64 protein-coding genes and 2 tRNA genes (1 of these 66 only partly in view) are annotated in these 55,440 nt (G+C 56.9%); 29 read left to right on the forward strand and 37 right to left on the reverse strand.

Going from position 1 to position 55,440, the window contains the following annotated elements; all coding sequences use genetic code 11:
• Positions 1-456: 456 nt before the first annotated feature.
• Both K5845_RS16300 and K5845_RS16305 read left to right on the forward strand, forming a co-directional pair.
• Positions 457-876: a nucleotidyltransferase family protein gene (locus tag K5845_RS16300; protein ID WP_353736555.1), complete on the forward strand. Its 420-nt coding sequence runs from the start codon at positions 457-459 to the stop codon at positions 874-876.
• A 1-nt stretch (position 877) separates the two neighbouring features.
• The gene (locus K5845_RS16305; protein ID WP_052743640.1) at positions 878-1,294 is read left to right on the forward strand and encodes a HepT-like ribonuclease domain-containing protein; all 417 of its coding nucleotides are present in this window, start codon (positions 878-880) and stop codon (positions 1,292-1,294) included.
• A 39-nt stretch (positions 1,295-1,333) separates the two neighbouring features.
• On the opposite strand, the gene K5845_RS16310 is transcribed toward K5845_RS16305, so the two are convergent.
• The 7 genes from K5845_RS16310 to K5845_RS16340 form a co-directional block, all read right to left on the reverse strand.
• Positions 1,334-2,410, reverse strand: coding sequence for a hypothetical protein (locus tag K5845_RS16310; protein ID WP_287959492.1), 1,077 nt, complete (start codon positions 2,408-2,410; stop codon positions 1,334-1,336).
• Positions 2,403-2,708 (reverse strand): hypothetical protein, encoded by a 306-nt coding sequence (locus tag K5845_RS16315; RefSeq protein WP_287959493.1) that lies wholly within the window; start codon positions 2,706-2,708, stop codon positions 2,403-2,405. The genes K5845_RS16310 and K5845_RS16315 overlap by 8 nt, the downstream gene beginning before the upstream one ends.
• A gap of 196 nt (positions 2,709-2,904) precedes the next feature.
• Positions 2,905-2,981: transfer RNA gene (locus K5845_RS16320), tRNA-Arg, on the reverse strand.
• 48 nt (positions 2,982-3,029) lie between these two features.
• Positions 3,030-3,335, reverse strand: a complete 306-nt coding sequence (locus tag K5845_RS16325) for an ETC complex I subunit (protein WP_046479865.1) — start codon at positions 3,333-3,335, stop codon at positions 3,030-3,032.
• Positions 3,336-3,441: 106 nt separating this feature from the next.
• Positions 3,442-3,518, reverse strand: a tRNA-Pro gene (locus K5845_RS16330).
• 115 nt (positions 3,519-3,633) lie between these two features.
• Entirely contained in the window at positions 3,634-4,197 is a 564-nt protein-coding gene (locus K5845_RS16335; RefSeq protein WP_082100993.1) for a DUF192 domain-containing protein, read from the reverse strand.
• Entirely contained in the window at positions 4,160-4,765 is a 606-nt protein-coding gene (locus tag K5845_RS16340) for a cold-shock protein (RefSeq protein WP_046476478.1), read from the reverse strand. The genes K5845_RS16335 and K5845_RS16340 overlap by 38 nt, the downstream gene beginning before the upstream one ends.
• 542 nt (positions 4,766-5,307) lie before the next feature.
• Here K5845_RS16340 and gloA point away from each other — a divergent pair.
• The 8 genes from gloA (at position 5,308) to K5845_RS16380 (ending at position 11,465) form a co-directional block, all read left to right on the forward strand.
• Positions 5,308-5,748, forward strand: a complete 441-nt coding sequence (gene gloA / locus K5845_RS16345) for a lactoylglutathione lyase (protein WP_046476475.1) — start codon at positions 5,308-5,310, stop codon at positions 5,746-5,748.
• A complete protein-coding gene (locus K5845_RS16350; RefSeq protein WP_244464990.1) occupies positions 5,745-7,040 on the forward strand; it encodes a TIGR03862 family flavoprotein in 1,296 nt (431 codons plus the stop codon). Before gloA ends, K5845_RS16350 begins: the two co-directional genes overlap by 4 nt.
• 293 nt (positions 7,041-7,333) lie before the next feature.
• Positions 7,334-7,423, forward strand: a complete 90-nt coding sequence (gene pqqA, locus K5845_RS16355) for a pyrroloquinoline quinone precursor peptide PqqA (RefSeq protein ID WP_046476472.1) — start codon at positions 7,334-7,336, stop codon at positions 7,421-7,423.
• Between the two features lie 283 nt (positions 7,424-7,706).
• On the forward strand, positions 7,707-8,639 hold the full coding sequence (gene pqqB, locus K5845_RS16360; RefSeq protein ID WP_046476467.1) for a pyrroloquinoline quinone biosynthesis protein PqqB: 933 nt from the start codon (positions 7,707-7,709) through the stop codon (positions 8,637-8,639).
• Positions 8,636-9,406: a pyrroloquinoline-quinone synthase PqqC gene (gene pqqC, locus K5845_RS16365; protein ID WP_046476464.1), complete on the forward strand. Its 771-nt coding sequence runs from the start codon at positions 8,636-8,638 to the stop codon at positions 9,404-9,406. The genes pqqB and pqqC overlap by 4 nt, the downstream gene beginning before the upstream one ends.
• Positions 9,399-9,701 (forward strand): pyrroloquinoline quinone biosynthesis peptide chaperone PqqD, encoded by a 303-nt coding sequence (pqqD, locus tag K5845_RS16370; protein ID WP_046476461.1) that lies wholly within the window; start codon positions 9,399-9,401, stop codon positions 9,699-9,701. Before pqqC ends, pqqD begins: the two co-directional genes overlap by 8 nt.
• Positions 9,698-10,864: a pyrroloquinoline quinone biosynthesis protein PqqE gene (gene pqqE / locus K5845_RS16375; RefSeq protein WP_046476458.1), complete on the forward strand. Its 1,167-nt coding sequence runs from the start codon at positions 9,698-9,700 to the stop codon at positions 10,862-10,864. Before pqqD ends, pqqE begins: the two co-directional genes overlap by 4 nt.
• 214 nt (positions 10,865-11,078) lie before the next feature.
• A complete protein-coding gene (locus tag K5845_RS16380) occupies positions 11,079-11,465 on the forward strand; it encodes a c-type cytochrome (protein ID WP_046476455.1) in 387 nt (128 codons plus the stop codon).
• A 105-nt stretch (positions 11,466-11,570) separates the two neighbouring features.
• Here the strand turns inward: K5845_RS16380 and folK are convergent, their stop codons facing one another.
• Together folK and K5845_RS16390 are read right to left on the reverse strand one after the other, a co-directional pair.
• Positions 11,571-12,074, reverse strand: coding sequence for a 2-amino-4-hydroxy-6-hydroxymethyldihydropteridine diphosphokinase (folK, locus tag K5845_RS16385; RefSeq protein ID WP_287959494.1), 504 nt, complete (start codon positions 12,072-12,074; stop codon positions 11,571-11,573).
• Positions 12,075-12,204: 130 nt separating this feature from the next.
• Positions 12,205-12,579 carry a 4a-hydroxytetrahydrobiopterin dehydratase gene (locus tag K5845_RS16390; protein ID WP_046476450.1) on the reverse strand — a complete coding sequence of 125 codons (375 nt, stop codon included), beginning with the start codon at positions 12,577-12,579 and terminating at the stop codon, positions 12,205-12,207.
• Between the two features lie 74 nt (positions 12,580-12,653).
• On the opposite strand from K5845_RS16390, the gene K5845_RS16395 reads away from it, so the two are divergent.
• From K5845_RS16395 to fae, 7 genes are all read left to right on the forward strand, one after another.
• On the forward strand, positions 12,654-13,652 hold the full coding sequence (locus K5845_RS16395; RefSeq protein ID WP_090229849.1) for a beta-ribofuranosylaminobenzene 5'-phosphate synthase family protein: 999 nt from the start codon (positions 12,654-12,656) through the stop codon (positions 13,650-13,652).
• A 36-nt stretch (positions 13,653-13,688) separates the two neighbouring features.
• Positions 13,689-14,591, forward strand: a complete 903-nt coding sequence (locus K5845_RS16400; protein WP_046476447.1) for an NAD(P)-dependent methylenetetrahydromethanopterin dehydrogenase — start codon at positions 13,689-13,691, stop codon at positions 14,589-14,591.
• Positions 14,588-15,760 (forward strand): ATP-grasp domain-containing protein, encoded by a 1,173-nt coding sequence (locus tag K5845_RS16405; protein WP_287959495.1) that lies wholly within the window; start codon positions 14,588-14,590, stop codon positions 15,758-15,760. Before K5845_RS16400 ends, K5845_RS16405 begins: the two co-directional genes overlap by 4 nt.
• Positions 15,747-16,718: a methenyltetrahydromethanopterin cyclohydrolase gene (mch, locus tag K5845_RS16410; RefSeq protein WP_046476445.1), complete on the forward strand. Its 972-nt coding sequence runs from the start codon at positions 15,747-15,749 to the stop codon at positions 16,716-16,718. Before K5845_RS16405 ends, mch begins: the two co-directional genes overlap by 14 nt.
• Entirely contained in the window at positions 16,672-17,634 is a 963-nt protein-coding gene (locus K5845_RS16415; RefSeq protein WP_287959496.1) for an ATP-grasp domain-containing protein, read from the forward strand. Before mch ends, K5845_RS16415 begins: the two co-directional genes overlap by 47 nt.
• A complete protein-coding gene (locus K5845_RS16420; RefSeq protein ID WP_287959497.1) occupies positions 17,631-18,497 on the forward strand; it encodes a triphosphoribosyl-dephospho-CoA synthase in 867 nt (288 codons plus the stop codon). The genes K5845_RS16415 and K5845_RS16420 overlap by 4 nt, the downstream gene beginning before the upstream one ends.
• Positions 18,498-18,700: 203 nt before the next feature.
• Positions 18,701-19,210 carry a formaldehyde-activating enzyme gene (gene fae / locus K5845_RS16425; protein ID WP_046476441.1) on the forward strand — a complete coding sequence of 170 codons (510 nt, stop codon included), beginning with the start codon at positions 18,701-18,703 and terminating at the stop codon, positions 19,208-19,210.
• Positions 19,211-19,411: 201 nt separating this feature from the next.
• Here the strand turns inward: fae and K5845_RS16430 are convergent, their stop codons facing one another.
• A complete protein-coding gene (locus tag K5845_RS16430; protein ID WP_287959498.1) occupies positions 19,412-20,143 on the reverse strand; it encodes a HisA/HisF-related TIM barrel protein in 732 nt (243 codons plus the stop codon).
• Between the two features lie 59 nt (positions 20,144-20,202).
• Between K5845_RS16430 and K5845_RS16435 the strand changes: the two genes are divergently transcribed.
• On the forward strand, positions 20,203-21,237 hold the full coding sequence (locus K5845_RS16435; protein WP_287959499.1) for a hydantoinase/oxoprolinase family protein: 1,035 nt from the start codon (positions 20,203-20,205) through the stop codon (positions 21,235-21,237).
• Between the two features lie 382 nt (positions 21,238-21,619).
• Here the strand turns inward: K5845_RS16435 and K5845_RS16440 are convergent, their stop codons facing one another.
• Genes K5845_RS16440 through K5845_RS16485 form a run of 10 tightly spaced genes read right to left on the reverse strand, consistent with a single transcriptional unit; the run spans position 21,620 to position 29,025 of the window.
• Complete coding sequence (locus K5845_RS16440) at positions 21,620-22,192, reverse strand: DUF447 domain-containing protein (protein ID WP_046476435.1); 573 nt, start codon at positions 22,190-22,192, stop codon at positions 21,620-21,622.
• Positions 22,143-23,630 carry a DUF6513 domain-containing protein gene (locus K5845_RS16445; RefSeq protein WP_287959500.1) on the reverse strand — a complete coding sequence of 496 codons (1,488 nt, stop codon included), beginning with the start codon at positions 23,628-23,630 and terminating at the stop codon, positions 22,143-22,145. The genes K5845_RS16440 and K5845_RS16445 overlap by 50 nt, the downstream gene beginning before the upstream one ends.
• Entirely contained in the window at positions 23,606-24,166 is a 561-nt protein-coding gene (locus K5845_RS16450) for a flavoprotein (protein WP_287959501.1), read from the reverse strand. The genes K5845_RS16445 and K5845_RS16450 overlap by 25 nt, the downstream gene beginning before the upstream one ends.
• A 10-nt stretch (positions 24,167-24,176) precedes the next feature.
• Entirely contained in the window at positions 24,177-24,800 is a 624-nt protein-coding gene (locus K5845_RS16455; RefSeq protein WP_287959502.1) for an amino acid kinase family protein, read from the reverse strand.
• A gap of 12 nt (positions 24,801-24,812) precedes the next feature.
• A complete protein-coding gene (locus K5845_RS16460) occupies positions 24,813-25,229 on the reverse strand; it encodes a dihydroneopterin aldolase (protein WP_052743637.1) in 417 nt (138 codons plus the stop codon).
• Complete coding sequence (locus K5845_RS16465; RefSeq protein ID WP_287959503.1) at positions 25,226-26,017, reverse strand: (5-formylfuran-3-yl)methyl phosphate synthase; 792 nt, start codon at positions 26,015-26,017, stop codon at positions 25,226-25,228. The genes K5845_RS16460 and K5845_RS16465 overlap by 4 nt, the downstream gene beginning before the upstream one ends.
• Positions 26,018-26,746: an ABC transporter ATP-binding protein gene (locus tag K5845_RS16470; RefSeq protein ID WP_090229836.1), complete on the reverse strand. Its 729-nt coding sequence runs from the start codon at positions 26,744-26,746 to the stop codon at positions 26,018-26,020.
• On the reverse strand, positions 26,734-27,540 hold the full coding sequence (locus tag K5845_RS16475; RefSeq protein WP_082100990.1) for an ABC transporter permease: 807 nt from the start codon (positions 27,538-27,540) through the stop codon (positions 26,734-26,736). The genes K5845_RS16470 and K5845_RS16475 overlap by 13 nt, the downstream gene beginning before the upstream one ends.
• Positions 27,530-28,507, reverse strand: a complete 978-nt coding sequence (locus K5845_RS16480; RefSeq protein WP_287959504.1) for an ABC transporter substrate-binding protein — start codon at positions 28,505-28,507, stop codon at positions 27,530-27,532. Before K5845_RS16480 ends, K5845_RS16475 begins: the two co-directional genes overlap by 11 nt.
• On the reverse strand, positions 28,504-29,025 hold the full coding sequence (locus tag K5845_RS16485; RefSeq protein ID WP_046476423.1) for a DUF3280 domain-containing protein: 522 nt from the start codon (positions 29,023-29,025) through the stop codon (positions 28,504-28,506). The genes K5845_RS16480 and K5845_RS16485 overlap by 4 nt, the downstream gene beginning before the upstream one ends.
• A 352-nt stretch (positions 29,026-29,377) precedes the next feature.
• On the opposite strand from K5845_RS16485, the gene K5845_RS16490 reads away from it, so the two are divergent.
• The 5 genes from K5845_RS16490 to K5845_RS16510 all read left to right on the forward strand — a co-directional run bounded on the left by K5845_RS16490 (position 29,378) and on the right by K5845_RS16510 (position 34,437).
• Positions 29,378-30,679, forward strand: coding sequence for a lanthanide ABC transporter ABC transporter substrate-binding protein PedA1 (locus K5845_RS16490; protein WP_052743635.1), 1,302 nt, complete (start codon positions 29,378-29,380; stop codon positions 30,677-30,679).
• Positions 30,680-30,746: 67 nt separating this feature from the next.
• Entirely contained in the window at positions 30,747-31,730 is a 984-nt protein-coding gene (locus K5845_RS16495; RefSeq protein WP_287959505.1) for a YVTN family beta-propeller repeat protein, read from the forward strand.
• Between the two features lie 198 nt (positions 31,731-31,928).
• A complete protein-coding gene (locus K5845_RS16500; RefSeq protein ID WP_287959598.1) occupies positions 31,929-32,711 on the forward strand; it encodes a lanthanide ABC transporter ATP-binding protein PedB/LutE in 783 nt (260 codons plus the stop codon).
• A gap of 47 nt (positions 32,712-32,758) precedes the next feature.
• A complete protein-coding gene (locus tag K5845_RS16505) occupies positions 32,759-33,649 on the forward strand; it encodes an ABC transporter permease (RefSeq protein WP_090230267.1) in 891 nt (296 codons plus the stop codon).
• Between the two features lie 86 nt (positions 33,650-33,735).
• Positions 33,736-34,437, forward strand: coding sequence for a hypothetical protein (locus K5845_RS16510; RefSeq protein WP_287959506.1), 702 nt, complete (start codon positions 33,736-33,738; stop codon positions 34,435-34,437).
• A 26-nt stretch (positions 34,438-34,463) separates the two neighbouring features.
• Here the strand turns inward: K5845_RS16510 and K5845_RS16515 are convergent, their stop codons facing one another.
• From K5845_RS16515 to K5845_RS16530, 4 genes are all read right to left on the reverse strand, one after another.
• Positions 34,464-35,009: a PQQ-dependent catabolism-associated CXXCW motif protein gene (locus K5845_RS16515; protein WP_502814146.1), complete on the reverse strand. Its 546-nt coding sequence runs from the start codon at positions 35,007-35,009 to the stop codon at positions 34,464-34,466.
• Positions 35,010-35,242: 233 nt separating this feature from the next.
• Positions 35,243-36,103 carry a substrate-binding domain-containing protein gene (locus K5845_RS16520; protein WP_046476417.1) on the reverse strand — a complete coding sequence of 287 codons (861 nt, stop codon included), beginning with the start codon at positions 36,101-36,103 and terminating at the stop codon, positions 35,243-35,245.
• Complete coding sequence (locus K5845_RS16525; protein WP_244466790.1) at positions 36,084-36,656, reverse strand: c-type cytochrome, methanol metabolism-related; 573 nt, start codon at positions 36,654-36,656, stop codon at positions 36,084-36,086. The genes K5845_RS16520 and K5845_RS16525 overlap by 20 nt, the downstream gene beginning before the upstream one ends.
• A 234-nt stretch (positions 36,657-36,890) precedes the next feature.
• Positions 36,891-38,690, reverse strand: a complete 1,800-nt coding sequence (locus tag K5845_RS16530; RefSeq protein WP_046476414.1) for a methanol/ethanol family PQQ-dependent dehydrogenase — start codon at positions 38,688-38,690, stop codon at positions 36,891-36,893.
• A 624-nt stretch (positions 38,691-39,314) separates the two neighbouring features.
• Between K5845_RS16530 and K5845_RS16535 the strand changes: the two genes are divergently transcribed.
• Positions 39,315-40,160: a quinoprotein relay system zinc metallohydrolase 2 gene (locus tag K5845_RS16535; protein ID WP_287959507.1), complete on the forward strand. Its 846-nt coding sequence runs from the start codon at positions 39,315-39,317 to the stop codon at positions 40,158-40,160.
• A 61-nt stretch (positions 40,161-40,221) separates the two neighbouring features.
• A complete protein-coding gene (locus K5845_RS16540; RefSeq protein ID WP_287959508.1) occupies positions 40,222-41,040 on the forward strand; it encodes a quinoprotein dehydrogenase-associated SoxYZ-like carrier in 819 nt (272 codons plus the stop codon).
• A gap of 102 nt (positions 41,041-41,142) precedes the next feature.
• Here the strand turns inward: K5845_RS16540 and K5845_RS16545 are convergent, their stop codons facing one another.
• From K5845_RS16545 to K5845_RS16560, 4 genes are all read right to left on the reverse strand, one after another.
• Positions 41,143-41,511, reverse strand: coding sequence for a hypothetical protein (locus K5845_RS16545; protein WP_244464988.1), 369 nt, complete (start codon positions 41,509-41,511; stop codon positions 41,143-41,145).
• Positions 41,508-42,233 (reverse strand): hypothetical protein, encoded by a 726-nt coding sequence (locus tag K5845_RS16550; protein WP_287959509.1) that lies wholly within the window; start codon positions 42,231-42,233, stop codon positions 41,508-41,510. The genes K5845_RS16545 and K5845_RS16550 overlap by 4 nt, the downstream gene beginning before the upstream one ends.
• A 141-nt stretch (positions 42,234-42,374) precedes the next feature.
• The gene (locus K5845_RS16555; RefSeq protein WP_052744088.1) at positions 42,375-43,319 is read right to left on the reverse strand and encodes a YVTN family beta-propeller repeat protein; all 945 of its coding nucleotides are present in this window, start codon (positions 43,317-43,319) and stop codon (positions 42,375-42,377) included.
• Positions 43,320-43,447: 128 nt separating this feature from the next.
• Complete coding sequence (locus tag K5845_RS16560; protein WP_046476402.1) at positions 43,448-43,984, reverse strand: SRPBCC family protein; 537 nt, start codon at positions 43,982-43,984, stop codon at positions 43,448-43,450.
• 411 nt (positions 43,985-44,395) lie between these two features.
• On the opposite strand from K5845_RS16560, the gene fhcD reads away from it, so the two are divergent.
• A complete protein-coding gene (fhcD, locus tag K5845_RS16565; RefSeq protein WP_090229820.1) occupies positions 44,396-45,295 on the forward strand; it encodes a formylmethanofuran--tetrahydromethanopterin N-formyltransferase in 900 nt (299 codons plus the stop codon).
• Positions 45,292-46,104 carry a formylmethanofuran dehydrogenase subunit C gene (locus tag K5845_RS16570; RefSeq protein ID WP_090229818.1) on the forward strand — a complete coding sequence of 271 codons (813 nt, stop codon included), beginning with the start codon at positions 45,292-45,294 and terminating at the stop codon, positions 46,102-46,104. The genes fhcD and K5845_RS16570 overlap by 4 nt, the downstream gene beginning before the upstream one ends.
• Positions 46,105-46,131: 27 nt before the next feature.
• On the opposite strand, the gene K5845_RS16575 is transcribed toward K5845_RS16570, so the two are convergent.
• The gene (locus K5845_RS16575; RefSeq protein WP_244512444.1) at positions 46,132-46,941 is read right to left on the reverse strand and encodes a DUF1194 domain-containing protein; all 810 of its coding nucleotides are present in this window, start codon (positions 46,939-46,941) and stop codon (positions 46,132-46,134) included.
• Entirely contained in the window at positions 46,938-47,768 is an 831-nt protein-coding gene (locus K5845_RS16580; RefSeq protein WP_082100982.1) for a pentapeptide repeat-containing protein, read from the reverse strand. The genes K5845_RS16575 and K5845_RS16580 overlap by 4 nt, the downstream gene beginning before the upstream one ends.
• A gap of 199 nt (positions 47,769-47,967) precedes the next feature.
• On the opposite strand from K5845_RS16580, the gene K5845_RS16585 reads away from it, so the two are divergent.
• Together K5845_RS16585 and K5845_RS16590 are read left to right on the forward strand one after the other, a co-directional pair.
• Entirely contained in the window at positions 47,968-49,374 is a 1,407-nt protein-coding gene (locus K5845_RS16585; RefSeq protein WP_287959511.1) for a Glu/Leu/Phe/Val family dehydrogenase, read from the forward strand.
• A gap of 144 nt (positions 49,375-49,518) precedes the next feature.
• A complete protein-coding gene (locus K5845_RS16590; RefSeq protein ID WP_046476389.1) occupies positions 49,519-49,932 on the forward strand; it encodes a Fur family transcriptional regulator in 414 nt (137 codons plus the stop codon).
• 29 nt (positions 49,933-49,961) lie between these two features.
• On the opposite strand, the gene soxA is transcribed toward K5845_RS16590, so the two are convergent.
• The 7 genes from soxA to K5845_RS16625 form a co-directional block, all read right to left on the reverse strand.
• The gene (gene soxA / locus K5845_RS16595) at positions 49,962-50,696 is read right to left on the reverse strand and encodes a sulfur oxidation c-type cytochrome SoxA (RefSeq protein ID WP_287959512.1); all 735 of its coding nucleotides are present in this window, start codon (positions 50,694-50,696) and stop codon (positions 49,962-49,964) included.
• Positions 50,697-50,746: 50 nt separating this feature from the next.
• Positions 50,747-51,073 (reverse strand): thiosulfate oxidation carrier complex protein SoxZ, encoded by a 327-nt coding sequence (gene soxZ / locus K5845_RS16600; RefSeq protein ID WP_287959513.1) that lies wholly within the window; start codon positions 51,071-51,073, stop codon positions 50,747-50,749.
• A gap of 9 nt (positions 51,074-51,082) precedes the next feature.
• Entirely contained in the window at positions 51,083-51,535 is a 453-nt protein-coding gene (locus tag K5845_RS16605; RefSeq protein WP_090229806.1) for a thiosulfate oxidation carrier protein SoxY, read from the reverse strand.
• Positions 51,532-51,990 (reverse strand): sulfur oxidation c-type cytochrome SoxX, encoded by a 459-nt coding sequence (gene soxX, locus K5845_RS16610; protein WP_244512443.1) that lies wholly within the window; start codon positions 51,988-51,990, stop codon positions 51,532-51,534. The genes K5845_RS16605 and soxX overlap by 4 nt, the downstream gene beginning before the upstream one ends.
• A 10-nt stretch (positions 51,991-52,000) precedes the next feature.
• Complete coding sequence (locus K5845_RS16615; protein ID WP_090229804.1) at positions 52,001-54,175, reverse strand: xanthine dehydrogenase family protein molybdopterin-binding subunit; 2,175 nt, start codon at positions 54,173-54,175, stop codon at positions 52,001-52,003.
• Between the two features lie 11 nt (positions 54,176-54,186).
• Positions 54,187-54,642, reverse strand: coding sequence for a (2Fe-2S)-binding protein (locus K5845_RS16620; protein ID WP_046476382.1), 456 nt, complete (start codon positions 54,640-54,642; stop codon positions 54,187-54,189).
• A gap of 309 nt (positions 54,643-54,951) precedes the next feature.
• On the reverse strand, positions 54,952-55,440 hold the 3' end of the coding sequence (locus tag K5845_RS16625; RefSeq protein WP_287959514.1) for an HWE histidine kinase domain-containing protein. It continues 1,389 nt past the right edge of the window; only the last 489 of its 1,878 coding nucleotides appear in the window; its start codon lies off the right edge, out of view; the stop codon is at positions 54,952-54,954.

A 55,440-nucleotide genomic window follows, 5' to 3' on the forward strand; every position in this document is an offset into this window, starting at 1 on the left:
CATGAGGCCCAGCGCCGCATTCAAAGCCGCCGACGTAGGATCGGTAGCGGCACCACGTAGGATCGGTAGCAAGAGAGCTTCCATCAACGTAGGTTCGGTAGCAGGCCTGCGTGCGTTCGGTAGCAATACCAACGTAGGTTCGGTAGCAGCATTCACGTAGGATCGGTAGTCGCTCTATATAGAACAGAACATCTCAGAACACCGTCCGAACATTTTCCGGAACATTCTTCCAGAACCTTTTCCAGAATTCAGAACAGGCGCTGCGCGGCTTTTCATGGAAAAGGGAAGGGGACATTCGCCACACCCCCATCCTCCCATGCCATCCACTTCGGCATATTCACTAGACAGCCAATCAGAGCTCACTCATGCTGCCCCCATGGAAAATCTTGAGAGCCCACTCAGCTGTCATCGTATTGCCGTCAGCACGTTGTCCCAAGCCGCCTAACGGAACCAAGAATGAGCGAAAATGATCGCATCGCCGCGCTCGACCAAGCAGGCGTGCCACAAAAAGGCGTACACAGAGGAGCAATCGAAGACGTCGGTCTTGCAAGGGACCAAAACGGCACTCATAATAATCCCATGAAGAAAGCGGACGCCATCAGCCGGTTACACCGAAACGCCCAGCGCTTACGAAGCATGGGCGCGGCGTCGTTGTACCTGTTTGGTTCAACCGCGCGCGACAAGGCCCGCTCCGACAGCGACATCGACATCTTCATCGAGCCAGTGAAAAACAAGCCATTCAGCCTCGTCGACCTCATTCGGATGCGCGACTTCCTGCGGCGCAGCCTTGGAAGCGACGTCGACCTGACCACGCGCCGTAGCCTGCATCCCGCGCTACGCAAGGACATTCATCGCTCAGCGGTGAAAGTCTTCTGACATGGCGCGTAGCGTCGATCATCTCCTCAAGGACATCCTTGAGGAAATCGCGTTCATCAAGAAGGCCACAAGCAAGCTTACCCTAAATTCGTACGCCGCCGATGACTTGACGCGGCGCGCGGTGGAACGGGCGATACTCACAATCTCGGAAGCTGTTCGAGGTATTCCGGCCAAGGATCTAAACAGCCAGCCGAGCATTCCCTGGGTCGAGATCAAAGGCATCGGAAACATACTGCGACACGAATACCATAAAGTGGCCAACGAGGTGATCTGGGACACCCTGAAGAAGGACTTTCCCCCGCTCGGGAAAGCCATCAGAGCAATCATCAAAGCAAAGAAAAGCGAGAAACTCAAAGCACCTAGGAAGCCGGCTAATAGGGCCACTTCAACGAAGCGAAAGCCGAAAGCGAAGAAGTAATTTTGCAGCCGGTAAAACCCGGCAAGCCGAGCCTAAGCCCTAGGCCACGACTTTTCCAAATGCCACGTCCCGGAACTCGAGGTTCGACCCGCTCTGTTCCATCGGGATCCCGACCTCATGGGCCAGCGCCATCAGCTGCTCAACAAACACGCCCTCGCGCATCGCCACGAAATTGTGGTCGCGGCACCAGGCCTCATAATCGTTGAACACCACATTGGCCGTCAGGCGTTCGCCGCGCACCGCCTCCAACCGTTCATCAGCCCAAACCGCTACGTCACCTAGCGTCGTCATCCTGCGCCCAACATCCCTGTCACGGTGCCGCCACGGCGTCGTCACCGTGTAAAGCCCCAACCCACTCCCCAGCTCAAGCAATAATCCAAGCCCAAGCAGCAGCCCCGTCCGGATGTCGGCCTGCTCCACGGGAGCATCGAACCAGCGGAACACCCGGTCAAGGACATCCAGCTGCGGGTCCGCGCTTTGCACAGAGGAGTCCAGCCCTCCTAGCGCCGCCTGCACCTCTCTAAGCCTTCCCCACGAAGCTTCTGCTTCCCGGGCCTGTTCCAGCGTCACCTGCATCCGCGCAATCTTCGCGCAGGCCACCCGCGTGGCGATCATGTTCTTCCGGCAGCGGTCCGAATGCACCGCCACGGTCCGCTTCCCCCGGCCGTAGGGTTGCGCGTACGCCGCCTCAATCGCGTTTTCGACCTCCTGATGGGTTCCGACCTGCCCGATAGCTTCCAACCGCCCTTGAAGGCGTTTCTGTTCAGCCTGGAGGTTGTTGCGCCGGTCAATGACGCTCTGATTGTTCCCCGCGTTCGCAAGGCGGTGTTCGGCGGCAAGTCCGATCCCCGCATAAAAGGAACTCACGCTGGCCACCACAAGGAATACCCCCGCGCCCAAGGCTGCCAGCCAATCACGCTTGCCAACGGCCAAGGCCAAGCAGAACGGCATCAGGGCCTTCACGATGTCCGCGAGCCCCAAGCCGAAGCCGTAAAGGTGCCGTTCCACCTCATCCTGCCCGCCGAGGCGAATACCGAAGCGATAGTTGAGCACCGCCGACACCGCCACCAGGCCAAGGCTCCCCACGACGCCCGCGCAAATCAGGACATCAATCACCAGCGCCTTCGCGCCAGCCGCCGTGGGCCGAGGCCACGATCGCTTCCCAGGTATCGACGCTGAAGCGCAACTTAAGCTCCGCGATCCTCTTGGCCGCGCCCTCTGCAATTTGTCCCTCACAGAATTTGTTGGTTGAACCGCCCTCCGCCAACTTGATCACCGCCAGCTGCAGCAGCAGCTCATCCGGGACACGCAGTTGCAGGCGCTTCGATTTGCCCCGCTCCGAGACGACCGGAGGGGCGCGCTGTTCGACGCTGGCCCTCAGGGCCGCGAAGCGTTCTCTAAGTGTTCTGGCCATGCTCTACCTCCAAACGGAGAACACAACCTCAGACACAACACGCTTGCAACGCAGGCAGGCCGTAACCTACATTTCGACTGCAAAGCACGGTAAGAGTACGGATTGTTACGGAAGGAAGGCGCGTGGCCCTGGTAGCCCATTGGTAGCCCGAGCCCAGCGCCGACAAAATTGGTCACCAAATTAGCCAATGAAATCATGGCGATCCCGGCAGGATTCGAACCTGCGACCTACTGCTTAGAAGGCAGTTGCTCTATCCAGCTGAGCTACGGGACCACAATTGACCGACGGCACATGACTACCACAGCTGACGTAGAGGACGCATTAATGCGTCCAGGAACCGATCCGGCCGAACTTGAAATTATCGGCATACGACTTGCGCACAGGCTTGCGGTCCTTCGGCTCAATAAGCCGATAAGCCAGCCCGTGGCGCTCAGCATAGGCGATCGCATCTTCCTTGCTGGCAAACTCCAACCGGACTTGAGAATGCATGTCAGCCGAAGATGTCCACCCCATCAGAGGTTCCACCTCACGCGGAGACTCCGGCTCGTATTCAACGACCCATTCCATCGTCCGCGCGCGGCCCGATTGCATAGCCGTCTTGGCAGGCTTGTAGATGCGCACAACCATGCTGATTTCCCGCAAATGAAGCGAAAACACGTCCGTTCATCGAATAGCCGCAGCCACCCGGACGCGCAACCCACATGAGGTAATTTCTAGGTATTTGAAAAGGAAATGGTCGGGGCACGGGGATTCGAACTCCGGACCCCCTGCTCCCAAAGCAGGTGCTCTACCAGGCTGAGCTATGCCCCGACATGCCAAGTTCGTAACTGGCTGACTGTCTGTGCCGCCTCTTGCCGCTCAGGTCAAGCGTGCAGAACAACTGAGCCTCATAAATCTGATGTGACACGGTGGCCCAAGACGCTGATTAACGCGATGAAGCGGTTCCAAAATGGGCGTGTCGCACAAGATCACCCGCCTTGATTCCCAATCGCGAGGCTTCGCCCCCACCAATCTCTAGAACGCCTGTCGCATCCCCGTGCGAACTAACGATATCGTCCGACATCGGCTCCGTATAAGCCGCGATGCGATGAACGCGCCCATCCGCTCGAATAAAGACCATATCGAGAGATATGTATGTGTTGCGCATCCACATCTGAATTTCAGTGGGCTCTTCATAGGGAAAGAGCATCCCTGTCCCAACAGGGAGCTCGGTCCGGTACATTAGCCCCCGCGACTTCTCTTGCGGCAACCGAGCAACCTCCACCTCGAAGGTATGAGTTTTTTCTCCACTTTGAATCGTCAGCGTCTCGCGTGGCATTTGTCCGTCTGCGATGCTCTCCGTCATCCCAAAGAAGCCACAGGCCGCCAAAATGACAACCGACAACGACAACAGGGCCGCGAAGTTCGCAGCCCTGCCTGAGAGTGTACGGTAAAATGTCAAATCGCTGGCTTTAATGCTGGACCGGAAAGCCCATCGTTTGCTGGCCATCCGGCTTGAGTTCCGCCGCCATGCAGCCCTTCTCACCATAGCCATAACGAACCTGTACCACTTGCCCTGGACGCAGCTCAGTAAAACCGAACCGACGCAGCGTCTCCATGTGGCAGAAGATATCAGGCGTGCCCTCGCCACGCGTTAAAAAGCCAAATCCGCGTACGCGATTAAACCACTTGCAGATCGCCCTCTCCCAATCGCTCTCTGGCGTCACGATAACGTGCGTGCGCTGCGGAAGCTGGGATGGGTGAATCGCCGTACTTTCGTCCATGGACAGAATGCGGAAAGCCTGCATGCCCTTGGGCCGCTTCATAACCTGGCAATGAACCCGAGCCCCTTCGTAAGCGGTCTGAAAACCGCCGGCTCGCAAACACGTAACGTGCAACAGCACGTCCCCCAGCCCATTATCCGGTACAATGAACCCGTAACCCTTGGACGCATCGAACCACTTTATTGAGCCAGCAACTTCGAACACCTCCAGACCGGCTTCTTCCAGGGCTTCCACGCTCTCATACGTGATAAAGTCCTCAGAAAACGGACCGGAAGGTCGCTTTGAATCGCTCATAGTGTACCCCCGCTGCCATGTGACATGGCCTACGATAATGCTAACATTTAACTAGACCGCGGAGGCCGTATCGTCGGGCTGCCCTCTGCCCTCAAACCAGTGATCCGCGGTTGAGCGGAACATACCATCTCCGAACGCCAAAGGTAGTCCCCTGGCAAGCCGTCATCCCCAGCAAACAGGGGAGCACCCCCCTAATTTGCCTCAACTTTTTATGGTTAAACATCTGTCAGCAAAGAGCCTTTCGGCTGTCACGATTCTTCAACAAAATAAGTTTTGCACGATCTTTTCTGGGGCGGTTTGGTAATCAAATTTCGACGAAATTGTGCCCGCGGGCGCAGCGAATCGGTCGCGATGATTCGCCTGAGCCCTAAGATTTTGCCCAAACGAAGCTTCTTGCCTGGCATTTCTTGCCCGGACCTTGCGCATCCTTGAAACTCCGCCCCTGTCCCAACCGGACAGCACATGCGATAACCGTTTACAAGCGGGTCGCGCCCGGCAGCGGCTACGGATTTCGCGCGATCAGAACCTGACAAGGAGACATCATGCGCTATCTGCATACGATGGTCCGGATTTCCGACATCGACGAGAGCCTCAACTTCTACTGCAAGATACTCGGCATGCGAGAAATGCACCGCATGGAGAATGAGGCGGGCCGGTTCACGTTGATCTTCCTCGCAGCTCCCGAAGATCGCCAACGTGCAGCCGCCGAAAAAGCCCCCGTCCTGGAGCTCACATATAACTGGGATCCAGAACCCTACGGCGAAGGCCGCAACTTCGGACATCTCGCGTTCGAGGTTGATGACATCTATGCCACGTGCCAACACATTGCCGACGCTGGCGTCACAATAAACCGTCCCCCGCGCGATGGACGCATGGCTTTCGTCCGCTCGCCTGACAACGTCTCGATTGAGTTCTTGCAAAAAGGCGATGCACTGCCCCAGCAAGAGCCTTGGGCCTCCATGCCAAACACCGGTCACTGGTGAGCGAAAAGAACGGCGAGCTCACGCCGGCACACTCCAGCAAGCAAACCGAGAACTCTCATGTCGCGCCGACAATTATAATTGTCGGCGCCGGTCCGGCTGGCCTGATGGCTGCTGAAACGGTCGCATCCGCAGGTCTCAGAACCCATATCTTCGACCATATGGCAGCACCCGGCCGCAAGTTCCTAATGGCTGGGCGGGGCGGACTTAACCTGACGCACTCCGAGCCATTGCCGGACTTTCTGAACCGGTATGGCCCTGCAAACACGCCGCTTTCCGACATTGTCGAAAGCTTCCCCCCCGAAGCCCTGCGCGCATGGGCCGAAGATCTCGGCCAGCCGACGTTTGTCGGCACAAGCGGAAGAGTTTTCCCGCAAACCTTGAAGGCTTCCCCATTATTGCGGGCTTGGCTTCAGCGGCTGACGGACCTTGGTGTTGAACTCAATTTGCGCCACCGCTGGCTCGGATGGGACGATACAGGGCACCAAATATTTGCACGTCCCGACGCCGACAATTTACTTATCAGAGCCGACGCCACGATCCTCGCCCTGGGCGGCGCCAGTTGGCCACGCCTAGGTTCCGATGGCACGTGGACCGAAACGCTCGCACACGCAGGGATCGGCATCACCCCCATTGGCCCATTCAACGCTGGTGTCTGCATCGCCTGGTCCAAGCATCTCATTGACGGCTTCGCGGGGCAGCCGCTCAAACGCATTGCGCTAAACTACGCAGGTCGGACAGTACGCGGCGAAGCAGTCATCACGCGCACCGGCCTCGAAGGGGGATGCGTATATGCGCTCAATGAGCTGATCCGAGACGAACTTAACGCGCACCACGCCCCGATAGTCCTGGATCTCGATCTTCGTCCCGATCTTGACCTTCAACAGCTGACCGAACGACTGAGTACGTCTCGCAGCCGGCAATCCATGGCAACATTCCTGCGTCGCAAGACCGGCCTGACCACCGCAGCCGTAGCGTTGGCTCGGGAGCCGGATGGCAGATTACCGGAGGACCCGCAAGAACTCGCGGCACACTTAAAAAAAATCAAGCTTGAAGTCACGGAGCTGTCTCCGTTGGGTCGCGCCATTTCAACAAGCGGCGGCGTGGCCTGGGACGCTATCGATGAGAACATGATGCTGCGCGATCGGCCTGGCGTCTTTTGTGCCGGCGAGATGCTGGACTGGCACGCACCAACGGGCGGCTATCTTCTCCAGGGCGTGTTTGCCACCGCGGTCAAAGCTGCCCGCGGCGCTCTCAACTGGCTCGGACACCCGCATCCCGCAAAAATAAAATGAAATAACATTACACATGCTTTTATTTCCCAGAGCTACCAAAATAACCCGGATCACAAGAGGAACATTTAGAAATGTTAGATCATAACACCTGACATGTTATTCTGTTACGGTTATAGAGTATCGGAATTGCTTGCGTTCCGCCCCATCTGATCGTGACAATAAGAAGAAATACTTAGAATTGGGCGATAATCGCGCGTTTTGCTCTTGAAATAGTCGCTTCCCGATGTTTATTGGTAGTCAGGCGCCAACGGAGCGCGCCAAGAAATTTGGCACTCAAACTAACGGAGGAAATCATGAAGGTTTGGAACAAGCCACAGGTTCGCGAGCAGGAAGTTGGTCTCGAAGTAACGAGCTACCTGCCGGCAGAGATCGACGTCATCTAATGACGTTCTGATTTGCCCGACATGCATGTCATGTAGGCACGGCGGTCGAGGCATCGGCCGCCGTTTCTTTTTTCTACCCCTGCAAACAGGCAGAGCTTCAGCGTTACGGCGCAACGGCATACAGCTGCGGCTGTGGTCACTGAATAGATAATTAGGTCAGCGCCCTGTAGGCCGCTTAACGCACCATGCTTCTATTAGGAAAGCAGCTCGCGACGTTCCGCCTTCCCTGATCCGCTATGGAACGGGAACTGTGATTGCGGGGAAACTGACTATGAGTTCACACATGATCATAAAGGTGTTGGGGTCAGCCGCCGGCGGCGGTTTTCCGCAATGGAATTGCAACTGCTCAAATTGCGCCAGCGCCCGCGCCGGTGAGCCGGGGTTCTCCCCCCGCACCCAATCGTCACTGGCCGTAAGTGCGAATGGTACGGACTGGCTTTTGCTCAACGCCTCTCCAGATCTGCGCCAGCAAATCAATGAAACTCCGGAACTTGGCGCCGTCCGCAGCGGCAGCCTGCGCAATACACCGATTAAAGCTGTCGTCGTCACAAACGCCGACGTCGACCATATCGCTGGCCTCATCAATCTGCGCGAACAACAACCGTTGGCCCTTTATGGCTCGCACCGGGTGCTCTCGACGCTCGCGGCCAACAGCATTTTCAATGTCCTCTCGAAGGACTTCGTTACCCGCTCCGACCTTCCTTCTGACGAGCGGGTTGCGGTAAAGGGGGCGGACTGCGATCTCGGCCTCACCGTCGAAGCCTTCGATGTACCCGGCAAGGTCGCACTCTTTTTAGAGGATGAAAGCCGCGGGCCAGATTTCGGCACCCAAAAGGGCGACACCATCGGCCTTGAAATAACAGAAACCGCTACCGGCAAGAGATTTCTCTATATTCCAGGCTGCGCCACCATCGACGCGGCTCTCGCAAAACGCCTCGAGGGCGCACCGTTGGTCTTCTTCGACGGCACGCTATTCGACGACGAGGAAATGATCCGCCAAAAGCTGTCGCAAAAAACCGGCAAGCGCATGGGCCACATCTCAATATCCGGCCCGGAAGGTTCCATATCATCTTTCAAGAACTTGAATGTTGATCGGAAGATATTCATCCACATCAACAACTCGAACCCCATCCTCAACGATAATTCCGAAGAGCGGCAGGCAGCCGAAGCAGCCGGATGGGAGGTAAGCCATGACGGCATGGAGGTACGACTATGAGTGAGCGGCGTTTTTCCGAGGCTCCAGTTACGGACCTCATGACGATTGATGAATTCGATGCCGCAATCCGAGCGGTTGGTGCTGAGCGGTATCACGACAAGCACCCGTTTCATCAATTGCTACACGGCGGCCACCTCAGCAAGGGCCAGGTGCAAGCATGGGCACTGAATCGCTACTGCTATCAATCAGCCGTTCCGCGTAAGGATGCAGCCTTGATCTCACGCGTCCATGATCGCGAACTACGCCGCGAGTGGCTGCACCGCATCCATGACCACGATGGCCTCGGCGATGAACCGGGCGGCATCGAGCGCTGGCTCGTTCTAACAGACGGCTTGGGTCTTGATCGTGAATACGTAACGAGCATGCAGGGCGCCTTGCCCGCGACACGCTTTGCCGTTGAAGCTTATGTCCAGTTTGTCCGCGAGCAACCCCTTGTCGTCGCCGTCGCCTCATCGCTGACTGAGCTGTTTGCTCCTAAAATTCATAAGGAGCGTATTGCCGGAATGCTCGAGAACTACGATTTCATTGACGACAATGTCATGGCGTACTTCAAGCGCCGCCTTAATCAAGCACCGCGCGATGCGGACTTCGCACTCGACTACATCAAGCGCAACGCCAAAACCCGCCCTGAACAGGATGCTTGCGTCGAAGCCGTGCGCTTCAAATGTAACGTACTGTGGGTCCAGCTGGACGCCTTGCATCATGCCTACGTTGAGCCGGGCAACATCCCACCCGGAGCTTTCCGTCCAGGAGAAGCAAATGACTGAGGCTGCACAACCCTCACGCCTCGTTGTTACACAAGACAGCCGACTGCGGCTGCCCCGGCATATTAAGCTGCGTCACGACCAGGGACGCGGCAAGTGGCTCATACTTGCACCCGAACGGGTTTTTGAACCCGATGAGATCTCCGTCGAGGTCCTCAAGCTGTGCGATGGCGAACGCTCCGTAAGCGAGATCGCACAAAAATTGGCAGCGGACTATCAGGCCCCAGTCGATGTCATCCTTACCGATGTTATTGCCATGCTGCAGGACCTGGCTGACAAAGGAGTTTTAAAATCATGAATGAAATGGCGCCAGGAACCGTTGCCGAAGCGACGCCCGTCAATGAAAGTACGAACTGCGCGCGCGCCCCGATCGGTCTATTAGCCGAGTTAACTCACCGTTGCCCGCTGCAGTGTCCATATTGCTCCAACCCGGTCGAGCTTGAACGCGCCAATACCGAGCTTTCGACAGAGGACTGGCAAAACGTGATGCGTCAAGCCGCTGAGCTTGGCGTTCTTCAAATCCACTTGTCGGGTGGCGAACCAACCGCACGCCGTGACCTCGAAGATATCGTCGCGACCGCTGCAGAAGTCGGCCTCTATACAAACCTGATTACGGCTGGGGTTTTGCTGACGAAAGAGCGGCTGCAGAAACTTCGAGACCTGGGACTGGACCACGTTCAGCTCTCGATTCAGGACGTCGATCCAGAAAACGCGAACCGCATCGCAGCCTACAAAGGCGGCGCGGAAAAGAAGCACGAAGTCGCCAAGTGGGTCCGCGAGCTAGATATGCCGTTGACCATCAACGCTCCCCTCCACCGTCAGAACATCGACAGCTTACCGCGCATCATCGACTATGCCGTCGAAGTCGGCGCTGGCAGGTTGGAAGTTGCCCATATTCAATACTACGCCTGGGCGCTGAAGAACCGCGCCGCGTTGATGCCGACCCGCGAAGCTTTCATGAAGACGGCCCAGATCGTCGATGAGGCAAAGGAGCGCCTGAAGGGCATTCTCGTCATCGACTTCGTCGTCCCCGATTACTACGCAAAATATCCTAAGCCCTGCATGGGCGGTTGGGGGCGTGGCATCATGAACGTTACACCATCAGGACGCGTCTTACCCTGCCACGCAGCGGAATCACTTCCCGGTTTAGAATTCGACAATGTTCGCGACAGACCGCTCGCCGACATCTGGCTGCAAGGTCAAGCATTCCAAAAATTCCGCGGCACGGACTGGATGAAAGAACCATGCCGCTCCTGCCCGCGTAAGGAAATCGACTTCGGCGGCTGCCGTTGCCAAGCCTTCGCGCTCACCGGCGATCCAGCTAACACCGATCCGGCATGTTCACTCTCACCACTTCACAAAGAGTGGGCAGAAGTGGCAACGCAAGAATCTCACGTTGAGCCACCCGAGTTCATCTATCGCCGCATGGGTAAACCCACGACCGAGCCCACACGCGGCTAATATGCGGTTTACTGTCATTCCTGGCGCTGCACACTGAAGCAACTTGCAGTTTTGCTGCAGCGCCGAAGAAAACGCTCTCCCTCACGCACGTCGCAACGTCACTCATGCGCCATGTTCACGCACCGTTCAAAAAGCGCTTGCCACTATGTTGATACACGGTATCGATAACCGTCCGAGCGGCATCAGAATAACCGACCAAGGGAGAACCACTTCAATGCTTAGCAGAATACTTGCACTGGCTCTTGTCGTCGCGCTACCAACCGTGGCCGCAGCTCAAGATGCCGAGGAAGGCAAGAACGTCTTCAAGAAGTGCCGCGCGTGCCACACAATTGGTGAGAAGGCCGTTAACCGCGTTGGCCCAGAACTCAATGGTGTCGTCGGCCGCAAAGCAGGCTCCATCGAAGGCTTCAACTATTCCGCCGCGATGAAGGATTCCGGCATCACTTGGGACGAAGCATCTCTGAGTGAATTCCTGGCGAAGCCCAAAGATAAGGTTCCCGGAACCAAGATGGTGTTCGCGGGTCTCAAGGACGACACCGATCGTGCAAACCTGATTGCATATCTCAAGTCGTTCAACGCGGATGGTTCTGAAGCGAAGTAAGCTTCAGCTTACGAACCCCATACAGATTGCAACGCCATGCTCGCAAAATCGGGCGTGGCGTTTTCTAATTGGAAGACACTGCGCAGAAGAATTGTCCTCTTGCCTTCAAGCGAGCGGCGTCACACCCTCCGCATCGATGTCATGCAGCCATTCCTCAATAGTGCGCCCATTAAGTTCCATGTCTGCAGCGACGTCTGCTAACGGCGCCAGCACGAACGCACGCTGGGTGATATGCGGATGCGGCAACACAAGTTCTTTGTCGGACATCTCGACACCGCGATAGACAAGAACATCGAGATCGATGACACGCGGACCCCATTTTTCGGTGCGTTCGCGCCCCATCTGAGTTTCGACCTCAAGACACCGCCGCAAAAGACCGTGAGGAGAAAGTTCCGTCGTCACACTGACACATGCATTGACGAACCAATCTTGGTCGGTCTTCCCCCACGGCGGAGTACGATAATTGCGCGAGCGCTTAACAAGTTGCACATCACCACTTTTAGCGATGAGACTAAGAGCACGCTCAATATTGCCGACCTTGTCGCCGATGTTCGAACCTAACGCGACAATGGCGTCAAAAGCCGGCGCGTGCCCATCATCCCTATTCATGGCAACTCCGTTACCGGATCAAAAGAATGCGTTAAAACGCACGTGGGCCCAACGCGGATATCCCGTAGTCAGCCGCACATCTAACGCGTCACTCTTGTGTGGAATACAAACCAGAAGTCGAACACCCGCGTTAGTCATACTTAATGTATGCAAATCGCAGATCGCCCGTCGGCGTGCCTTCAAGGGCGCCGCCTTCCTTAGCTGGTTGCCACTCGACGACGTCTTCGATCTTGCGAGCAAGTTCAAGATCTTTCATCGTAATGCCCTTAGCCGTATGGGTTTGCAGACGCACCTCGACCCAAGCATAAGAGGCGGTTATATCAGGGTGGTGCCAGGCAGCTTCCGCCAGGTGACCGACGGTATTAATGACCATCAAAGTCCCCTTCCAGCTCGCCGTCTTATAAGTGCGGCGAATCCAACCACCTTCGAGTTTCCACTTCGCAAGATTGGCGCCGAGCCACTCGACAACCTCGGTGTCTTCCATCGCCTGTTCACGCGCGTTCATGTTGCCCTCTCTCGGCCTTTCGTGGACATTGTAAAAGACGCATCAATCTAATGCGAGCTATGGACCACAGACACATGTCTGCAATCGCTGAAGGCAGCAAGTCAATCGCAAAGACCCTGAAATCTCGGGTCGATAGCGTACACATCGTCGCCCCGGCCCGGCTGCACCTGGGTTTTCTCGATCTGAACGGAGGACTAGGTCGCCAGTTCGGCTCGATCGGACTTGCCCTCGACACTCCCGTAACGGAATTGACATTGCGGCGTGCCAACTACGACGCAGCCGAGGGCGTTGAACAGCACCGCAGCGCGCGCGCTCTCAAGCACTTTAAGGCCGCGCTCAATATTGACGGTAACTATCATCTGGATGTCGCCCGCGCCATCCCAGCGCACGCCGGTCTCGGCTCAGGCACACAGCTGGCGCTCGCTATTGGCGTCGCTCTCAAAACACTAGAGCAACAGCACATAACCGCCGTCGAATTAGCCGAAGTAATCGGGCGAGGCGCACGCTCCGCAATCGGAATGGCAGCTTTCGAGGCGGGCGGATTCGTTGTAGATGGAGGGCGTGGGCGGTCTTCTACTCCGCCGCCAGTGGTATTCCGTGGAGATTTTCCCGCTGACTGGCGCATTATGCTCGTCAAGGACCCCGAGCGAGCAGGCGTCCACGGCGATACAGAAACAGAGGCTTTCGCCAATCTCGATGGCATGACGCCCGAAGAAAGTGGCGCGCTCTGCCGGCTGATGATGATGCAGCTTCTGCCTGCTTTAATCGAACAAGACATCGCAAATTTTGGTAGTGCGCTCAGTAAGATACAGGAAGTTGTCGGTCGCCAGTTTGCCGTCGCTCAGGGGGGGATATGGGCGAGCCCAGCCGTCGAAAGCATCGTCAAGAAAATGGCTGATCTCGGTGCGGTTGGAATAGGCCAGAGTTCATGGGGCCCGACAGGGTTTGCATTCGTCCCGTCTCAGGCTGTGGCGGATAGTCTCTATCAATCTTTAATCGATGACGCTAAACGGCTGGATCTGGAGATCGACATCGTCCGTGGGCGGAACCACGGTGCGTCGATCCAGTTCTAAGTCTCAAACGCCACTTGAAACCAAGAGGACCGTCCCGTGAGCGAGCCGACCCCGATTCTGCATATGTTTGCGCCGCAAAAGCACATGAGCCCTTTTGATGTGAATATGGCCGCCGATGCTGGTTATAAGGTCATCACCCCTTATTTGAATGTCACGTTGGAAGAGGTTACGGGCCTCGTTCAGGACGCCATTTTCTCCCGTCCGCCCGCGTCCGGTGTGCGCACGGGCGTATTCATCGGCGGCAAGGACGCACTCCTCGCCCTCGACATGCTCAAGGCTACCAAGGAAGCGATGGTTCCGCCGTTCGAGCTGTCGGCCTTCGCCGATCCAGCCGGGTCCTTCACGACCGCAGCAGCGATGGTCGCGTGCGTTGAAAAGGTCATGAAGGACAAGTTCCAACGCGACTGGAAGGGCACCAAGGTCGCCATCTTCGGTGCCACCGGCGTCGTGGGCTTCGCATCTGCGGTAATCGCAGCTCTCGAAGGCGCGGACGTGAAGATGGTCGCTCACCGCGGCATCGATCGCGTTATTGCCACGTCTAACGCTGCCAAGGAACGCTTCGGCGTTGACCTCGAACCCGTGCCGGGCGAGACACCCGACCAAAAGGCATCCATTGTCGCTGAAGCTGAAATTGTATTCGCCGCCGCCGCCGCTGGTGTTCAGGTGCTCGGCAACAGCGAACTAAAGAATGCCCGCAAGTTGCTTGTAACAGCGGACGTCAACGCAGTGCCGCCCCCCGGCATTGAAGGGATGGAGCTGTTCATGAATGGTGAGCTCCTACCAGGCTGCTCAACGACCCTCGGGGTTGGCCCCCTGGCCATCGGCGACATTAAGTACAAAACCGAGTCCGGCCTCTTTAAGCGCATGATCAGCTCCGACAAGCCCTTGCTGTTGGATTTCCGCGACGCCTTCGCGCTCGCACGCACGTTGGTCGGTTGACCACCGAAACGATCCTGATTGTCGCCTTGTCTGGGCGGATGCTCGCTGCGTCCGCCGAGCGAGCTGGTTATTGCCCGCTCGTCGTTGACTGCTTCGCGGACGACGATACCCTCGCACTATCCGGTGCCGTCGAAAAGCTGCCTTCAGCCTTCACGTATGGTTTCGATGAGCGAAGCCTAAGTGACGCACTGCATGCCATAATGAGCAAGGCAGGCGTCGGCCCAACAAGCAATCCGCTCATCGTCCTGGGCGCAGGTTTCGAATGCGAGCCGGAGGTTATTGCAGCGCTCTCTCGCGAATTCCGTCTCTGCGCCTGCGATGCAAGTGTCGTCAGCCGCAGCAAAGACCCAGCCGTTCTATTTCCGCTCCTGCGCGACCTCGGCATCGTGCATCCAGAAACGCGACTTGATCCACCGGCCGCAGCCACAGAGCCGTGGCTGTCAAAGCGTATCGGTGGAAGTGGAGGAACTCATATCTTCCGCTATGATGCTCGGCGGAAAGTTCGCCCCAATCGCTACTACCAACGCGAAGTTTCCGGCGAGTTGATCTCGGCGACCTCACTCATCGGCAGCGATGGGCAAGCCTTCGCCTTCACGCGTTCGTGGCTAAGCCCCTCTGATCGCCATCCCTTCCGCTTCGGCGGCATCACCGGCCATGTCGAACTCGACGAGGATATCGAGGCACGTATTGTGGACGCTTGCGTCAGCCTCGCCCCCGCGCTTGCATTAAAGGGATTGGTCTCATTTGACTTCATTGTCGTCGGCGACGAACCCCATCTCATCGAAGTAAATCCACGTCCCGGCGCGTCGCTCGATATCCTCGACGATGCCTCTGGTACTTTGTTCAAAGCTCACCTCGCAGCCTTTACGGAAAACGAAGCCGTTGAGCTTCTGTCACGCGAATGGCGCCCCCACCCTCAAGCTGCAGCTTATGTCTACGCAGATCGTGGAGAGCTAACCGTTCCTGACGTTGCTTGGCCGGAATGGGTGAGTGACCGCCCGCCTCCCGGACGGGTCATCCCGCCACACGCTCCGGTCGTCACCGTCCGCGCCCTCGCCGAAGATCCAGATACCGCAGAACAAGTTTGTCGCGTTCGCACCCGCGAAATCGCGGACGTGCTATATCAATCCTCCGAAAACCAAGGGAAACGCCCAGATGAATGCAAGTAACGCGGCAGCAGTCAGCGTAAATGCCAACGGAGTGCAGATTGCTGACGACATCGTAAGGCGCGCTGCGGCTTTGCGTGCGCAAGTACGAATTGGCGAGATCGGCGAACGCCTGATCGACTGTGGTGCGGAAACGATTGGCAGCTTGGAACTAGGCCGCTTGCTCGGCGAAATCTGCATGGGTGGTCTTGGCACCGTAACCCTCACCGGATCCTCGCCTTTGCCGAAATGGCCGCTTGGTGTCGTCGTCCACGCGTCCAATCCAGTCGTCTCTTGCCTCGCAAGCCAATACGCTGGCTGGACGATTCAGGACGAAGTAACGGGATTTTTCGCGCTCGGTTCCGGTCCAGCGCGCGCACTTTCACGCGTTGAGAAACTCTTCGAGGAATTGAACTACGCGGATAACCATCCGCGTGCATGTCTCGTCATCGAAGGCGACAAGGCGCCCCCCCCAACCGTTGCCAAACTCGTAGCCGACGCGTGCAAAATCTTACCATCAAACCTAACGATCTTATACGCGCCGACGAGTTCACTCGCAGGCTCCGTGCAGATCGCCGCTCGTGTCCTGGAAGTCGCGCTCCATAAGGCGCACGAGTTGCACTTCCCGCTGGACGATATCCTCGACGGCTATGGTGCGACGCCAATTGCCCCTCCATCACCTGATTTCATCAAGGCCATGGGGCGCACCAACGACGCCATCATTTATGGCGGCCATATCCAGCTCTTCGTGCGGGGCACCGACGAAGACGCCGAACAGCTCGCCAACGCATTGCCCTCGAGCCAATCGCGCTCTTACGGAAAGCCGTTCGCGGAAACCTTTGCCGAGGTGGGTGGAGATTTCTACAAAATAGACCCGCTCCTATTCAGCCCAGCGCTGGTCACCGTCTCAAACGTTCAAACAGGCCGTTCGTTCAATGCTGGAAAGCTCGCCTCCGATATCGTCGACGCCAGCTTCGCCTGACGCGCCGCCGGTTTCCGAAAACACACCTGATGTCGTCATCTTCGTCGAAGAGAACGGAGGTGATTGGCATGCGGGACGCTTGGCACGTGCACTCGAGTTACGCGGCGCACGAACTTTCACGACAACGTTACGCCGTTGTGCGTTCGATACGGTGTCCTCCACGGGCCTGCGCATTCCAGGCTTTGACGGCACTTTACCCAAGGGTGCATTCGTCAGGGCCATCTCAACGGGCAGCCTTGAAGAGATAACGTTCCGCCTCGGCATCCTGCATGCCCTGCGCGAAAGCGGCGTGAGAGTTTGGAACGACGCCCGCGCGATAGAACGATCCGTAGATAAATCGACGACCACCTTTTTCTTCCAGCGCGCCGGGCTTCCTATCCCGACGACGCGTACGTTCGAAGCCATTCAGCGTGAGCGCTATTGTCACGGGCTCGCACCGCCACTGGTGTCAAAACCGCTTTTTGGTTCGCAGGGCAATGGCGTCCGTCGCCTCGAAAGCTGGTCGGACCTGCCTGACGCCGCAACGGTCAATGGCGTTTACCATCTACAGGAATACCTCCCGCCACACAGGCCAGACAGCTTCGAAGATTGGCGTCTCTTTGTCTCTGGCGGACGCTTGGTAGCGGGCATGACTCGGCGCAGCACTCAATGGGTAACGAACGTACACCAAGGTGCCGAACCTACTGCGCTAAAGCCAGATGTCAGGACCGCTGAACTCGCGATCGCAGCTGCCGCCGCAGTCGGTGCGGACTACGCCGGTGTAGACATCATGCGGACTGAGAACGACAAGCTCTTCCTCCTTGAGATCAATTCCAATCCAGCATGGAAAGGCTTGCAAGGCGTGACTGATGTCGACGTCGCCCAATGCCTCGCGGATGATTTCCTCGCCGCCGTCATGCCGACGCTCATCAAATGACGCGGCTGCTTGCAGCACACGACGTCGCACAGGCGTTCGTGGCCGCATGCCGTCTCGAATTATCCGCATTGAAACCCGGAAACGTGCATGTCCACGCAAGTGGGCATGGCATGCAACCAAGTGATTTCGAGCGAGCCGCGGAAGCTGCAGCGCCCCATATAACGACGCCTGGCCTGCCTGTGGGCACGCGAATTCGCCGCGCTGTCGAAGCGAGTTTCTCGACTGTGGGGTGCAATACCAATCTGGGCATTGTCCTGCTTTGTGCCCCGCTCGCCTACGCGACCAGTGAACCCGTCGACGGCGAAGCTCTCCGCGATCGTCTTGCGAATGTACTCGCAGACTTGAGTCAGAATGACGCCGCTGAGACCTTCAAAGCAATCGCACGTGCGAACCCTGGCGGCCTTGGCCATTCCGAACAGGCCGACGTAACGGCCCCCGCCGAGATAACCCTATTGCAAGCGATGAAAATCGCCGCCGACCGCGATCGCATCGCCCGTGCCTACGTCACTGCATATGCAGATATATTTGAAATCGGTTTGCCTCTTTACGAGACCGCGCTGCGCTTCGCTGAAACACCTGAACTCGCGATAACCACGCTGCACATGCACTATCTATCGCGATTTCCAGACACGCATATCGCGCGTAAATTTGGCCCTGAAACGGCACTTCACGTACAAAATGCTGCACGTGCGCTGGCACCCAGCTGGCAGCCTGTCGCACGCACAATGTCCCTGCCGGATTTGCTGAACTTCGACGCCCAGCTGAAGGCCGAGGGCATTAATCCGGGAACAACTGCAGATTTCGTGGTTGCGACAATCTTTACCGAGAAACTCCTTGCCCTCCTTGCATCACCAAGCAGGTAGGAAGAGGCTTGTCTTTCGGCGACTCTCTGCGGTATCTACGGGCGGGGCTCAGGCGCGCCGCTATCCGGCCAACCGGTTCGAGGATCTAGTGTCCTCGTTCGCTGCATCAGGGATGGCTCAGCTCGGCTGAGGCCAACAACGCTCGGTCGGACCAAGCGTCCACCGGGATTTTCTTGTTTCCAGCTTTGGGAGGAATTCCAGCTATGGCCAAAATCGACAAGGTTCTGGTTGGCGAGTCGCTCGTCGGTGACGGTAACGAAGTCGCGCACATCGATCTACTCATCGGTCCTCGCGGCTCAGCTGCCGAAGCGGCTTTCTGCAACAGCCTCACGAACAACAAGGACGGCTTCACGTCGCTGCTCGCAGTGATCGCGCCGAACCTGCCCTGCAAGCCCAACACCGTTATGTTCAACAAGGTCACCATCAAGGACGCCCGTCAGGCCGTTCAGATGTTCGGCCCTGCTCAGCACGGCGTTGCTAAGGCTGTTCAGGACTGCGTTGCCGAAGGCACGATCCCCGCTGACCAGGCCGACGATCTCTACATCTGCGTTGGCGTGTTCATTCACTGGGAAGCTGCCGACGACGCCAAGATCCAGGATTACAACTATCGCGCCACGAAGGAAGCGATCGAGCGCGCCGTTGCCGGCAAGCCGACCGCTGCTGAAGTCACGGCTCAGCGTGACAGCGCAGTACACCCCTTCGGCGCCAATTGAAGCGGAAACCATCCTGGGCAGGACGATAAAGCCCCTCCCATGAAGGGGGGTCTGCTTCAGCGATTGGGCAAGCTGCTTTCAGGCCGTTGGAACGGCTGAGAAGAGATTGCTGGCAGGTGGGAATGCCCACGAGGCATTTCCACGTCCTACACTAAAATGATGCCTTAGCCGGCGGCTCCTACCCCCAAATGGAGTCGCCGGTTATTTCATTTCTGAAGGCTCGGAAGTTTTCAGAATGCGCTCAAGGTCACTGCGGCTGATCACACCGTCATGCAGCGCAGATGCGACCAACGCCCCGCTGGCAAGCCCTTCAAGATCGTAAAGGTCTTGGGCATGACGAACCCCGCCTGCGGCATAAACTCTCCGGCTCCCCGCAATTGTTTTGATCTGACGAAGCCGGGCAACATCCGGCCCTAACCCGCTTCCAACCCGCGCTAACGTCATCACAATGACGTCATCCGGCCAAAGCCATGAATCTTGAAAAATCTCTGAGGGTCCCAATGGCGTATCGCGCCGCCAGTCCAACGACAGGACAAACCCATCTCGCGGCAATTGCGAACGTATCCGCTCCAGCGCCGAGACATTTGCCAACGTTTCAGAACCGATGACAGGCCAGATGCCCCGGTCGGCGCTATAAGTCTCCAAGGCTTCTACCGTTGCCGAGCCGTCATCGACAAACAACGTGATATCCGGCAAGGCCTCCCGCAGCGCAAACACGGTATCCATGTTTCGCCCACGCCCTTCGATCCCGTCGAGATCCGCGATATACAGCCAGCGTAATTCGCTCGTGAGCCCCAGCAGGCCGCGCGCCAAGTCGAGGGGCTCGCTCGTCCGCGCAAGCGGCGTTTCAATTGGTTGATATCTGCTGCGGTCCCCACCAGCCGCACGTACGACACACCCATTGCGAATGTCGATCACCGGAATAACGCGCATCGCGTTCCTTTCTCATGCGCTGCTAGATTGGGCGCTCTAATCTACCGAAGGAGAAACGAATGACCATCGTTGCGGGGCTCGATGTTGGTGGCGCCCACCTCAAGGTAAGCCTCGTCGAAAACGCGACGCCCATCGCCGCACGGCAATACCTGTGCCCTTTATGGCAGGGCCTTGACCATCTCGATACTGCCCTTCGCGAAGCTGAAGAACTGACAGGCCGCGCCGACGCTTTCGCAATCACCATGACTGGCGAACTCTCCGATCTTTTCGAAACCCGCGAGCAAGGCGTTCAAACCCTGGTGGATCGCCTGACAGAAAAGTTTGGCACCGCAGCACGTTTCTGGGGAGGCCAAAAGTTCTTTGACACAGCGAACGATGCAAAGACCAATTTCTTCGACGTCGCATCCACCAACTTCCTCGCGACAGCAACACTCGCAGGTCAACGTCTTGCGGCGACGGGGCAGTCCGCAAACGCCCTCCTGATCGATATGGGCTCGACGACGACCGATCTCATTCCAATCGTCGCTGGCGCACCAACCCCACGCGGTCTGACCGACCCGGATCGCTTAACGTCGGGCGAACTCGTCTACACTGGCCTGACGCGCACCTCAGTCATGGCTGTTTGCACGCGTGCACCATTTGCCGGGCGATGGCAGTCTCTCGCACGCGAATACCTCGCCACGATGGCTGATGTCCGCCGCGTATTGGGGTGCCTGCCAGACGGCCTCGACGTTCACGCCACAGCCGACGGACGTGGAAAGTCGCAAGCCGAAAGCGTGGCCCGCTTCGCTCGCATGTTCTGTCGCGAGCCCGCCGACGCCGACTTGGCGACGTGGCAACAGGCGGCTCAGCATGTGGTCGAGTTGCAGCTCCGATCAATTCAAGAGGGGTGCGCGCAGGTTCTCTCCGGCGTGCCTCGCGCCGACATCATCGTAGCAACGGGGTTAGACACTTCGCTAGTCACCGAGATATCCCGCAGGCTTCAACGTCCCTGCCAAACATTTTCGCAGTTAGTCGGAACACCAGCCACCTTACAAGCCGCCGTTGATTGCAACGCACCAGCCGTCGCCGTTGCTTTGCTACTGGGGGAGTAAGTGCTTACGACGCTCGCCCGCCGCGGCCGCGGACCTATACGCGTTACCACACAGGGAAAGGCGGATGAGCCATCTCTCCTAGGGAGGCGAGCGGAACCTTCACAACACTCTCAACCGTCATCCCGGTGCTTGCCACCGGGATCCAATCCTGAGCAATGACCGGGTATGCCGCGCAGCATCGGCGATTGGAGAAACCCAAACAAAAAACACCCCGTCTTACCGGGGCTTGTCCCCGGCATCCAAGGCTCCACGATTCCGTCGAACAGCAGTGAGAGAACGCCCTTGCAACGCGCGAGACGTCATCCCGAACTCGGGCGAGGCCAGTTGGAGCAGAGCATGTTTAAGGGTCCGCAGAGCGAGCTACTCGCCTCCAAGCAAGCCCTCACGCCGCGCCGCGTTCCGCACGCCAAGCATCGACCTTCTCCATCAGCCACCCCCAGGCTTCCTCTTCACGTGGGCCAGCGGTCTTGGAAATGGCGATCTGGAGATAAGCGAGCTCGTTTTCAATCTTATCTGCGGGCAACATCTTGAGCCGGGAGACAAGAACTGCGCATTCAATCACGGCCGCCTGGGCTCGGTTGAACCCTCCCCAGGGACCATGCTGTGCGCGATCAAGCACGTTGCAGTAAAACCGTGGACGCAACGCGTCTTCCTCGACCCTGTCGACCTTCAATTCCCAGTGTGACAGTGCCGCGCGCAGCACCGCGCCATCCACTTTGTCCGCACGCCGCACTTGCCAGTTACGTCGTCCAGTCAAACATCCCGCGAAGATGCGCACGTCATCAACGTGATTGACGACGGCAACGGGGTTCTCTCGAAGATTGTCTAGTGTCCGTGACGGGGCAAAGGGAGCGATGATCCACTGCTCGCCATCCGCAATCACTCCAAGCGGCGCAATGTGGATGTCACCGGCCAGGCTCCGCGTCGTCACGATCGCCTCTACGATCAGCGGCATCGAGCGTCTCCTCCGAATTATTGCCAGCTTCGGAAACCGGCTTCTGCTTCTTAGACGCCAAGGTTGCACCCTCCGGCGCGTGGTGTGTCAAGTCTTCTGCTTTAGCATCCGCCGCCACACCCCAGCGCAGGGGTTGATCTTGCACATAGCGCTTACCGAGTTGCCATGCGATTTCCGCCTTCGCCAGCTCATAGCCGAGATAAAACGCATGGGCCCCGTCATCTTTGACATTGAGCTTGGGGAACAACTCGAAGGGATCGATAGCAACATGATGTCCGTCACGATTGAAGATGTGGACCCCATCGGCACTGGCTTCGATCCGGAAATTGCGGTCACGAAGGCTCTTCGCAAGCTCCTCAATCTCACCCGGGGTATAGGGAAATGGCCGCAACTCGTGCAACGATAGCAATCCGGCGTCATACCCCTTCGGAAGGCTCTGATCCTTATGCGCCCGGTACATCAACCGTCGTGATGCATCATGCTCTTGCACCGTACGCCGCGTATGCGGTGAAACCTGCACGACAAGCACATTCGTGATCGCCAACTCCGAGCAAATCCCAACGAGAAGCGCCGTCAGTCCCTGGCTATCAACGTCCGTCAATTCCGTTAGATTGCCGGTTCCCATAAGCATCGGCGCATCAGGCCGCTGCCGACGCAGCTCCGCGTAGCGTTCGAGTGAAGTCGTGAACCCGAAGTTTATCGGGTCGAGGATGGGGTCAGCCATGTAGGTAAGCCCCATCTCCTCGGCCTTATCGATCGCCCGAATGAGAGAAGGCAGATCACCGTGCGGCTTCGGAACAAGCACCGGAACAGCAGACGTCCCGGCAATCACGTCCAGCGTAGTTTCATCGAGACTGAGCACAAAATCCGCCCCGGCTTGCGCGCCCCGGCGGAGTTCGTCGAAATCACCAGAATCGACGCTGACCTTGAAGCCCTCTGAAGCCAATGCACGAACCGTATCTTCCAGATGCGGAAAAGGCGTGTCGGGCTGACAACCAATATCTATGATATCGGCACCCGCCGCAGCGTGAACGCGCGCCCGCGCCACAATCTGATCGACGCTAAGCATCGGCGCTTCGATAATCTCGGCAAAAATCTTGAGATCGTGCTGGCTGAGATCTGGAGGCTTACCACCCCTCCCGAAGAAGGCGGGCAGATCAATCACTTCATCGGGGCCGCGTTGAAAGGGAATGCCGTAGTGCGCCGAAAGGCTCTCAAGGTCCATGCGTGAGCGTCCAGGCACAATAACCCGGTCTGCCGCCAGCGGCTCCTTCAGACGGTTCTTGATAATCTTTTCCGTCATCAGGGCCGCAACCTTGATGCCGATATTGATCACCCGCCAATGGCCGTTCGCATGCGCAAGCGCCAGATCGTCAACGGTTTCCCGAAGCCGATCTTCAGCGAGATGCCCGGTTAGGAAGACAAGCTTTTCAGACATGTTAGCCGCTCGTCGACAGCCTGTTCGAGTTCAGCCAGACTTTCGACGACGACAGTGTCATCAAAGGTCTTCAGCTTAGCGGTATTTTCCAGATCAATGCGCCGCGGATAGACCTTCACCATCCCTTTCGGAGCTTCCGTGTCGAGTTCCGGCGCGGTGTCACAGGCAAAGACAATCGCCGGAACACGGCACTTGCCTGCCTGAGCGAAAACATTCGTCGCCAGGTTATCAGAGATGCCATAGACGCACTTGGCCACAGTGTTGGACGTCGCAGGCGCCACGATCAGCGTGTGGTAGACACCGTAATAGAAATTACCCACGGGAGCAGCACTCGCCGTCCGATCTTTGAAGATCCGTGTGCCTTCGGGCAAATTCAGTTGCTGCTTGTACATGCTGAGCACTTCTTCCGCAGCCTGCGACAGGAAAACGTCAAGGTTCGGGAGACGTGTCATAATATCGAGACTTTCCTTGAAGAAATGTCCCGACCCCGTGAGGGCCCATGCGAAACGCGGTGTCTTGATTTCTGTTCGTGTCATGAAAAGCCCCCTAACACGGCGCCGGCGGCACGTCGACTTGCATGCTCACACCCAGAATTTCGCAAAGACGCGTCTCCTCGTCGGCAGCGATCACTTCAAAATCGAGACCTGCATTCTCTATAATCCGCGCAGCGATAGGATCGATAATCCTCTCCTCGGCAAGAGCATGAACTGAGGACAGCTCCCCACCCGAGCGAGACTTAAGGAAAATGACCTTCAAGCGGCCAAGACGCTCAGCCAGCCGTGCCGCGATGGCATCCGACGTCGTATCCCAGGTTGCCGGTAGCGCAGCATCGTTTTCGCAGTCATTCAGCGGCAGCCACACAAGCTTTTCACCACTGGGCACCTTGTCTGCGATCTCTGCGAGGTTCTCGCTCGTATCCAATGCTGGCGCCATCGCGGCAAACATCAAACCCGTTTGATGCATGCCGAGGATCGCCATCCGATGCGCCGCGAGGTCATCAAAACCAAACATCGTTTGCGCCTGCCTCACGGCGTCAGCAAAGACGCCGCCGCCAGGAACCACGGCAACACCTCTCGGGGAGCGCGCCACAATAGCCAGAACGCGCTCCAAGACGTCAGCTGACCGCGCCAGACTGCCACCGATTTTGACGACGATAGGTTCTTGGCTCACCCGCGAACTACTCTAACAGGATGATCCCCGCGGACGTACGATTTCAACGCCGACGGCTGCCGGACCACGCTCCAACTTCTCGATGCGCACGCGCACGGACACAATACGGCGATCCTCAAGAATACGCGCCGCTATACGTTCAGCGATAGTCTCAACGAGATTAATGTGGCCTTCTGCCATAACGGATTTAACAGCGTTGGTTAAATCATCATACGAAGGCACTTCCGCGATTTCGTCGGTTCGTGAGCCAACGTCCGGAGATACCGCCGCAACAATCGAAAACCCGACCTTCTGCGTGATACCTTTTTCCTCGGCATAGACGCCAAGCTCACAATCCAGCACGAGATCTCGCACGAATATGCGGTCGCACTGAACGGGATCCGTTTCACTCATCTGCATAATCGTAGCCGCCCCGGTCGTCTTGTTCATGAGGCGCGTTCCTCGCGTGCCAGTTCTTCAGCCTTACTCATCATAAGATCAGTCTCGATTTTTTCCGCTTTAGCAATGGCATCACGTATTTCCACCACTGCCCGCAAGTCCAATGAGCCCGTGCGCGCATTCTCGCAACACAAAGCCCCACGAAAACCAATGAGATCCGGAGCCAGCCGGACTAAAGCCGGGATATGCCGCGTACGAAGGCTCCCTGCAAGTCCACAAAACATCTCATGTGCGCGCGCAATCTCAACAAAGTGCTCCAATTGATCGACGGCGAGAACATCAGGCAGCGCCCCATCAGACTTATTTGCGGTATCAAGAACGACGCCTGCGAAACCGGCCGCAGCCATCTCTGCCACAAGCTCAAAATCCGGAGAGGCATCCGCAAATAGAACGCCTGCGATCTGAGCTTTGCCGGTTTCGCCCCGCAGCCGTCCAAGCGCACGCACGACCTCTGCTGCATCCCCACCGGGCAGAAACCCAATCTTCACGTAGTCCACGCCAGTCGCTGCAGCCTGCAACGTGGCCTCGACGATTGGACCAACTTCGCAAGGGTGGTCTCCGATAGTGGCGCTAACCGGCACCCGGCCACCAACGGTCTCAACAATTGCGCGCGCGGCTTCAGGTGTCACCGCCCCGAGAGCACCCCGTGACGGGTCCTTGCAGTCGATAACGTCGACACCACCCTCCAGGCAGAGGGTCGCTTCGCGTGCGTCAACAACACTTGCAAGCATCGAGACGCGGCCGCAGTCAGCCGCCCGCCTCGGACGAATTATTTGCATTTAGGCATCCTGGAACACGCGCACGCGCTCAGCCAGTATGGAATCTCGATCACGGCGCTCGGACACTGTCAAATTAACAGGGATATCCTGCACCACGGTCGCCGGGCGGCCGTCAACCCGGATTAAGCGCGTACCCAACATCACCGCTTCAAAGCGATCATGGGTCACGAACAGAACCGTGGTCGGCCGCCGCGACCATAGCTCGATCAGAAGCTGGCGCAAGGCTTCTGCCGTGGGATCGTCAAGCGAAACGAACGGTTCGTCCATCAAGAGCAGATCGGGCTCCAGCACAAACGCCCGCGCCAAAGCAGCGCGTCGCTGCATCCCTACTGAAAGCCGCTCGGGGTAAGCTGTGGCCGCATCGCTCAATCCGACCCTGTCGATAAGCTCAGTCACCCGCTGGTCATGGCTCTCACCGTCTGGAAGAACAAGGCGGATATTTTCCTCCACGGTGCGCCACGGCAGAAGGCGCGGCGTTTGGAACATATAAGACAGCCGCAGGTCACCTTCTTGGGTATTCACCGAACCCGTGAAGTCCTTATCCAAGCCCGCGATAATATTGAGCAACGTGGACTTGCCACACCCTGATGGCCCTGTAATCGAGACAAAAGACCCACGTGCGATGCTCAACTTGATATTACGCAGAACGGGTAACCGTGCGCGTTGTCCGACCGCGGGAAAATCCTTCTCGACAATGTTGACTTCTAGCGGACGATCTACCGGCGCCATTGATTGACCCTCGCCTCGATCGGCTGCAGCACCCCAATTTCAATAATCTGCACGACAATAATGAACGCTATCGCGTAGGCGAGGATCATCGACACATCAAACAGCTGGAAAGCAATATTGAGCTGATGACCAACACCGTTCGGGCGTCCGAGAAGTTCAACGACAAGCACGATCTTCCACACGAGCGCTAGGCCGCCTCGTGCTGCGGCAGCAAAAAACGGCGCGAGCTGCGGCAATGTCACGTGACGCAGCGTCTTCCACCAGCCGAAACGATAAATCTCTGCCATCTCTTCAAGATCTCGCGACAGGGAGCGCGCTCCCTCCCGCACCGTTACGGCGACGTTCGGAATCTTGTTGATCGTAACGGCAAGAATGGCCGCAACCTCCGTCAGTCCAAACCAGACGTAACAAAGGATGATGGTCACCAACGCCGGCAGGTTTAGGAAAAAGATCAACCACGTATCGAAAAACCTATCGGCACGTTTTGTCCGCCCAAGCGCGATGCCAATCGAACATCCGATAAACATGGCAAGCACGAACGATACGGCGACGCGCGCCAGCGTTACACCGACGTGGTAGGCCAGCTCTCCGCTGGCCAGTTCCCGCACAAGCGTATGCGCGACATCTAGCGGGCCTGGAAAGACTCGACTGTTCGCGAAAGCGGCCGCCACAAACCAGACCGCCAACAGAACCAAGAACGAGCCAAGCGACCACCCAAAGCGCCCAGACAACACCGAACCGACGATACCGCGGCCCACACGTCCAGCTTTTGTAGTTCCAGCGTCAAGCACCATAGAACAGCTTCGCGTCGAATTTCGTATCGCTTCCTACAAGCGTACCTTCACCGTATTCAAGAAGCAATTTCAGCAGCTTATCAGCAGATCTCGTTGCTTCTGGAGACCATGGCTGCGGGATGCCGTCTCGATAAGATTTGCGCAGAGCTTCAAACTCACCCTGGCTTGAAACACGCATCAAAGGCTTAAGCGGCTCCCAATCCTCATCGGAGGTCGCAAGAATGCGATTTCCTTCCTCGACGACCTTGAGGAAGGCTGCGAGTTCAGCATCCTTTCCAGCAGTGGTCTCCTCGCTCCATACGAAACCGACAAGTGGTGGCGGCGGATCAATACCGAGCCCGCGCAGGATGTCTGCCATCGTGATGAGTTCTTTATACCCCTCACCTTCGAGACGTGCCGAGAACGTCCAGAAGTTTAAGGCCGCGTCGACCCGGCCCTGACGCATTTGTTCAGTAATCAGAGGGGGGGCTCCAAAGACCGGCTCTGCAAACTGCGCAATATCTTCGCCCAACGTTTTGTGAGAATAAGCACGCAACAAAATCCAGCTCTTGTCGATCGCCGTGCCAGCAACACCCAACCGCTTGCCCTTGAGATCCGCAATCGACTTGATGCCGCTATCGGCACCTACCATTACGGCCCCCAACGCCGAGGAGTAGGGCGCAAATTTGAGCGGCGCGCCCCCAGAGCGCTGCCGCATCGCCCATGGCCAATCACTGACGACGACGTCCGTTTCACCCGAGAGCAAGGCAATGCGAGCGGCACCAGTCCCCGCAAGGTCCAGCACCGACATTTCTAGGCCATTCGCTTTGTCGAGACCACGGCGCTTGATTGTCTCCAACAGCCAGCTCAGCGAACCAAATTTCAGGGATCCAATTTTCAATCGACCGGATGCCGCAGCCGGAAGCGCAGGCACACCGACAACGGTCACCGCCGCAGCCCCTATCATCAGCTGTCTTCGATCAATCATTTCTGCGGCTCCTGATCTGACAGTCGATTTTTCACCAGCCACCGGACAGCGCGGAGCCAGCCCTTGTCGTCATTTTCGTGAATACTGACCGCCATCGAGTTCCGCAAAGTCCCGTCGTCGACATTGCGGACGAAAATGCTCACATTCAGCAACACAGCGGTCGCCTCGTGCACCACACCCAGCACCGACAATTCTGCACCAGCCTTCTTTGCAACCTCGACTTCGCAGCCATCGCATCTATTGAAAGGTGTCTGTTCCTCGATATCGCTATTCACAGAGCTAAGGTCCAGAGGTTCATACTTACCCGTTTCCTTCAGCAAACGCTTGAGTTCGTCCGTAATGAGCTCAAGCCGTGCCCGCTCCGCCTCGTTGGGTACCGGGGGCAAGCCAACGCCGCCCATCTGTTGTTCGATGACCATTTCAAAGGGGAAGATCGCGGTTTTGGTCGCGCCGGATGCAAAACTTGCCTGCGCAAACCCAATGAGCATTAGATAAATTGCAACCGTACGCAGGATCATTTCCTTACCCCTCGGGACGCATCGTTCACTGACTATTCTTTACCAAGCGCCTCTGGTAAATAAACTGCACAATGTTTGCTCGCAGATCTGGGTACGCATGCACACCCCACCCGCCTACCACAACCCTCACATATGCGTGAACGCTGTATTTTCGTCGCCTTGCCTTAGATGGAAGCGTAACTATGTTACGAAAAGCCGTATCCTCGATAGGCTAAGCTTATCGAGCCGCTAAAGAAAAATACGATTGGCTGGAGAGGTGCAAGAACGAGCTCAAGCAGCTACGCTCTTCCGGCATGCGTTGCGAACACCCTAAAATGATCGCGACAAGAAAAGAATTTCGGGAGGAGTTCTCATGAGCAATTTGCTTAATCGCAACATTGTAACAGGCCGACGGAAATCCTTACCCATTTTCCTTTGTGCGGTTGCCGTTGCGATTATGAGCTCAACGTTCAATTCAAAACCTGTATTCTCTCAAGAAGCACCTACACAAAATCAGAATAAATCCGACTCTAAACAAGATGGCGTAATCGAAATTCCGATTGCCTATCTCAGCGAAAAGCGGGATCGGCTCCCACCGCTATCACTGCTGGATTTCCGACCCGATGATGACGGGATAGCCGGAGCCCAGCTGGCCGTTGACGACAACAACACAACCGGCCGTTTCCTCAAGCAGAGTTTTCGCGTGGAAGAGAGTCCCGCAACCACGCGGGACGAGCTGATCAAGATTGCTACGCAGAAAGCCGAGCAGGGTCTCGGCTTCTTCGTCGTCGATGTCACACCAGACACCCTGCTGGCGCTCTCAGATGCGTTGAAAGATTACAACGCGGTCATCTTCAACGCGGGCGCGACTGATGATCGGTTGCGCCAGGAGGACTGCCGCCTCAACGTCAAACATACAGCACCTTCGCGGGCCATGCTGACGGACGCGCTCATTCAATACTTAGCGTGGAAACGCTGGCGCAATCTCGTTTTGATTTCCGGACCACAGCCCAACGACCAGTTGTTCGCCGCTTCAATTCGTCATTCTGCCAAACGCTTCGGTCTCAAAATTCTCGAAGACCGAACGTTCAAGTATGAAGCCGGGAGTCGCCGCGCCGACGGCGGCTACGAACAGGTTCAGCAACAGATCCCTTCCTTCACACAGGATCTTCCCGACTACGACGTCCTTATCGTTGCTGATGAGAGCAAACAGTTTGGGGACTATTTCCCATATCGAACCTGGATCGCCCGCCCCGTAGCAGGAACACAAGGTCTCTATCCAACCTCTTGGCATCCCGCGTCAGAACTTTGGGGCGCAACGCAATTTCAAAATCGCTTCCAGCGTAAGTCAGGTCGCGTTATGCGCCCGCTAGATTACGCCGCCTGGATGGCCGTACGGTCCATCGGCGAAGCCGCCACGCGCACAAACACCGGCGACCCCAAAACATTGATTGGCTACATGCTTTCTGACCGGTTCGAACTCGCGGCATTCAAGGGCCAAAAGCTCACTTACCGCCCTTGGAACGCTCAGCTACGGCAACCGTTATTCGTCGCCACGGATAAAATTCATGTATCCGTATCCCCGCAGCCCGGGTTTCTCCATCAGGTGACAGAACTCGACACGCTCGGCATCGATCGTCCGGAAACAAAGTGTACGGCATTCACCAACCGCTGAATCGTGGAAGCAGCCATGTCCACGTCAACAAGCCAGAACTGAAATCAGGAAACGACAGGAATCGTCAGTGAGACAGCATAGATCCATCATCGCAAGCCTCACGGTGCTCGCCGCTTTGATCTTGGCACCTTTCCCTGCCGCCGCCTACAAAGTGTTTGTCAGCAACGAAAAGGACAACACGGTCTCCGTAATAGACAGCGAAACGTTAAAAGTGATCCATGAGATCAAGGTCGGTCAGCGTCCCCGCGGCATCATACTCGCGAAGAACGATACGTGGCTTCTGATCTGCACAAGTGATGACCATCGCATCGAGGTCTATGACGCCAACACCTACGAGTTCATCAAAAACCTTCCGTCCGGTCCGGACCCCGAGTTGTTCGATTTGCATCCATCCGGCAACCCGCTCTACATCGCCAACGAGGACGATAACCTCGTCACCGTGGTCGACATCGATACCGATAAAATTCTTGCCGAGATCCCCGTAGGCGTGGAACCGGAAGGCATGGCCGTGAGCCCCGATGGCAAGATCGTCGTGAATACGTCAGAAACGACCAACATGGCGCATTTCATCGACACCAAGACGCATGAAATCGTCGCTAATATCCTCGTCGACAACCGGCCTCGAGTCGCGCAGTTCACTTCTGACGGCAAGCAACTTTGGGTTTCCGCAGAAATCGGCGGCACCGTTACGGTTATCGACCCTGCGAAAAAAGAAGCCGTCCACAAGATCACTTTCGAGATACCTGGAATTAATGACGACGCGATTCAACCTGTTGGAATTCGCTTCACAAAAGACGGAAAACTGGCATTTGTCGCATTGGGTCCATCAAATCGCGTCGCCGTCATCAATGCCCAAACCTACGAAGTCGAAAAATATTTGCTCGTTGGCCAGCGCGTCTGGAACCTCGCTCTTACTCCGGATGAAAAACTTTTGTTCACGACCAATGGCACGTCAAACGATGTGTCGGTTATCGACGTGCAAAAGCTTCGCGTGATTAAATCGATAACGGTCGGGCGTTATCCGTGGGGCGTCGTAGTAGCCAATCATTGATGTTAGAAATTTCCCCCTCATCATTTTCGAAAGGGGGAAATTTCCCAAAAGGAATTGGACAAAACGGAAAAGTCTGCGTCTAGAACTCACCGGGTTTGAATTGCCGAACCGTAAAGACGTGAGTACAGGGAGCAAAGACTCCCAGTTATGCCGACAGTCACCGAGGAATAGTGATGATCAACAATGCTGCGCCGCAAAATGGTTGACGCTCTGACATCCCAGAAAGGATCTTCCAGCCCAGGCGAGGCGCTGCGCGTGCGCAACGTATCGCATAGTTTCGGCGATACGCGTGCACTCAACGACGTCTCCCTAGACGTTGCGCCAGGAAGCTTCACGATCCTGCTCGGCCTCAATGGCGCCGGCAAATCGACGCTGTTTTCCCTGATCACCCGCCTTTACGACAACACGTCGGGAGAGATCCACATTCTAGGAAATGATGTCCGGCGGCGGCCCAGCGCGGCTTTGCAGCGTCTCGGCGTCGTCTTTCAGAGCCGCACTCTCGATTCCGACCTGACCCTCTTACAGAACCTGACTTACCACGCTGCGTTACATGGTTTTGGCCGGCGCGAAAGCAAACGACGCGCTCATGAGGCTTTGAAAACGGTAGGTCTCGATGAACGCGCCAAGGAAAAGGTGCGCAACCTTTCCGGCGGTCAAGCCCGCCGTGTCGAAATTGCACGCTCCATGCTGCATGATCCGGGCCTTCTGCTACTAGACGAGCCCACAGTCGGTCTGGATATTGACTCCCGCCAGAGCGTGATCAGCATCGTACGCCGCCTAGTCAATGAACACGGCATCGGCGTGCTCTGGGCCACGCACCTCATTGATGAGATCGACAAGACCGACAAAATTATAGTTATGCACAAAGGCCGGGTTCTCTACTCCGGCTCGGTTCCCGGCCTCCTTGAGGCAGGTCAGGCGAACGATCCGGCATCCGCATTCCGGAACCTAACCGAAACAACGCGTGCGGAGGCGGCATGAGCATAGACACCATGGCCGAGACCTCAGCATCGGTCCCGCATAAACCAATGCCATCACATCTCACATTCAGCGGATTTTTCGCTTGCTTCCGTGGGATCGTCTGGCGGGAAGTTCTCCGCTTCCTCCACCAACGCGAGCGATTTCTTTCCGCTTTGGTTCGCCCGCTCGTTTGGCTCTTCATCTTCGCTGCTGGCTTTCGCCAGGTACTCGGCGTCTCGATTATCCCGCCCTATCAGACATACGTACTCTACGAGACGTATGTTGCGCCAGGACTGCTTGGGATGATTTTGTTGTTCAATGCTATGCAGTCATCTCTGTCGATGGTCTACGACCGCGAGACAGGCGCGATGCGCACCCTTCTCGTAAGCCCATACCCGCGTTGGTTCCTGCTTTTCTCTAAGCTGATCGGCGGCGTTTCCGTCGCCCTGCTGCAGGTCTATACCTTCCTCGCAATCGCCTATTTTTGGGAGATTCAACCGGATGCCGCAGCACTGCCAGTCGGCCTCACGATCGGCGGCCAATTCGTCGGCTTCGAGATACCCGCTCCCTACAATGGATACATCACAGTCCTCCCAGCCATCATTTTGTCTGGACTGATGCTCGGAGCCTTCGGACTGTTCCTGTCGTCGGTCATACGTCAGCTTGAAAACTTCGCAGGCGTGATGAACTTCGTCATCTTCCCGATGTTCTTCGCCTCATCCGCACTCTATCCGCTGTGGCGCATCCGAGAATCGAGCCCGCTGCTTTACGAGATCTGCCGCTTCAACCCCTTCACCCATGCAGTCGAGCTCATCCGCTTCGCCTTCTACGGCCAATTGGATCCAACGTCGTTTTACGTCGTCGCCGGCTGCACCATCCTCTTCCTTGCCTGCGCGATCTATGCCTACAATCCGTCCAAGGGATTGATTGCGCGACGGGGACCAGGAGCCCGCAGCTAAACGCCAGAGAAATGAAACCAATGCTCCGAACCTCAAATATCGTCCTCCCGAAGCCTCACCGTGCTACGAAGTGCACGAGCGTTCGAATGGCAGCGGTCATCGCCACGTTTTTAGCAACAACCGGCATAATGGCAGCCGCGACTGCGTGGGCGGGCCCTCCCGGCCAGATGCAAGATGGAAGCCCAACGCCCGCGACGCAGACAGAAGTGCCCGCCGCAAACACAAAAACGCCCGAGCCGGGCTCTGACTGGCCGTGTGTCCAACGTAAGATCGATACCCTGACATCAGCTCAAATATGGGACGGCCCCCCGGTTGAGGAGATCAAGAACTGGCGCGACGACAAAGAGATCGCTGAGCTCGTATCCTACGTGATTAGCCGGCGTATCGAGATGGACGCGGTCGAAGAAGCAATCAAAAACTATGCCGAGAAGGTCCCCGAAGCCGAACGGGATAAGAAGTTGACACTGTTGTTCGCCGGGGTGCTTCACGAAACGAACGTCGTCCGCAGTTCAGTCGTGAATGGTATCGAGACATTTCAACGGCGCCAGCGCGCACGCGCCAAACGGCTTGAGGAACAAGGCAAGGAACTCGCCGCACTCCATGATCGCGCAGCAAAAGGCGAAAAGATTTCACAGGAAATCGACACGCTGCAAAATCACTACGATTGGAATGCACGGGTCTTTAAAGAGCGACAGGACAACCTGCCTCTTGCTTGTGAAATTCCCGTACTAATTGAACAGCGCGCCTTCGCAGTTGCCCGCGCCATTCGCAGTCACATGAACGATTAGTCTTTTGCTGCACTGGGCGACAGAGCTTATGACACCGGCTTGATCTGAGCCACGGGAAGGCCCAGTTCTTTCCAACCATCCGTACCATCGGGAAACCAGATCACGTTGCGGTAACCCCACGAGAGGGCCCGTCGCGCGGCATTCCACGACATCCAGCAATCACGGAGACAGAAGAAAACAACCGGGCGCGAGAGGTCTCCCTCAGTAAGGCGCTCCAGCCCTGCGCGGAAATAGCCCTCGAACTCAAGCGACAGCACACCGTAACCGACATTGGCAAGCCAATGCGCGCCCGCGATACTCTCATGCGACGGTGTCCGCCAGATCGTGCCTTCTGGAAGATTAGGCGGCTTGGGAGGTTGCGGATAAACGTCAATGAATACTGCCGCCTTGGTGTTCCAAAGGTCTTCCGCAGCACCGACATCAACAACCTGAGCCCCCTTCAACGTCGCCGGCACCGGAGCCCGATAGTTGTCTGTGCGATAAGTGTCAGGCTCCCTGACCAGTGGCTCAACGCTTTTGCCACCGGCCGCAAAGACGTCCGATACACCGGACAATACAAAAAGCCCGATCACCTGAACCAAAAGCACATAGCGAACGAGAAGAAAAAACGATCTCGCACCACAACCGCTTCCCACCAAACCCACGATATGTGCCACCACTTCAACCTACCTCGCCGTACCAAAGTGCGGTGCCATCAAAGTCATCAAAACAGCCGCCGCGTAAACGCGAAAAAGGCGACAAGCCATCGTGCGCTTGTCGCCTTCCGCAATTCTCATCGTCCCGAGTCCCACCACGGTAAAGTTCTTTATTTACGGGCCTTGGTGATCAACTGATCTTGCTCGTCGATAATAGGAACGCCGTAGTCTAGAAGCACCTGATCGATATCACCTTGCCGCTTCGCAATGATCTCGTTCAACTCATGCTTCCAGGTATCTTCGCCCTGTCGCACACCCATCGTGATCCGATACGTCATGCGCGGACTGTTGCCCTCTTTCAGGAGCGGAACGACTTCCAGTTCTTCGCCACCACGCTTTGAGAAATAACCCGCATTAGGCCCCCACAGCACACCGGCAGCAATTTCACCGGAGCGAATATCGGCGACCATCAATTCCGATGGAGACATGTAACGCCGATCAACGAACAACTGATACGGCTTCACGTTGCCCATCATGCCAAGACGGCTGATGATCGTTGCCGGTGGGCTACCAGCCACAACACCCAATCGCTTGCCCAGCAGCCGGGGGTCAGACAACGTGCTGATCCCATCAAGCCCTTGGCCTTTCCGGAATACCAGCGCATACGCTGAGCGATAGTAATGGTTCGTATTGAGAACCATTTCATCACCCTGCGCGTAGCCCATCACGACGTCACAAGCTTTCGCGAACAGCGTACGCCGGATGAAGCCCGTAGACTGCGGGAACCACGTATACTCCACCGGAATTCCAAGCTCCGCCGCAACAATGTCAGCGATCTTGTTTTCGAAACCAGGATTTTTAGGATCCTGGTTTGAGAACGGCATGTTCGCGGGGTCGGCGCAGACACGCAAGACTTGGCGGTTGACCAGATCAACGCGCTCGCCCTCTGCTGCCTCGGCGGCTGCGCCGCCGAGGAGAATTACGCCAAGCGCAACAATCAGACCAATGGAACTAGCCCGCAAGGCAAGCATTTTCCGCGTCGCCAAGTTCTTGCGGCTTGTCTTCCTTACCCGCCGGCCGACCGCGAGGAATGACACCATCTGCGCGCCCTTTCAAATAAGTATAGATACCGTCAATATAGCACATGACGTTCTTATTATCGCCGAGTGCGGGCATCACGCTTTCTCCGCCGCCGGGCGTATGGACAGTCCGACCACTCGCAACAACACCGAGGAAGTCGAAGTAATCCATCGTCTTGAGCGAATCCATTAGTGCCGGCGCGTAGGTCGAGCCGACGCCTTCAGGTCCATGGCAGACGTGACACTCGGAATGGTAGCGCTGAAAGCCGCGATAGGTGAGAAAGTCCATCTTACCGTCCTTATCGATACGATAAGTCGGCGCGCCCGATGGCAGCATCCATTTACCGCCTTCGAAAGTGGCCCCTTCTCCGGCCATCCGGTAGCCTTCGGCATCAACGTAAGGTCCGCTCTGCTTGGCATCTTCAGCGCTCACGGATGAGAACCCGAAGCTCGCAACTCCAGCTGCCAAAGCGATAACTGCGAAGCCAGTCCATATGCTCTTCACGAATTTCCCTTTCTTCTCCACGTCCGTACCTAGCCTGTGTATCGCCAAGGCTATGCGAAAGACTGTGTGCCCGGTGGCCATCTGAATGACAAGCCTGACCGCATATAAAACTTTCGTTAGCAGAAGTACTCGGAGCGCGCGTTTGGGTTCCGCGACATCACGACCTAATCCGCCTCACCAAAAAAGGCCGGCGCGAGAGGTTCTCGCGCCGGCCCTAAGCCGATCAGGCCTCGCTTATGGCAGCGAGAAGACCGTGAGCGTGCCACCGAGAGCGGTGTAGTTGCTCAGGCCGGCATAGCCACCAACGGCACCCAGACCATCGGTCGGGTTCGTCAGACCAGCAGCCAGACCGATACCGGCCCAACCACCAATACCCGACAAGATGCCAACGTACTGCTTACCCTTGTGAGAGTAGGTCATAACGTTGCCAATGATGCCGGAAGGCGTACGGAACTTGAACAGTTCCTTGCCGTCCTTCTCGTCGACGGCCTTCAGGTAACCTTCAAGGGTACCGTAGAAGACAACGCCGCCGGCCGTGGCAAGAGCGCCAGACCAGACCGAGAATGGCTCAGGTTGCGACCATACGATCTCACCCTTGCCCGCGTCCCAAGCGATAAAGTTACCCATACCGCCGTGGCTGTTTGGAGCCGGATACATCGACAGCGTCGCGCCAACATAGGGCTGACCAGCCGTGTACGAAACACGGAATGGTTCGTAGTCCATGCAGACGTGGTTCGTCGGCACATAGAACAGACCCGTACGTGGCGAGAAGGTTGCTGGCTGCATATCCTTCGAGCCGAGAGCAGCCGGGCAAACGCCCTTCGTGTTCACGTCTTCGCCGTTCTTAGCGGTCGAGTACTTGTCGACAACATACGGACGACCATAGTTGGGCTTAGACTTGTCAAACTCGACGCCCGTCGTCCAGTTGACGGCTGGGTCAAACTTCTCAGCGACAAGCAGTTCGCCCGTGCCACGATCAAGGGTGTAACCCAGGCCGTTACGGTCGAAGTGCACGAGCACTTTGCGCTTTTCGCCCTTCACGTCGATGTCAGCGAGAATCATCTCGTTGATACCGTCGTAGTCCCACTCGTCGAACGGGGTCATCTGATAGGCCCACTTCGCAACACCCGTGTCAGGGTTACGAGCGAAGATGGTCATTGACCACTTGTTGTCGCCCGGACGCTGTGCAGGGTTCCACGTCGAGGGGTTACCCGAACCGTAGTAGATCAGGTCGAGATCAGGATCGTAAGAATACCAACCCCAAGTCGTGCCGCCGCCGATCTTCCACTGATCGCCTTGCCAGGTCTTCAGAGAAGAGTCCTTGCCGACAGGCTTGCCAAGCGACATCGTCTTCTGCGGATCGAACAGGATTTGATCGTCCGGTCCCGAAGAGTAAGCACGCCATACCCGCTTGCCGGTTTTGATGTCGTAGGCCGTAACGTGACCTGCAACACCGAATTCACCGCCGGAAATACCGACAACGAGCTTGTCCTTCACCGGAAGAACGGTCGCCGTGTTGGTTTCACCCTTCTTCGGGTCACCATTCACAGCTTTCCAGACTTCCTTGCCGGTCTTGGCGTCGAGCGCCACAACCGTCGTGTCGGCCTGATGCAAGAAGATCATGCCGTCTGCATAGGCGAGACCGCGGTTAACCGTGTCACAGCACATGACCGGAATAACGGACGGGTCCTGCTTCGGCTTGTAGGTCCAGATGATCTTGCCAGGCTCGTTCAGGTCGAGGGCAAAGACGTTGTTGGGAAACGGCGTATGAAGCCACATGGTGTCGCCAATAACGAGCGGCGAACCTTCGTGACCGCGCAGAACACCCGTAGAGAACGTCCATGCGACCTTAAGGTCTTTAACGTTGTCACGGTTGATCTGGTCCAGCTTCGAATAGCGCTGGTTGGTATAGTCACCGGTCTGAATGGCCCAGTTGTTAGGATCAGCCGTCAGCTTCGTAACGCTGTCGTTCGCCAGGGCTGGCGACGCGAAAATCGTCACGAGCAATGCACCGGTAAGTGCACTTTTGCGCATTGCGCTTCCTCCTTGTGAGATCTTGCCACGCTTGCAAGCGGCAGCAGCGTCAGCGTGTCACAACCCGGATTGACGAAATGCCGGCTTTTCCCGGTCTTGGCCGTCAAGGTTTTCGAATGAGTTGGGACTTTTTTTCCCGACCCTGAAAACGTCTGCTACCGTGTGTGGCATCTATGCACTTTTTGTCGCACTCCGCAAGACCATCCGTAAAGACAAAATCCGGGGTCGCAAAAGGTCAGCAAAACTGACCTAATTAATTGAATTATAGCAATCATTTGCCGCGTTCGACGATGCAAACACATGAATAACCGACAGCCGTTTTTTACGCGTGATGAACGTCGGAGATGCTGGTCGGACCGTTCACGGATAGATGAAACCGATAAGAACATCGGTGCGGGAATGACTAAATATAAGGACGGCAACAATGGCCGGGAAACTCTGCAAAAAGCGCTGACAATGACGAGCAATCTAAGGCCGAGACGACCGCGAAGGTCGGTATGCGGTGGAAATATCTCGCGCCGTGACGTCCTGTGCGCGACCGTATGCCTGGGACTGATCTCGCCACTATTAGCGATGTCTTGGCAAAACGCACACGCGGCGTCAGAGGCCATAAAGCCACTCGGGGTGTCCGAAATCGCACCGGGCCTTTTCGTCCATCAGGGACGACATGAACTGACCAGTGCGAACAACCTCGGCGGAATTTCAAACGCAGCATTCATTATCGGCGAGGAGGCAGTCGCGGTCATCGATACGGGTGGCAGCTATCGTTTCGGTCAATCACTTCGCGCTGCGATCAAAGAAAAAACAGATCGGCCGATCCGCTACGTGATCAATACCCACATGCATCCCGATCATGTGCTCGGAAACGCGGCCTTCAAGACTGACAATCCAGAATTCGTTGCGCATTACAAAATGAGCCGGGCCCTCGCAGCACGCGCGGAGAACTATCTCGCGGCGGCGAAGAACCTATTGGGAGACGCAGCCTTCGAAGGCACGGAAGTCATCCTGCCCACACGCAGTATTGAGTCGCTTGAAACGATCGACCTGGGCGGCCGTCAGTTAAGCCTTGATCCCCAGCCAACGGCCCATACCGATAACGATTTGTTGATCCTGGACGAGCGGACACAAACGCTTCTGCTGGGGGATTTGCTGTTCGTCGAACACATTCCAGCCCTCGACGGCTCGATCCTGGGATGGCTGCAGGTCATCGAAAAACTGCGCAAGGTAGGCGCCGCCAGCGCTGTTCCTGGACACGGTCCCGCGTCAGTGTCTTGGCCCGACTCAATAGCGCCCGAGGAGCGTTATCTGCAAAAGGTCGTAACGGATATCCGGGAGATAATCGCAAGCGGAGGCACTCTTGCTTCCGCCACGAAGACTGCCGGCTTCAGCGAAAAAGATGCATGGCAACAGTTTGACGACTATCATGCCCGTAACGTTTCAGCCGCGTTCGCCGAATTAGAGTGGGAATAGCGAAGGCACTCAAAAACCACCGTGCACGCGCAATAAATAGAATCCTATGGAGGAATTTGAGATGTGGCTTACCAAGGGACTGCACCTCGGGGTGGTTACGGCGCTAGCCCTGTCCTTTATGGTCTTATCTCCGGCAGTCAGAGCCGACGATGAGGACTTGTGGCCGAGCATTAAGAAGGAACTGTACGGCAGCGACCGTTCCATCTCTGAAGAAGACGGAACCGTCAAACTCGACGCGCCTTATCGGGCAGAAGACGCCGCCATCGTCCCTTTGACCATCACGATGCCGGCAACGATCGCGCCAGATGTGAAGTCGTTGACCCTTGTCATCGACAAGAACCCAGCTCCTGTCGTCGCGAGTTTCAAGTTTGGTGAAGGCGCAGGACTGGGAGAACGCAAGATCTCCACGCGCGTCCGCGTCGACATGTACTCGAATGTACGCGCCATCATCGAAACGCAGGATGGCAAACTTCACATGACGACGAAGTTCGTGAAGGCGGCAGGCGGTTGCTCGGCGCCAGCACTCAAAGACATGGATGCCGCGCTCGCCAACATCGGCAAAATGAAGTTACGCAGCTTCAAGCCGGACGACACCACCAAGCTTGCCCGCGAAGCTCAGGTCATGGTGCGCCATCCCAACTACTCCGGAATGCAAATGAACCAGCTGACCGGACTCTATATTCCAGCCAAGTACCTCGACCACATGGTTGTACGTAAGGGCGACAAACTGATCTTCGAGATGGAGGGGGGGATTTCCCTGTCGGAAAACCCCAACATCCGCTTCACCTATGCAGCCAGCGCAGACGGGCCGTTGTCCGTCACCGCACGAGATACCGACGGCAAGGTTTTCACAACCCAGACAGAAGCAAAGGGCTCTTGATACGCCCCGACGTCAACATTAGTTACAAGAAAGCCGGCAGGATTTTTTTCCTGCCGGCTTTCTTGTTAAAACAGCGGAATGATCAGGTGCGGTAGCGAGCGATTAGAAGCAACGCAACTCAGCTTCAACCTGCGCGCGCTTCATATTGTTCACCTTCTCGACCAGAGGCTTGTAGGACAGAAACATCGAGACGTTCTCGCCACCCTTCTGGCGAACCGACATCACCGTCTCCGCTTCCTCGTAGTCTTTGTAGGGAAGCAATTCCGCGATCGTGTCGATCGAGCACGAACACTTCATTAGGTTCTCTCGCGTCTGCCCGTTCACCTGCATGCAGGCAAACACGTAGTCTGCTCGCGTCGACGTCGGATAATCATTCTCAGGAAGAGAGACAGCCCCAACGTGGCTCGCCAAACCAATAGATACGAGGGCACACATCCCTGCGCCCACTAAAAGCTTGTGAAATTTAATCATTTTTCGACTCCCACTCCATCAAGCACTATTCGCTCATTGAGCTTCGGAGCGCCGGGTTGCGGACTTTCGAAATGAGACTTCAGCTCGACAAGGTAGCCGGGCACCTCGTCGCTCACAAAGACATCGAAACGCGCCTTCTCATAGCCCGACATTTTCTCTTTGCTCGGGTCGTTGGCGTACGGAGTCACCCAGACATGGTGACCGTCGACAGTCTTCCCATTGTATTGAATCTTCGCAGGTTCGATTTTAGCTGTGGTCCGCAGCGCGAGGCGAAAGCGGTTCTTGAGATAGCCTTTGCTTCCACCACCCAAAAGGGCAAAGTTAGAAACAGCCCGATCTAAATAGAAAACCAGAACGGGGTTTGCCGTCATTCCCGACAAATGCCGGACATCACGGCCCCGGTCGCCCGAAAATATCTGCACGTCCACATCACGCTTACCATCCTCGCTGGCCTTCGCGACATCGACTTTAATTTCATCCGTGAAATTTGGCCCAAGCAGTTTGGGCTCCGACGCGTCTCGAGAGAAATTGTATTTCAACGTTTCTCCGGCAGAAACGAGATTGAGCTGAGGCGTGTCAAACAGGATGTCGCGAACGCCTTCTTTATCCTCGGCGGCGACCGCTTGCGACTGGGCAAAACCATTGGCAACGCCCAACATGAGCATCGCACCGGCAGCCGCACAAAGCACCGCACCGCGAACATACATGTGTCGTGTCGTCATTTGTCCTCCCGAGACATCTGCATCTTCGCCATATTTAAAGAAGGTTGCATCAATCGACTTTCACTGTTTTGCGAGGATCACATCGTCAATACAAGAAGTATTTGGTTCTGCGTAATTACAGTTAAAGCCCACATTAGCGCTTTAACGTAGAAACAGCCCAAAAGCGCGGGGGCCGTCATTGACCTCAACCGTTTTCGTTACCTCAAGCGTAACGGCATCGATACGCTCAAGCGTATTCGCTTCCCAGCAGGCAACATAAACGTGGCGGCCATCACGGTCCGTTGCGATGCCCTCGGGGTATTCTCCAACTGCAATCGTCTTGATGACCTTGAAGGATTGAAGATCAACAACGCTGACCGTTCCGCCATACTGGTCGGTAACAAAAGCGCGCCCCTTGGCAAGAGCAACATCGTAAGGACGCTGTCCGACAGGAACGGTAGCGATAACCTTACGCGACGTTAGATCAACGACGCTCAGATCGTTGCTTTTGACGTTGGCCGTATACGCACGTTCACCGGATGCGTCGATGGTAATCCCGAACGGCCGCTGTCCTACTTTGACGGCGGCAACTCTCTTGAGTGTCTGCGCATCGATGATTGACACTTCATCGCTGTCTCGGTCGGCACTGACGATATAACCGCCATCCGGTGTAACCGCGACCCCCGAAGGGGACTCCCCGGTTTCAACCGTACCGACCACATCAAAGGTTGCCGGATCAACGACCGTAAGTTGATGATCATACCAGTCCGCGACAATGATACGTCCATCGACGGGATGCACCGCAATGCCGAGCGGGCCATCTCCCAACTTCACGCGCCGTGTAACCGCACGCTTGTCCGCGTCGATCACGACGAGCTCTTTAGCTTCAGGGGTCGTAATATAAACCCACCGCCCATCCGGCGACATTGCTATGCCGGCAGGCTTACCGGAAACTTCGATCTCAGCGACACTCTTAAACGTCGCCAAGTCGACAACCGCAACTTTGTCAGCGACCTGAGCGGTAACGAAAGCCTCACGGCTTGCCTCAGCGGTCCCACCATCAGCGGCAGCCGCTTGGCCGAGCAAGCCCTGGGCGAGGATCAGCATCCCGCCCAGTGCGAGTGTCCCGACCAAACCCGCGCACAACAGCCGCTGCGTCACAGAAAATCGCAGCAAAGCCGTCGCGTACCGGCAAACGCGGTGTTGTGTACGCTCAAACATATACTTGCAGCGCTTTAACCGCCCGCCTCAAGAAGCTTCTTCAGGTTGTCGAGACCACCCCGGTAGACCCCTTTTACGGCCTTGACCGCAGCCTCGTCGTTGAGCTCCGGCGGCGGGTCATTGTTCATGTAGCCACGATAGAACGCACCCTTCCACGTAACGACTGACTTCCCGCCATCTGCCTCTTCGACACTCAGCCAGGAAGAATAATTGTTCACCGGCAGAACCTTCACGTCGACGTCAGTGATTTGGTACTTGAGCGACTTCTTGTCGGCATCATAGTTCAGAAGGCTTTCATGGATGAGCCCGCCGCCGTCCAAAGTGAGCGTACGCTTTGCGCCCTCCGCGTTTCCGCCCTCGCCTTCGGTCTTTGTGACTGCCGGATGCCAGCTCATGTCCTGAAAGTTCCCGATGACGGCCCAAACTTTGTCCGCCGGCGCATTGATTTCTACGGTCTCGGTAACTTTCTGCCGCGTCGGGCCGTGGGCAGCCGCCGGAAGTGCAAGCACGGCGGGCGTCAGCGCCAGCAGCAAAGCAAGACATCGCAGCATTCGTATCCTCCGTTGTAATCACATCTGGAATTTAAACAAAATTAGCATTGTGCTTGATAACGCTGCGGGACATTAACGGCACTGAGAGTGCGGTGCAAACCCACCTGCGAACCCGGCCTCCAATTTAGTTGGCCGTTATTCCGTCCTGAGGTTGTGCTTCGGGAGTGACCGTGCTTTTGTCTGCGCCGATCCGCGTATAGAGATCGCCAATACCATGCTGACAAGACATGCTCCTTAACCTAGTGAGGGTGACAAGTCCGGCTTGGTGTGACTGTCAACATTGCTGACGGCAGGGGACTTGCGATCCCGGCCAACCTACGCCATGCCAAATCGTCAGAGGCTCTTAATGCGCAAACTAAGTCGATTTGAGGTAGTGCCTTGTCCGCGGTGAACTCGAAAGATTCGCAGCCCATGAACATTAACGGAATCGCCATCGACGATACGTTCGCCGAGGCCTTCGGCATGAGCGCCACCGGCATCATCATTACCGCCGATACAATGAAGTGGGCGCGCCAAGCAGCCATCACAATGACGGGCTTCGGCACGTCCGTCATCGGCTGCGGTGCAGAATGCGGCATCGATTATGAAGTCCCGGCCGAAGAAACACCGGACGGGCGCCCCGGCGTACGCGTTCTTGTCTTCGGCTTCGCGCCGGAAAGTATTGAGGGCCAGCTGAAGAACCGAGTCGGCCAATGCGTCCTGACGAGTCCGGGCTCCGCCTGCTTCAACGGCCTTGAGGCAGAGCGACGCATCCCGTTGAGTTCGGGACCACGATTCTTCGGCGATGGTTGGCAAACCGCGCGGAAACTTGGCGACCGCCGTTTCTGGCGCGTGCCGGTCATGGATGGCGAATTCATTATCGAAGATACGACAGGCGTCACGACGGACGCCGTCGGTGGCGGCAACCTACTCGTCATCGGTCGCGACCGGCCTGGCGTGCTCAGGACGTGCGAAGCAGCGATCGAAGCGATGAATGATGTCCGGGACGTCATCATGCCGTTTCCTGGCGGGATCGTCCGCTCCGGCTCCAAGGTCGGCTCCAAGTATAAAGGCGCTGTGGCCTCTACCAACGATGCGTTCTGTCCAACGCTCCGCGGCGCCACCAACTCACAACTTGGTCCAGAAGACCGTGCCGTCCTCGAAATCGTTATCGACGGACTAACATCTGAGTCTGTGGCCGAAGCGATGAAAGTCGGCCTGAAAGCGGTGCTCGAAACCGGCCCAGAAAACCAAGTAACCCGTGTCAGCGCCGGAAACTACGGCGGCAACCTTGGTCAACACCACTATCACCTGAAGGACTGTCTGCCATGAGTGCGCTGAAGCTTCAGCTGACCATATCGCCAACCGGCCGTCTGAATCTGTCCGGCATTACGCCAGCAAAACTCGCCGGACTCTCAGCTACGGAAGTGTCGCGGCTTCATATCGAGGCTGGCCCAGAGAAGCTAAGTCTTGGCGAATGCTTCAAAGTGGAAGGCGCAGGCACGGATACGCTTATCATCGAAGGCGCAACCCCGCGTTGCGACTTCATCGGCGCCGAAAACGAGGATGGCACCATCATCGTTGAAGGCGATGTCGGATTTTATGCCGGACGCCAGATGCGCGGCGGACGCCTTGAGATTCGCGGCAACGCAGGCGCATTTCTCGCTTCGAGCCTCGCTGATGGCCTCATCGTCGTCAACGGTTCGGTGGGCGACAATCTCGGCGCACCGCTTCGCGGAGAACGCGACGGCATGAGCGGCGGTATTGTTGTTGTCAAAGGTCAGATAGGAAATTCGGCTGGAGCCCGCATGCGGCGCGGCACTATTGTCGCGTCAGGTAAGATCGGGAGTGCTGCGGGCGAACGCATGATGGGCGGCACAGTGTGGTCCGCATCAGGCTTTGGAACCGACGCGGGTGTTCAGATGCGTCGCGGCACATTGATCGCCCCAAGCGTTGATCAGATGCGACCAACGTTTGTTGATTGCGGCCTGCACGAACTTGGCATCCTCAACATTACGAACCGCTATCTGCGGGAAAAGCTGGGAGATCTGGCGCCTTCCCCGATCACTGGATCGGTTCGTCGTTTTGCAGGCGATATGGCCAGCATCGGACGCGGCGAAATTCTTTTGACGGCAAGCTGACGCAACGGGAGTGCATGCAGCTCCCCGTCAACGCGCGATATCCCGCCTTCCGCGCGAAGCAAGCGACAGCGGAGGGCGATGAGAATTCTCGATTCCGCTGATCTCAACGATGAATTTCTGCCGGATCGCACGGCCAAAATCCTCAAAGCCGTCAGCCGGGAGAATAAAGGACCCCGGCCCAGCTTTCACATTGTCACGATACCAGTCTTCCAACGTCACGGCTTCGCTGCCCTCCAGGATGGGCAAACCATTGATCGTCGTGCCGAAACTCGCGATCTCGTCTCGCACTGCCGTGACAGGCTCACGCGCATTACAATTATCTGCCCCATCCCCCGAGACATCGACCACCGTTCGCAGCGCATTCACGGGCACTTGCGGCAGGATTTTATCGTTGAGGAAGCGCAACATAGTTCCCAGACAAGTAAACTCGCCCGTGAAACGGGGAAGCTGACGGACCTTCTGCGCAACGGCCTTAGCGTCCTCCTCGCTGCCGATCCGCATCCAGGGCATGGCGACGTTGGGGCGATCAGACCAAGTCACCAACGTCACTAGGATGCTGCTACGGGGACCGTTGAGAATTGTGCGAATAACCCCGGCATCTTCGAGCGCGGCAGCAATACCTTCCATCTGGAGACGATAACGGTGATCGTCGACGGAATTGGAAACATCGACAGAAATGACAAGAGCAGTATCAACGCCATCCGCATACGGCTGCGCGTCCGCAGGACTTTTGACAATCCCTACCGATAGAATGACGGTAAAAAAAATGGCGACGCCCCTCCGCAGAAGGTGCCCCACAACGGATGGTATCGCCCCGGGCAATGACTGGTGTCTCACGGCGTTTCCTTTTTGACTGACTGGGCGCCTTTGACACCCTTCGCAGTTTGCAGCCCACGGACGCCCTCGAAATTTGCTTCCGTGAGATTAGCTCCAGTAAAATCAACTCCCGCTAGGTTTGCCCCGGTGAAATCCGCACCCGTTAGATCAGCACCATGAAAATCCGCATCGCGCGCGTCAACTCCGCGAAACTTTGCAAAGGCAAGGTTGGAGCCTGACAAGTTTACCCCTTTAAGAACTGCACCTGAAAAATCCGCTCCCGGCAGCTGGCTGCTCGCCTTGGTCGAGATCGTTCCACTGCGCAGGTCGAGCGGTGAAAAATCAGCTTCTGTCAAATCGGCGCTACGGAAATCTGCACCGTCCAGCCGCGCATGCACACGGAGACGCACCAAGCGCGCGCGCCTGAAACGTGCGACATCGTCCGTATCAAAAGTATCGTTCGCGAACGTCGTCGGACGCAATAGCGTCGCATCCGTCAAATTCGCATCTGAAAAATCCGTCCGGATAATCGTAGCACGATCAAGCCGCGTTTCAGATAGGTCGGCCCCCACAAGCTTGGCATCCGTAAGATCTGCACCATACAGATCAGCGCCGGTCAGGAGCGCAGCCTTGAAATCAAGATGCGAAAGATCAGTCAGCGTGAGGTTTCTATCTGAGAAATCAACCCGTTGGCCAGGCTTCGCCTCAAAGAGCTTCTGAGCCACCTGACGCGCGCTGAAATCAGCCGCGTGAACTCCCTCCTGCAAGCCAACAATCCCAGCGACAAGGAAGAAAATGGCGAGCAGCTGAAAGCCCCAACGGCCACCGAGAGCCAATAACGATCTCACATCGCCTCCGCATTACCGCTCCAGGACCCGACGTCTTCTCGACTCAACAGATCAAAAAAGCGGGAACCATGTCCACGCAACCAGATTAGCCTCTAACGATCTGCTTTTGAAACTGACATCCGCGTGCGGTACCCACACATAGCCAACCACAACGCGGTACGAGCCAGCTCCGCACGAGGCAAGGAGGGATCCAACTGCCATGGCCGGCAACCAGTTCCTCGACGACGTCAACCGCCAATTTAACGAAGCCGCGCAGCACGTGCCTATGGAAGATGGCCTGGCGGAAAAAGTTCGCGTCTGTAACGCGACCTATGTGACACGCTTCGGCGTTCGGCTTCGCGGCCGCATGGAAACCTTTATCGGCTGGCGCGCGGTTCACAGTACGCACGTCACCCCAGCCAAAGGCGGCATCCGTTATGCCCTCAGCGTCGATCAACAGGACGTGGAAGCCCTCGCCGCATTAATGACCTACAAATGCGCGCTCACGGGCCTCCCCTTCGGCGGCTCAAAGGGTGGTCTGCTCATCGATCCCAGCCAATGGGAACGCGAAGAACTGGAGAAGATCACGCGCCGCTTCACCCAAGAGCTTGTGCGCCACAACTTCCTAAGCCCCAGCCAAAATGTACCAGCGCCCGATGTCGGTACCAACGAGCTGACTATGGTTTGGATGGCCGATGAATACCGACGGTGGGCCCCAAACGACATAAACGCATTTGCTTGCGTTACGGGCAAACCTCTCGCCGCTGGCGGCATAGAAGGTCGGATAGAAGCAACGGGCCGCGGGGTTCAGTACGCCATACGCGCGTTCTTCCGAAGCCCTAGAGACGTTGCCTGGACAAAACTGACGCCGGAACTGCGCGACAAATCCATTATCATTCAAGGCTTGGGCAACGTGGGCTACCACGCCGCCAAATTTCTCAGCGAAGAAGACGGCTGCCGTATCATAGCGATCATCGAACGGGACGGCGCACTTCTCAACTCGGAGGGGCTACCCGTCGAAGCCGTGAAACAGCACATGGGGCAGACAGGCGGCGTCAAGGGCTTCCCCGGCGCGGAATATATCTCAGACGGCTCTCGGGCACTCGAACACGACTGCGACATTCTCATTCCCGCCGCCACGGAACGGGTAATTGACGAATACAACGCACCTCGCATCCAGGCAAAACTGATTGTTGAAGCCGCCAACGGCCCCGTCACCTTCGAGGCGGACAGCATTCTGAGAAACCGCGGCATCGTCATCCTGCCCGACCTTTTCGTGAATTCAGGGGGTGTAATCGTCAGTTACTTTGAATGGGTCAGAAATCTTACGCATATGCCCTTCGGCCTGATGGAACGACGCCACGACGAGGTTAGCAACCGCCTCTTGGCCAGTTCATTGGAAACAATGACAGGCGCCAAATTTCCAAGTGATATTGCCCGGCCATTCCTGGACGGAGCCCGGGAAATCGATCTGGTGCGCAGCGGGCTCGATGAGATAATGCAGTCCACCTATCGACAGCTTTCCGATCTTTGCCATTCAGGGAAAGATGTCTGCGACATGCGTCGTGCCGCCTATATCATCGCGATAAAGCACACCGCCGAAGCCTACCGGGCCATTGGCATCTAAGCTTGGCAATCACTTCAAAGTTGCATCACCTAACATTAGCCGTATGGCGCCAGCCTCTCCCAGCGCATCCACCTTGCCGAGCGGCCCCCAAGGTGGGACAATTACATCGATAAGTTCGAAGAAACTGTGAGGCCTCTCGCGTCGATGTCCACCAAATCCGCCAAACGCCGCCCCGCCGCCGAACAAGATAAGATGCTGCTTGAGGCTTTGCGTGAAGCACCCGGCCCCGTGAGCGCGTATGACATCATCGAAATGTTGCGCCCCGAAGCCGTTCTCGCGCCACAAACCGTATACCGATCGCTAGAGCGCTTGATCGATGAAGGCCGAGCACATCGCTTGGAAAGCCTGAACGCCTACGTCTCGTGCAGCCACCCTGAGCACCATGAAGCAACTGCGTTTGCGATCTGTCAAAACTGCCGTCAGGTCATTGAGTTCGATGACGCGGGCGTAACCGCGCAATTGAAAAGCTGGGCCAGAAAGAACGGCTTTGACATCTCACAAATGACGCTTGAACTACGGGGAACCTGCGCAGCCTGCCGTACAGCAAACGTGGGCTGATTTTTTCAATCGCCTCTCCTTTGAAGCTGCTATCGGCGTACGGCGGGCGCCTCAACCGGCACGCCCTCAGCCCGTTTGGCAAGATAAAGCTCGAGGCTCAGATATTCCGGCGATCCAGAATCGAATTGTCGCGCGCGCACACCCAATGAACAGGCCCGGAGCCGTCGGTGAAGTGAGCCAAGTGTCTGCCACTCCAATCGATAGGCCGGCCAACCGCTGCCCACACCATCACTGATTGTATCGCCCCGCAATCGCCGTCCGGCATTCGCCTCGTGACATTGGGCACAGGACAAGTTGAGCTGCCCGACCCGCGTGTAGAAACGCTTGCGCCCAGCCTCGTAAAAAGGTGCGGCGGGGCCATCAATATGAACCTTCACCCGCTCGCCCCGTGATTGATGCGCGACGTAAGCCGTCAACGCCAGAAGCTCGTCTGTTTCATAGGCCAACGCCGCCGCACCCTGATGGCGCGTACGACAGGTATTGATGCGTTTTTCCAAATTGAAGAGCTCGCCGCTCTCGGCATCGACAGCCGGATACCGCGCGGCAACGCCCTTCATCGTTACGTCCGCAGCATCATGACAGGACGCGCAGGATTTTTGCGCGCGACCGACCGGTTGCCTCCACAAGCTCTCGCCATCGCTGACCCAGAGCATTCCTGGATTTGCAATGTCATCCGCCTGAAGAGCCAGCAGATTTTTCGACATATAGAAGCTGCCCGGCCGCACCGGCCGATCAGCAGCCAGCACCGGCAGCAGGACCCCCATGAGACCAGCCACCCCGCAGAACCCGGACACAAGGAAGCGGGAACACTGCATTACGTCACCGTCAGCATCCGGCTCTCACGGAAAATCTGTCCCGTATCGTCCGTCCAGGTAAACACCAATTCACCCGTTTCGATCGCGACCGTCGAGAAACCAATGAAGGGGTTGGCAGCCACACCAGGCTGCAATTTCCATCGCATCACTTCGACGCCACCGTAAGTGACGGTCATATCCGTCACGATGTTTCGCGGGATCTTCTTGCCCACATTATCAACGCGATAGCCGGTCTCCATTGGATGGCGCAGGATCGCCTTGATATCGACGATCTCGCCCTTCTTTGCCTCGTCCGGCATGGAAATGCGAACTGGTGCGCGTGCCATAGGCGTTCCTCAACCACCATCAATGCAAGCCGCGATCGTAACGATCACCTTCTTGCTGTCTTTCCAAAAACTGCCATCACTCATCTCCGCCACTGCCGCCACCTCCTGCGATCCCGCAAGGCGTATACTCGTCGAGACTTTCGGACGTCCCGCGCGGGGACCAAGATGGAAACTGCTGATCAAAGCAATTGGATTTCTCGGTGACAGAATATGGATCGCCCGCACATGATCTGCTTCCGTCATCGGGCTATCAACGGCGACGGTCGTGTAAACGGACAGACCATTTTCCGCGATGCCCGGGATCGTCAAAGTCACCCGCCCCGCTTTGACCTCCGCCCCGTTCGTCAGAGACTGAAGCGCCTCGTCGAATAAAACCTCCGTCGCCCCAACCGGCAAAGGCGCGATTGCCAAACTGACGAGCCCCGCGCCACCTCCGATCAGCAGATGTCTACGCGTCGTCATTGTTGTCCCTTAAGGCTCACGAGGTACGCGGTCACGTCTTCAATTTCCTGCGCTTCCAGTGCGGGCTTCCCCTGATACTCCGGAGCTACTTCGCGCAATCCATCCACCTTATAGTAGGCAGGCATCAAGCTCTTTGGATTGAGCCGCAGCGGATCAATCAAACGCAACCGTATCTGCCCCTCGCTCAATCTCTTTCCGACGTCTCCCAGGGCAGGTCCGAGATCGCCTTGGAATGGTTCATTCGCAACTGGAAACGTATGACAAATCAGACAGTTTCCACGCCTGCGATCAAGCACGATTACCTTTCCGCGTTGCCGATCGCCAACGCGCCCGCCCAGCGCCATAGGCACCGCATCACCCACAATCTCATAAGAGACGACCTCATGACCAAAAACCGGCGTAGCGGCCACAAGCGCAGCCGCCAGCCATAGGCATGTCAGACGAGACTTCACCACCGCACACGGCCTAAGCCTTCGCAAGGCTATGATGCTTTAGCGGCAGCGTGCGAATCCGTTTTCCGGTTGCCGCAAAGATCGCATTGAGGACCGCTGGTGCGGCAACGGCGATCGTCGGTTCGCCCACTCCACCCCAGAACCCGCCCGAAGGCATCACGATGGTTTCAACCTCCGGCATCTCGGAAATCGTCATCACTCGATAGGTATCAAAGTTCTGCTGCTCTACGCGCCCGCCCTTCACCGTGCATTCGCCGTAGAGCATGGCTGACAGACCGTAGACGAACGAACCTTCCACCTGTGCCTCAATCTGCTGCGGATTAACGGCATGGCCGCTATCCGTCGCCGCCACAATCCGATGGATCTTGACCTTGCCATCATCGCCGACCGAGACCTCAGCGCACGCAGCAATATGGCTGGCAAACGCCGTGCACTGGGCAAGACCGCGGTACACACCTTCCGGAGCCGGCTTACCCCAGCCCGCGCCTTCGGCCGCTGCTTTTAGAACAGCCGCGTTCTTGGGATAATCACCCATCAGTTTGAGCCGGAATTCTAGCGGGTCTTGGCCTGTCGCGTGCGCCACCTCATCCAGGAAACATTCCATATAAATGGCGTTCTGATTGGCATTGACCCCTCGCCAGAAACCCGGCGGAACGGGCGGATTGCGCATCGCGTGATCGACCAGCAAGTTCGGGAATGAATAGCTGATCGAATGCTCCCCACCTGGCAGCAGCGTCTGGAACGTCACCATATCGGCACCGTTCTTCATGCGTTGCGGCATCACGCTGGCCAAAATCGACTGGCCGGCGATCCGCACTCTCAATCCCGTGACGTCGCCATTCTCATCAAGCGCGGCCGTCAATTTGCACTGGGTGTAAGGATGATACATGCCATGCGCCATGTCCTCCTCACGCGTCCAGATCAGCTTGACCGGCGTACCCGGAAACTCCATGGCGATCATCACGGCCTGCCGGACGTAGTCATGAAACGCACCACGGCGACCAAACCCGCCGCCAAGGTGGATCTTATAAACGTCGCACTGCGCAGGCGAGAGCCCCGCAGCTTCCGCACATGCCGCGAGCGCAGCTTCACCGTTCTGCGTCGGACACCAGACTTCGCAACGCTCCTCTGTCCACTTGGCAGTAGCGTTCATAGGCTCCATCGTCGCATGGTGCTGAAACGGATACGTATAAGTCGCTTCAACTGTCTTGGCGGCTCCTTTGAGAGCCCCGTCAATGTCGCCGGCTTCGTTGCCGACAAAGGCATCCTTCGCATCAAGGCCCTCGGCAACGAACTCACGGATCGTCTCGCTGGTGACGCCTTTATTTTCACCCTCATCCCAGACAATGGGCAGGGCCTGCAGGGCGGAATTTGCCTGCCACCACGTCTCGGCAACAACGGCCACAGCATCCTCGCCCACCGCGACGACACCCCTCACACCCGGCATCGATTTAACTTTGCTGTCGTCAAAGGAAGCAAGCTTGCCGCCAAATACCGGGCAAGCCTTGATGCTCGCGTTCAACATACCAGGCAGCTTCAGATCAACGCCGTAAATCTGTTTCCCGGTGAGCTTGTCCGCGGTATCGAGGCGCTTCACGGGCTTACCCGCCAGCTTCCAGTCTTTCGGATCTTTGAGCTGAACTTCTTTCGGAGGTTCAAGCTTTGATGCTGCCACGGCGACCTTGCCGTAAGTGGTTGAACGGTTTGAGGCCTTGTGCGTGATCACGCTGTTGACCGCTGTGCAGTCGCTCGCGGAAACACCCCAGTCCTTGGCGGCCGCGGCGATCAGCATTTCACGCGCCGCCGCGCCACCTTGGCGGACGTAGTCATGGGACTCGCGGATACCGCGGCTGCCCCCCGTTGAGAAACTTTGCCAGATACGGCCCCGCTCAAGATTTGTCGCCGGACTTGGATATTCCGTCGTCACCTTCGACCAGTCGCACTCGAGCTCTTCGGCAACCAGCTGAGCCAAACCCGTCAACGTGCCTTGGCCCATTTCCGAACGCGCAATACGAATAATCACTTGGTCGTCCGGCTTGACCACAACCCAGGCGTTGATCTCGTCGATCGCTGCCTTCGCCTCAGCCGCCTCCCGTCCAAACGGAATCGAAAAGCCCAGTGTCAGGCCTGCGACAGCACCCGCGCCAGCAACGAAGCCGCGCCGCGTAATATCGAGAGATACGGTCATCGTCGCGCTCCTTAGGCTTTGGCTGCTGCAGCAAGATGAATGCCTTTGCGAACGCGCCTATAGGTGCCGCACCGGCAGATGTTCGTTATCTCAGCATCGATTTCTTCATCTGATGGTTTGGGGTTTTTCTCGAGGAGAGCCGCAACGGCCATGATCATGCCAGCCTGGCAATACCCACACTGCGGAACGTCGAGTTGTAGCCAAGCTTGTTGGACAGGATGTGATCCATCTGCCGAAAGCCCCTCGATCGTCACAATCGTGTCGCTCTCAGAAATGCTCTCCAACGGTAGCACGCAGGAACGCTGCGCCTCACCATTGATATGCACCGTGCAAGCCCCGCATTGCGCTATGCCGCAGCCGAATTTGGTGCCGGTCAACCCCAACTGTTCACGCAGAACCCACAAGAGAGGTGTCGCGGGGTCCGCCGCGACGTCCAAAACACTGCCGTTGACATTGATCTTTGCCATATCGTTTTTTCCCTTCGAAGGGCATCGCGATACGCGGCCATCAACCTCTAAGCAGCCCCAGAGATTTTGCCTCCGCACATCGGCAACCAATGCGACGCCATTGTCTGATAGGCGCAAAGCGCCGGTGGCTTGCTCGCAATAATGCAGCGATGGCGAAGCTGCGCAATCGTCAGGGCGCGACCATCGCAAACCTGTGATGATAAAGGATGAAATTGTTATCCGCAGAGCACAATATAAGACCGGCACGCGCTCGGATATTCCGAGTTCAGATATGCTCGGTTGTGAAATTTTCCGAGATTGCGCCCGGGGTCAAGCAGGCCTTTCGGTGCCTTCTGCAAGCCTCTCTCGAAGGCTCTCAACAGCTCCAATCAGCTGACGGCTGTTAAACGGCTTAGACACCAGCAAGGCCTCCTGAAATCCGGCAGGCAGACCCTCACGGCCATACCCTGATACAAACGCGAACGGGATACCGCGCGCTTTCAAGGTTTGAGCCAACTCATCAACACGCGTCCCCGCAAGATTTGCGTCCATGAGCGCAATGTCAAAAGTCTCATTTTGAATCAGCCGCATAGCCTGTTCGGCATTGGCTGCCGGACCCAAGACAGAACAACCAGCCTCCTTGAGGCAGTCTTCAATATCGATCGCTACGAGCGGCTCGTCTTCCACCACCAGAACACGCGTTCCGGCCATGTCACTTACCTCACTCTGTCCGACGGCAACCGCCGCGATACTTCTGCTGAAACCATTATCAATTTCCACGTCCTTCCTAGCCGGAACCGATAAACCTGTCAGGGGTAG

It is taken from the genome of Filomicrobium sp., from assembly GCF_025698805.1.
Taxonomy (GTDB): domain Bacteria; phylum Pseudomonadota; class Alphaproteobacteria; order Rhizobiales; family Hyphomicrobiaceae; genus Filomicrobium; species Filomicrobium insigne.

Excerpts from the sequence above, each read along its gene's own strand:
- K5845_RS16445 (WP_287959500.1), bottom strand. The coding sequence starts at position 23,630 with ATGTCTGAAAAGCTTGTCTTCCTAACCGGGCATCTCGCTGAAGATCGG.
- K5845_RS16555 (WP_052744088.1), bottom strand. The coding sequence starts at position 43,319 with ATGCTGATCCTCGCCCAGGGCTTGCTCGGCCAAGCGGCTGCCGCTGAT.
- K5845_RS16430 (WP_287959498.1), bottom strand. The coding sequence starts at position 20,143 with ATGCGCGTTATTCCGGTGATCGACATTCGCAATGGGTGTGTCGTACGT.
- fhcD (WP_090229820.1), top strand. The coding sequence starts at position 44,396 with ATGAACATTAACGGAATCGCCATCGACGATACGTTCGCCGAGGCCTTC.
- K5845_RS16435 (WP_287959499.1), top strand. The coding sequence starts at position 20,203 with ATGACCATCGTTGCGGGGCTCGATGTTGGTGGCGCCCACCTCAAGGTA.
- gloA (WP_046476475.1), top strand. The coding sequence starts at position 5,308 with ATGCGCTATCTGCATACGATGGTCCGGATTTCCGACATCGACGAGAGC.
- K5845_RS16465 (WP_287959503.1), bottom strand. The coding sequence starts at position 26,017 with ATGCAAATAATTCGTCCGAGGCGGGCGGCTGACTGCGGCCGCGTCTCG.
- K5845_RS16490 (WP_052743635.1), top strand. The coding sequence starts at position 29,378 with ATGAGCAATTTGCTTAATCGCAACATTGTAACAGGCCGACGGAAATCC.
- K5845_RS16560 (WP_046476402.1), bottom strand. The coding sequence starts at position 43,984 with ATGCTGCGATGTCTTGCTTTGCTGCTGGCGCTGACGCCCGCCGTGCTT.
- K5845_RS16550 (WP_287959509.1), bottom strand. The coding sequence starts at position 42,233 with ATGACGACACGACACATGTATGTTCGCGGTGCGGTGCTTTGTGCGGCT.
- pqqA (WP_046476472.1), top strand. The coding sequence starts at position 7,334 with ATGAAGGTTTGGAACAAGCCACAGGTTCGCGAGCAGGAAGTTGGTCTC.
- K5845_RS16450 (WP_287959501.1), bottom strand. The coding sequence starts at position 24,166 with ATGACACGAACAGAAATCAAGACACCGCGTTTCGCATGGGCCCTCACG.
- K5845_RS16315 (WP_287959493.1), bottom strand. The coding sequence starts at position 2,708 with ATGGCCAGAACACTTAGAGAACGCTTCGCGGCCCTGAGGGCCAGCGTC.
- K5845_RS16475 (WP_082100990.1), bottom strand. The coding sequence starts at position 27,540 with ATGGTGCTTGACGCTGGAACTACAAAAGCTGGACGTGTGGGCCGCGGT.
- K5845_RS16300 (WP_353736555.1), top strand. The coding sequence starts at position 457 with ATGAGCGAAAATGATCGCATCGCCGCGCTCGACCAAGCAGGCGTGCCA.
- K5845_RS16415 (WP_287959496.1), top strand. The coding sequence starts at position 16,672 with ATGCTGGAAAGCTCGCCTCCGATATCGTCGACGCCAGCTTCGCCTGAC.
- K5845_RS16325 (WP_046479865.1), bottom strand. The coding sequence starts at position 3,335 with ATGGTTGTGCGCATCTACAAGCCTGCCAAGACGGCTATGCAATCGGGC.
- K5845_RS16485 (WP_046476423.1), bottom strand. The coding sequence starts at position 29,025 with ATGATCCTGCGTACGGTTGCAATTTATCTAATGCTCATTGGGTTTGCG.
- K5845_RS16420 (WP_287959497.1), top strand. The coding sequence starts at position 17,631 with ATGACGCGGCTGCTTGCAGCACACGACGTCGCACAGGCGTTCGTGGCC.
- K5845_RS16585 (WP_287959511.1), top strand. The coding sequence starts at position 47,968 with ATGGCCGGCAACCAGTTCCTCGACGACGTCAACCGCCAATTTAACGAA.
- K5845_RS16340 (WP_046476478.1), bottom strand. The coding sequence starts at position 4,765 with ATGAGCGATTCAAAGCGACCTTCCGGTCCGTTTTCTGAGGACTTTATC.
- K5845_RS16380 (WP_046476455.1), top strand. The coding sequence starts at position 11,079 with ATGCTTAGCAGAATACTTGCACTGGCTCTTGTCGTCGCGCTACCAACC.
- K5845_RS16530 (WP_046476414.1), bottom strand. The coding sequence starts at position 38,690 with ATGCGCAAAAGTGCACTTACCGGTGCATTGCTCGTGACGATTTTCGCG.
- pqqD (WP_046476461.1), top strand. The coding sequence starts at position 9,399 with ATGACTGAGGCTGCACAACCCTCACGCCTCGTTGTTACACAAGACAGC.
- K5845_RS16335 (WP_082100993.1), bottom strand. The coding sequence starts at position 4,197 with ATGGCCAGCAAACGATGGGCTTTCCGGTCCAGCATTAAAGCCAGCGAT.
- K5845_RS16615 (WP_090229804.1), bottom strand. The coding sequence starts at position 54,175 with ATGACCGTATCTCTCGATATTACGCGGCGCGGCTTCGTTGCTGGCGCG.
- mch (WP_046476445.1), top strand. The coding sequence starts at position 15,747 with ATGAATGCAAGTAACGCGGCAGCAGTCAGCGTAAATGCCAACGGAGTG.
- soxZ (WP_287959513.1), bottom strand. The coding sequence starts at position 51,073 with ATGGCACGCGCACCAGTTCGCATTTCCATGCCGGACGAGGCAAAGAAG.
- K5845_RS16590 (WP_046476389.1), top strand. The coding sequence starts at position 49,519 with ATGTCCACCAAATCCGCCAAACGCCGCCCCGCCGCCGAACAAGATAAG.
- K5845_RS16510 (WP_287959506.1), top strand. The coding sequence starts at position 33,736 with ATGGCAGCGGTCATCGCCACGTTTTTAGCAACAACCGGCATAATGGCA.
- K5845_RS16480 (WP_287959504.1), bottom strand. The coding sequence starts at position 28,507 with ATGATTGATCGAAGACAGCTGATGATAGGGGCTGCGGCGGTGACCGTT.
- K5845_RS16620 (WP_046476382.1), bottom strand. The coding sequence starts at position 54,642 with ATGGCAAAGATCAATGTCAACGGCAGTGTTTTGGACGTCGCGGCGGAC.
- pqqE (WP_046476458.1), top strand. The coding sequence starts at position 9,698 with ATGAATGAAATGGCGCCAGGAACCGTTGCCGAAGCGACGCCCGTCAAT.
- pqqB (WP_046476467.1), top strand. The coding sequence starts at position 7,707 with ATGATCATAAAGGTGTTGGGGTCAGCCGCCGGCGGCGGTTTTCCGCAA.
- K5845_RS16460 (WP_052743637.1), bottom strand. The coding sequence starts at position 25,229 with ATGAACAAGACGACCGGGGCGGCTACGATTATGCAGATGAGTGAAACG.
- soxA (WP_287959512.1), bottom strand. The coding sequence starts at position 50,696 with ATGGGGGTCCTGCTGCCGGTGCTGGCTGCTGATCGGCCGGTGCGGCCG.
- pqqC (WP_046476464.1), top strand. The coding sequence starts at position 8,636 with ATGAGTGAGCGGCGTTTTTCCGAGGCTCCAGTTACGGACCTCATGACG.
- K5845_RS16605 (WP_090229806.1), bottom strand. The coding sequence starts at position 51,535 with ATGACGACGCGTAGACATCTGCTGATCGGAGGTGGCGCGGGGCTCGTC.
- K5845_RS16440 (WP_046476435.1), bottom strand. The coding sequence starts at position 22,192 with ATGCCGCTGATCGTAGAGGCGATCGTGACGACGCGGAGCCTGGCCGGT.
- fae (WP_046476441.1), top strand. The coding sequence starts at position 18,701 with ATGGCCAAAATCGACAAGGTTCTGGTTGGCGAGTCGCTCGTCGGTGAC.
- K5845_RS16520 (WP_046476417.1), bottom strand. The coding sequence starts at position 36,103 with ATGCTTGCCTTGCGGGCTAGTTCCATTGGTCTGATTGTTGCGCTTGGC.
- K5845_RS16570 (WP_090229818.1), top strand. The coding sequence starts at position 45,292 with ATGAGTGCGCTGAAGCTTCAGCTGACCATATCGCCAACCGGCCGTCTG.
- K5845_RS16545 (WP_244464988.1), bottom strand. The coding sequence starts at position 41,511 with ATGATTAAATTTCACAAGCTTTTAGTGGGCGCAGGGATGTGTGCCCTC.
- K5845_RS16500 (WP_287959598.1), top strand. The coding sequence starts at position 31,929 with ATGGTTGACGCTCTGACATCCCAGAAAGGATCTTCCAGCCCAGGCGAG.
- K5845_RS16470 (WP_090229836.1), bottom strand. The coding sequence starts at position 26,746 with ATGGCGCCGGTAGATCGTCCGCTAGAAGTCAACATTGTCGAGAAGGAT.
- K5845_RS16395 (WP_090229849.1), top strand. The coding sequence starts at position 12,654 with ATGTCTGCAATCGCTGAAGGCAGCAAGTCAATCGCAAAGACCCTGAAA.
- K5845_RS16390 (WP_046476450.1), bottom strand. The coding sequence starts at position 12,579 with ATGAACGCGCGTGAACAGGCGATGGAAGACACCGAGGTTGTCGAGTGG.
- K5845_RS16505 (WP_090230267.1), top strand. The coding sequence starts at position 32,759 with ATGCCATCACATCTCACATTCAGCGGATTTTTCGCTTGCTTCCGTGGG.
- folK (WP_287959494.1), bottom strand. The coding sequence starts at position 12,074 with ATGAATAGGGATGATGGGCACGCGCCGGCTTTTGACGCCATTGTCGCG.
- K5845_RS16305 (WP_052743640.1), top strand. The coding sequence starts at position 878 with ATGGCGCGTAGCGTCGATCATCTCCTCAAGGACATCCTTGAGGAAATC.
- K5845_RS16540 (WP_287959508.1), top strand. The coding sequence starts at position 40,222 with ATGTGGCTTACCAAGGGACTGCACCTCGGGGTGGTTACGGCGCTAGCC.